General features: G+C 37.0%; 47 protein-coding genes, 1 pseudogene and 1 riboswitch (1 of these 49 running past the window's edge). Of the genes and pseudogenes, 19 read left to right on the plus strand and 29 right to left on the minus strand.

The annotated features are described in order from the left end of the window. Positions 1–251: 251 nt before the first annotated feature. Entirely contained in the window at positions 252–707 is a 456-nt protein-coding gene (locus tag M3610_RS13535; protein WP_251459749.1) for a YrvL family regulatory protein, read from the plus strand. Between the two features lie 93 nt (positions 708–800). On the opposite strand, the gene M3610_RS13540 is transcribed toward M3610_RS13535, so the two are convergent. Next, positions 801–1,292 (minus strand): hypothetical protein, encoded by a 492-nt coding sequence (locus M3610_RS13540; protein WP_251459751.1) that lies wholly within the window; start codon positions 1,290–1,292, stop codon positions 801–803. Between the two features lie 287 nt (positions 1,293–1,579). Between M3610_RS13540 and M3610_RS13545 the strand changes: the two genes are divergently transcribed. The 3 genes from M3610_RS13545 (at position 1,580) to M3610_RS13555 (ending at position 5,575) form a co-directional block, all read left to right on the plus strand. Next, entirely contained in the window at positions 1,580–2,050 is a 471-nt protein-coding gene (locus M3610_RS13545; RefSeq protein ID WP_251459753.1) for a DUF4288 domain-containing protein, read from the plus strand. A 134-nt stretch (positions 2,051–2,184) separates the two neighbouring features. Beyond that, positions 2,185–2,532, plus strand: coding sequence for a short-chain dehydrogenase (locus tag M3610_RS13550; RefSeq protein ID WP_396953650.1), 348 nt, complete (start codon positions 2,185–2,187; stop codon positions 2,530–2,532). Positions 2,533–2,719: 187 nt separating this feature from the next. Further along, positions 2,720–5,575: a DUF4116 domain-containing protein gene (locus M3610_RS13555; protein ID WP_251459757.1), complete on the plus strand. Its 2,856-nt coding sequence runs from the start codon at positions 2,720–2,722 to the stop codon at positions 5,573–5,575. 617 nt (positions 5,576–6,192) lie between these two features. Here M3610_RS13555 and M3610_RS13560 read toward each other — a convergent pair. From M3610_RS13560 to M3610_RS13575, 4 genes are all read right to left on the minus strand, one after another. Further along, positions 6,193–7,032 (minus strand): hypothetical protein, encoded by an 840-nt coding sequence (locus tag M3610_RS13560; RefSeq protein WP_251459759.1) that lies wholly within the window; start codon positions 7,030–7,032, stop codon positions 6,193–6,195. Beyond that, complete coding sequence (locus tag M3610_RS13565; RefSeq protein WP_251459761.1) at positions 7,029–9,647, minus strand: site-specific integrase; 2,619 nt, start codon at positions 9,645–9,647, stop codon at positions 7,029–7,031. Before M3610_RS13565 ends, M3610_RS13560 begins: the two co-directional genes overlap by 4 nt. Before the next feature lie 43 nt (positions 9,648–9,690). After that, positions 9,691–13,194 (minus strand): site-specific integrase, encoded by a 3,504-nt coding sequence (locus M3610_RS13570; protein ID WP_251459763.1) that lies wholly within the window; start codon positions 13,192–13,194, stop codon positions 9,691–9,693. A 65-nt stretch (positions 13,195–13,259) separates the two neighbouring features. Continuing rightward, the gene (locus M3610_RS13575) at positions 13,260–15,152 is read right to left on the minus strand and encodes a site-specific integrase (protein WP_251459764.1); all 1,893 of its coding nucleotides are present in this window, start codon (positions 15,150–15,152) and stop codon (positions 13,260–13,262) included. Positions 15,153–16,032: 880 nt separating this feature from the next. On the opposite strand from M3610_RS13575, the pseudogene M3610_RS13580 reads away from it, so the two are divergent. Next, positions 16,033–16,761 (plus strand): annotated as a pseudogene (locus M3610_RS13580) (radical SAM protein); the annotation flags it as partial. 103 nt (positions 16,762–16,864) lie between these two features. On the opposite strand, the gene pdxR reads toward M3610_RS13580, so the two are convergent. Further along, positions 16,865–18,259 (minus strand): MocR-like pyridoxine biosynthesis transcription factor PdxR, encoded by a 1,395-nt coding sequence (pdxR, locus tag M3610_RS13585; protein ID WP_098571235.1) that lies wholly within the window; start codon positions 18,257–18,259, stop codon positions 16,865–16,867. Positions 18,260–18,363: 104 nt separating this feature from the next. Between pdxR and pdxS the strand changes: the two genes are divergently transcribed. The 3 genes from pdxS (at position 18,364) to xerS (ending at position 21,161) form a co-directional block, all read left to right on the plus strand. After that, positions 18,364–19,248 (plus strand): pyridoxal 5'-phosphate synthase lyase subunit PdxS, encoded by an 885-nt coding sequence (gene pdxS, locus M3610_RS13590; RefSeq protein ID WP_098571234.1) that lies wholly within the window; start codon positions 18,364–18,366, stop codon positions 19,246–19,248. 1 nt (position 19,249) lies between these two features. Then, on the plus strand, positions 19,250–19,840 hold the full coding sequence (pdxT, locus tag M3610_RS13595; RefSeq protein ID WP_251459766.1) for a pyridoxal 5'-phosphate synthase glutaminase subunit PdxT: 591 nt from the start codon (positions 19,250–19,252) through the stop codon (positions 19,838–19,840). A 232-nt stretch (positions 19,841–20,072) separates the two neighbouring features. After that, entirely contained in the window at positions 20,073–21,161 is a 1,089-nt protein-coding gene (gene xerS, locus M3610_RS13600; RefSeq protein ID WP_251459772.1) for a tyrosine recombinase XerS, read from the plus strand. 203 nt (positions 21,162–21,364) lie between these two features. Here the strand turns inward: xerS and M3610_RS13605 are convergent, their stop codons facing one another. From M3610_RS13605 to M3610_RS28325, 7 genes are all read right to left on the minus strand, one after another. Further along, entirely contained in the window at positions 21,365–23,269 is a 1,905-nt protein-coding gene (locus M3610_RS13605; RefSeq protein WP_285851175.1) for an ABC transporter ATP-binding protein, read from the minus strand. Then, positions 23,266–24,993 (minus strand): ABC transporter ATP-binding protein, encoded by a 1,728-nt coding sequence (locus M3610_RS13610; protein WP_098571230.1) that lies wholly within the window; start codon positions 24,991–24,993, stop codon positions 23,266–23,268. Before M3610_RS13610 ends, M3610_RS13605 begins: the two co-directional genes overlap by 4 nt. 201 nt (positions 24,994–25,194) lie before the next feature. Then, positions 25,195–25,953 (minus strand): hypothetical protein, encoded by a 759-nt coding sequence (locus M3610_RS13615; protein WP_098571229.1) that lies wholly within the window; start codon positions 25,951–25,953, stop codon positions 25,195–25,197. 98 nt (positions 25,954–26,051) lie between these two features. Then, positions 26,052–28,490, minus strand: coding sequence for a DNA topoisomerase IV subunit A (parC, locus tag M3610_RS13620; protein WP_251459774.1), 2,439 nt, complete (start codon positions 28,488–28,490; stop codon positions 26,052–26,054). Further along, positions 28,487–30,466 carry a DNA topoisomerase IV subunit B gene (gene parE / locus M3610_RS13625; RefSeq protein WP_098571227.1) on the minus strand — a complete coding sequence of 660 codons (1,980 nt, stop codon included), beginning with the start codon at positions 30,464–30,466 and terminating at the stop codon, positions 28,487–28,489. The genes parC and parE overlap by 4 nt, the downstream gene beginning before the upstream one ends. Before the next feature lie 292 nt (positions 30,467–30,758). Then, entirely contained in the window at positions 30,759–31,175 is a 417-nt protein-coding gene (locus M3610_RS13630; protein WP_098571226.1) for a CoA-binding protein, read from the minus strand. Positions 31,176–31,265: 90 nt separating this feature from the next. After that, the gene (locus M3610_RS28325; protein ID WP_251459776.1) at positions 31,266–32,204 is read right to left on the minus strand and encodes a sensor domain-containing diguanylate cyclase; all 939 of its coding nucleotides are present in this window, start codon (positions 32,202–32,204) and stop codon (positions 31,266–31,268) included. Positions 32,205–32,511: 307 nt separating this feature from the next. On the opposite strand from M3610_RS28325, the gene plsY reads away from it, so the two are divergent. The 3 genes from plsY (at position 32,512) to M3610_RS13650 (ending at position 35,238) form a co-directional block, all read left to right on the plus strand. Continuing rightward, complete coding sequence (gene plsY / locus M3610_RS13640; protein ID WP_098571224.1) at positions 32,512–33,111, plus strand: glycerol-3-phosphate 1-O-acyltransferase PlsY; 600 nt, start codon at positions 32,512–32,514, stop codon at positions 33,109–33,111. A gap of 127 nt (positions 33,112–33,238) precedes the next feature. Continuing rightward, entirely contained in the window at positions 33,239–34,390 is a 1,152-nt protein-coding gene (locus tag M3610_RS13645) for a CapA family protein (protein ID WP_251459778.1), read from the plus strand. Between the two features lie 44 nt (positions 34,391–34,434). Then, positions 34,435–35,238 (plus strand): CPBP family intramembrane glutamic endopeptidase, encoded by an 804-nt coding sequence (locus tag M3610_RS13650; RefSeq protein ID WP_251459780.1) that lies wholly within the window; start codon positions 34,435–34,437, stop codon positions 35,236–35,238. 24 nt (positions 35,239–35,262) lie between these two features. Here M3610_RS13650 and M3610_RS13655 read toward each other — a convergent pair whose 3' ends face one another. The 8 genes from M3610_RS13655 to mtnA form a co-directional block, all read right to left on the minus strand. Beyond that, complete coding sequence (locus M3610_RS13655; protein WP_251459781.1) at positions 35,263–35,580, minus strand: hypothetical protein; 318 nt, start codon at positions 35,578–35,580, stop codon at positions 35,263–35,265. Positions 35,581–35,632: 52 nt separating this feature from the next. Further along, positions 35,633–36,061, minus strand: coding sequence for an acyl-CoA thioesterase (locus tag M3610_RS13660; protein WP_251459782.1), 429 nt, complete (start codon positions 36,059–36,061; stop codon positions 35,633–35,635). 28 nt (positions 36,062–36,089) lie between these two features. Beyond that, positions 36,090–38,423, minus strand: a complete 2,334-nt coding sequence (locus M3610_RS13665) for an AAA family ATPase (RefSeq protein ID WP_251459784.1) — start codon at positions 38,421–38,423, stop codon at positions 36,090–36,092. A 96-nt stretch (positions 38,424–38,519) separates the two neighbouring features. After that, positions 38,520–38,750, minus strand: a complete 231-nt coding sequence (tlp, locus tag M3610_RS13670; protein ID WP_098571218.1) for a small acid-soluble spore protein Tlp — start codon at positions 38,748–38,750, stop codon at positions 38,520–38,522. 124 nt (positions 38,751–38,874) lie between these two features. After that, entirely contained in the window at positions 38,875–39,015 is a 141-nt protein-coding gene (locus M3610_RS13675; RefSeq protein WP_026567323.1) for an acid-soluble spore protein N, read from the minus strand. 67 nt (positions 39,016–39,082) lie between these two features. Then, positions 39,083–39,214, minus strand: a complete 132-nt coding sequence (locus tag M3610_RS13680; protein WP_026567322.1) for an FbpB family small basic protein — start codon at positions 39,212–39,214, stop codon at positions 39,083–39,085. Positions 39,215–39,353: 139 nt separating this feature from the next. Next, complete coding sequence (locus M3610_RS13685) at positions 39,354–39,890, minus strand: TlpA family protein disulfide reductase (protein ID WP_098576457.1); 537 nt, start codon at positions 39,888–39,890, stop codon at positions 39,354–39,356. 120 nt (positions 39,891–40,010) lie between these two features. Next, entirely contained in the window at positions 40,011–41,060 is a 1,050-nt protein-coding gene (gene mtnA / locus M3610_RS13690) for an S-methyl-5-thioribose-1-phosphate isomerase (RefSeq protein ID WP_251459785.1), read from the minus strand. A 194-nt stretch (positions 41,061–41,254) separates the two neighbouring features. On the opposite strand from mtnA, the gene M3610_RS13695 reads away from it, so the two are divergent. Then, positions 41,255–42,292, plus strand: coding sequence for an NAD-dependent epimerase/dehydratase family protein (locus tag M3610_RS13695; protein ID WP_098576455.1), 1,038 nt, complete (start codon positions 41,255–41,257; stop codon positions 42,290–42,292). A 94-nt stretch (positions 42,293–42,386) separates the two neighbouring features. Here M3610_RS13695 and abc-f read toward each other — a convergent pair whose 3' ends face one another. Both abc-f and acnA read right to left on the minus strand, forming a co-directional pair. Continuing rightward, positions 42,387–44,117, minus strand: a complete 1,731-nt coding sequence (abc-f, locus tag M3610_RS13700) for a ribosomal protection-like ABC-F family protein (RefSeq protein WP_251459787.1) — start codon at positions 44,115–44,117, stop codon at positions 42,387–42,389. Between the two features lie 322 nt (positions 44,118–44,439). After that, positions 44,440–47,145 carry an aconitate hydratase AcnA gene (gene acnA / locus M3610_RS13705; RefSeq protein WP_098576453.1) on the minus strand — a complete coding sequence of 902 codons (2,706 nt, stop codon included), beginning with the start codon at positions 47,143–47,145 and terminating at the stop codon, positions 44,440–44,442. 330 nt (positions 47,146–47,475) lie between these two features. On the opposite strand from acnA, the gene sspO reads away from it, so the two are divergent. Next, positions 47,476–47,628 (plus strand): small acid-soluble spore protein O, encoded by a 153-nt coding sequence (gene sspO, locus M3610_RS13710; RefSeq protein WP_098576452.1) that lies wholly within the window; start codon positions 47,476–47,478, stop codon positions 47,626–47,628. A 94-nt stretch (positions 47,629–47,722) separates the two neighbouring features. Here the strand turns inward: sspO and M3610_RS13715 are convergent, their stop codons facing one another. Continuing rightward, positions 47,723–47,992, minus strand: a complete 270-nt coding sequence (locus M3610_RS13715; RefSeq protein WP_098576458.1) for a hypothetical protein — start codon at positions 47,990–47,992, stop codon at positions 47,723–47,725. Between the two features lie 112 nt (positions 47,993–48,104). Here M3610_RS13715 and M3610_RS13720 point away from each other — a divergent pair, with 112 nt between their 5' ends. Continuing rightward, a complete protein-coding gene (locus M3610_RS13720) occupies positions 48,105–48,242 on the plus strand; it encodes a small acid-soluble spore protein P (RefSeq protein WP_098576451.1) in 138 nt (45 codons plus the stop codon). 91 nt (positions 48,243–48,333) lie between these two features. Here the strand turns inward: M3610_RS13720 and selA are convergent, their stop codons facing one another. Further along, positions 48,334–49,740, minus strand: a complete 1,407-nt coding sequence (gene selA, locus M3610_RS13725; RefSeq protein WP_251459789.1) for an L-seryl-tRNA(Sec) selenium transferase — start codon at positions 49,738–49,740, stop codon at positions 48,334–48,336. 169 nt (positions 49,741–49,909) lie between these two features. Here selA and M3610_RS13730 point away from each other — a divergent pair, with 169 nt between their 5' ends. Beyond that, the gene (locus tag M3610_RS13730; RefSeq protein WP_251459791.1) at positions 49,910–50,308 is read left to right on the plus strand and encodes an Hsp20/alpha crystallin family protein; all 399 of its coding nucleotides are present in this window, start codon (positions 49,910–49,912) and stop codon (positions 50,306–50,308) included. A 105-nt stretch (positions 50,309–50,413) separates the two neighbouring features. On the opposite strand, the gene M3610_RS13735 is transcribed toward M3610_RS13730, so the two are convergent. Continuing rightward, positions 50,414–50,653 (minus strand): Rdx family protein, encoded by a 240-nt coding sequence (locus M3610_RS13735; protein ID WP_373561747.1) that lies wholly within the window; start codon positions 50,651–50,653, stop codon positions 50,414–50,416. A 126-nt stretch (positions 50,654–50,779) separates the two neighbouring features. Between M3610_RS13735 and selD the strand changes: the two genes are divergently transcribed. Beyond that, positions 50,780–51,847 carry a selenide, water dikinase SelD gene (gene selD, locus M3610_RS13740; protein WP_285851188.1) on the plus strand — a complete coding sequence of 356 codons (1,068 nt, stop codon included), beginning with the start codon at positions 50,780–50,782 and terminating at the stop codon, positions 51,845–51,847. A gap of 39 nt (positions 51,848–51,886) precedes the next feature. Here selD and M3610_RS13745 read toward each other — a convergent pair whose 3' ends face one another. Together M3610_RS13745 and M3610_RS13750 are read right to left on the minus strand one after the other, a co-directional pair. Next, on the minus strand, positions 51,887–52,831 hold the full coding sequence (locus M3610_RS13745) for an L-threonine 3-dehydrogenase (RefSeq protein ID WP_098576446.1): 945 nt from the start codon (positions 52,829–52,831) through the stop codon (positions 51,887–51,889). A 43-nt stretch (positions 52,832–52,874) separates the two neighbouring features. Beyond that, on the minus strand, positions 52,875–54,068 hold the full coding sequence (locus M3610_RS13750) for a glycine C-acetyltransferase (protein WP_251459793.1): 1,194 nt from the start codon (positions 54,066–54,068) through the stop codon (positions 52,875–52,877). A gap of 324 nt (positions 54,069–54,392) precedes the next feature. Here M3610_RS13750 and M3610_RS13755 point away from each other — a divergent pair, with 324 nt between their 5' ends. Next, positions 54,393–54,680 carry a hypothetical protein gene (locus M3610_RS13755; RefSeq protein ID WP_251459794.1) on the plus strand — a complete coding sequence of 96 codons (288 nt, stop codon included), beginning with the start codon at positions 54,393–54,395 and terminating at the stop codon, positions 54,678–54,680. A 122-nt stretch (positions 54,681–54,802) separates the two neighbouring features. On the opposite strand, the gene M3610_RS13760 is transcribed toward M3610_RS13755, so the two are convergent. Beyond that, the gene (locus tag M3610_RS13760) at positions 54,803–55,801 is read right to left on the minus strand and encodes an NAD(P)H-dependent flavin oxidoreductase (RefSeq protein ID WP_251459796.1); all 999 of its coding nucleotides are present in this window, start codon (positions 55,799–55,801) and stop codon (positions 54,803–54,805) included. Positions 55,802–56,016: 215 nt separating this feature from the next. Next, a riboswitch (purine riboswitch) is annotated at positions 56,017–56,118 on the plus strand. A gap of 136 nt (positions 56,119–56,254) precedes the next feature. Between M3610_RS13760 and M3610_RS13765 the strand changes: the two genes are divergently transcribed. Together M3610_RS13765 and M3610_RS13770 are read left to right on the plus strand one after the other, a co-directional pair. After that, complete coding sequence (locus M3610_RS13765) at positions 56,255–56,848, plus strand: xanthine phosphoribosyltransferase (RefSeq protein ID WP_098576442.1); 594 nt, start codon at positions 56,255–56,257, stop codon at positions 56,846–56,848. Next, positions 56,848–57,671: the 5' portion of a nucleobase:cation symporter-2 family protein gene (locus tag M3610_RS13770; protein ID WP_251459797.1), read on the plus strand. It continues 490 nt past the right edge of the window; the window shows 824 of its 1,314 coding nt (coding positions 1–824); the start codon lies at positions 56,848–56,850; the stop codon falls past the right edge of the window. Before M3610_RS13765 ends, M3610_RS13770 begins: the two co-directional genes overlap by 1 nt.

Here is a 57,671-nt window from a genome sequence, read left to right on the forward strand (position 1 = left end):
ACTTCACAAATCATATAGAATTGAATGAATTGGATTAGTTGGAACGCCGTATGCGGTGAAAATCGCACGTACTGGTGTGGACAGGGGGAAAAGGGAGCGATAACTTCAAACCCTTACCTATCTGTATCAATAAGAGCAGTCGCTTTTCTTGGTCCACTAACTGGCAGGTTAGTGAAAGAAGGTATGTTATAATGATGGGCGATAAATGTTATTGATTTGAAAGTTTATAAAAAAGGAATTGTTACTAAATAATGAATCGTAAAAATAAAAAAAATCGATTTAGAGATTTGGATTTATTCGAAAAAGTATTGGTTATTACAGCTATAACTCTCCTGGTTCTCATTGCATTTACGTTTGTTATTGGGAGTATATTCTTTGGATTTGTAGGTCTTTTTAATGTATTTGGAGTAGAATATACATCGCCATACTCCCTTATAGGATTTTTATTGTTGCTGCTTCTTTTTGGTGGTGGAGTGGATTTATGCTCTATAAATTTAATCAAGTTGTCATCCCGATATGTAACAGGTAAATATAAATTATTTGTAATACGGATGGTTATTGATTGTACATTTACTTGGATAGCATTCCATACGGTGGATGAATATATGGATAGCATTATAATTCCATTGAAAACAGAAATCATTGCCGTTTTATTATTATTCTTTATTGAAATTGCTTTTGATAATAGAGAAAAAAATAAAAAGTAATTATTACTTAATTGGTTTCTTCTTCAGCTAACGAGTGCAAAAGTTTAAAAATGAAAAAACAAGGAGAAAACGATCTCCTTGTTTTTGTCAAAACTATTTTTGAGTAAATACAAATGTTTCTTTTAACGGTCTGCCAGGGTTTTCTTTTTGAGTCCAAACAATCTCAACTTCTAATTCTGTTGCCTTTTCTGCTAAAAGGAAATTTTGAAATACATAAGGCATCTTCTCGTTTAATTGTTTAGCCAAGACAAGTGCTTGTTCGTAGCTATTTTGAGTACAATCCTTCTCATCAGGACAACCAGTAAGAGAATATTTCGTTTTAGAACCAGGCTCATTTCTATACAGATTAACTTTAACAGAAATTACATCTTCCCCGGTGTTATTAACATTCAAAGAATATGTGTGAAATTTACCTTTTTCAGGTTTTACAGAGCCCTGAGATTCTATTGCTTTTCCAATCTGGACTGACCAATGTTTACTTGTTTGTTTCGTTGGTAGATGATCAAACGTTAAGGCTTTAGCTTGAAACGATGGTTCAGTAACCAAAATACAGAGGAAAGCAAGGGCAAGAAACCATTTATTCATTTGTTTACCTCCTTTTCAAGTATTTTTCCCCTTTTTCCATTATTCATTTATGTTAGTGAAATATTGTTCTTTCACTAACAGGTGCAAGAGTTAAATAAGATTGGGTTGCTCCGGCAGCCTTTTTTGCTTGTTCCACTCTAACGGGTAGCTTGAGTTACATATGGGATTCCGGCAAATGAACGCTGCGGCGTTCATTTTTTTATTGAATTTAAGGTGTTTAGTTCAATAAAAAATTAAAATATAATAGATCTTATAAAACAGAAATGACTTAACTTAGGAGGGGGAACATGAAAAAAAGACTGAGAAAAAAAATGTCCAAGGAATGGGAATGGTATGCAGTAAAAGTATTGTATGAATGCAACATCTCAGGAATCCCTTCTCCAGAAATAATTGATGAAAATTACTCTAATACACACAAGACTTTTGAAGAAAGCATTATTCTTGTTAAAGCATCTTCTTTTGAGCAGGCTTATGTAATAGCTGAAAAGGAAGCAAAAAAAGCTGAAATTGATTACTTAAATCCATACGAAGAACTGGTTGAATGGAAATTTATTGAAGCGTTAGATTGCTTTAACTTGTTTGATGAAAAACTTCAATCAGGTACAGAATTATATTCTCGATTTTTACGTGTTCCTAAAGATATGTCTAGGGAGATTGTTATTTCTCATTACTATCCAGAAACACTTGAAGAAGATGAAGTTGACCAGAATTTTAATTTGCGAAACAAGAATTTTAATGCCCGACCAAATTCTAATTAAGCAATTTAGGGTTGAGTTTCTTTTTGGACTTACGGGTGCAAGAGTTAAATGTCCGGATGCCATCTCGGCGGTTTTTATTATTCAACTAAAGGACAATAAATAAGCATTATACTATGTTTATGAGGAGGTCGATAATAATGCCAGTTCATGAATTTGGAATAATTGATAATACTGAAAATGTGAAAAGAAATATTGGTTATGAACCACAAAAATATAATTGTATCTCTGTTGATGATGAAATTATTATTGATTTAAATGAGAATTTATCTATTATGAAAACTTACTTTCATTCGCTTGAACGCCCAAAGTTCGGGTTAGCTTACTGGGGAATTACAATTATTCCACCTGAATCCTTATCAATGTTCTTTGATGTGGTTACATCTGCAACATTATATAAAAAATCTGCTGAACTTAATGAGTTAGCTTCGAAAATTCTACAGGCTATAGAAGAAAATAAATACATGATACACTTTGGAATATAATCCTTTTGTGAAGGAATGTACTTAAGCTAACGGTGGGCGTAAGTGCAAAATGGGATTCCGGTATAGAGATCGCAGCGGCGGTCTTTTTTCTTGGGGATAATGAAAGTTCAGTGAAATGAATTAAGCAAAAAAGGAAAACATGGTATTATTTGTTTAGGTAATTGTGTTTTCAGTGGAGGTGGATAGCATGGATAAGCCATCTGAGATTATTACTATAAGTGAACGAGATATAATGTCAGCCATTCAAGAAAATGGTTGGTACATTGACAAGGTAGAAAAAACTCCAGAAAGATGCTTAGAGGCAGTTAAGCAAAATGGTCTTACATTAAAATTGATTCCTAAAAACTTACAATCTGTAGCTTTGTGTCTTGAGGCTGTGAAACAAAATGCTTTAGCTATAAAATATGTGTCCAGAAAAATAATGACGGATGATATTTGCATAGAAGCTGTTAGAAATAACGGAAAAATAATAGCCTACTCCACGTATATTCCTGATGAGTTCTGGTCAAAAAAGCTTTATCTTGAGGCAATAAAGCAAAATGGCAAAGCCCTTGAATATGTTCCTGATAAGTATAAGTCGGAAAGCCTTTGTAAAATAGCTATTATGCAAAATGGTTTAGCGCTCGAATTTGTTCCGAAGAATAATCTGTCAAAAGAATTATTCGTATTAGCAGTTGAGCAAAATGGATTGAGCTTGGAATATGTGCCAAGTAAAAACAGAAGTAAAGTATTATGTAATGCTGCTGTTAATAATAATGTATTGGCTTTAGAGCATGTACCGAACAGATATAAAACGACGGAGTTGTGCAATTCGGCGATAAACTCAAGTTGGAAAGCTTTTCTTTATATGCCTGAGAGTATGTATACATTAAATAATTGCCTTGAAATATTTGACCGGATATTAAGGGAACACAACGATCTTTCTGAGATATCATATAGTGACCGCTCTTGTGTTAGAGGGATTGTAAACCGCCTGCCAGATAGTATAAACAACGATAATCAAATTATCAGATTGGAAAGACAATTACAGGTACGAGAATTTAAGAGAAAATACTTTGATAAAGAAACACATAGATTTATTACGATAGAAAAAATATGCTATAGAGAAGAAGATGAAGTAAAAGAATTCGATTTATTTGTTGACTTTTATAAGCATTTAGATGCGGATCTGAAAAATGCCAATCTGCATGATTATGATTTTAAAGAGGTCAATCTCGCCGATTTTAATATTGAAGGTGCCTATATTAACAGCGATGTATTAGTCCAACAACACTTATATGACGATTCTTATTACGCTGAAAACGTCAAAGATTATGATCGCAACTCAGAGCTTATGATTTCTGCAGAAAATGAGGTAGTAGAGGCTATCTCTGTTCTTCATGATATAGATTTGATTTCAGATGCCACATTAAACGATACTTCTAGCAAGATATACTATATTAGCGATATCCACCTCAATCATAAGCTTTTAAAAGCATTTCCAACAAATGCAACTGAATTGGAAGTTAAAATGTATATCAGACAGCTTGTAAAGAAAATGATTGATACTGCTACAGACAAATCTTATGACGACTACTTATTAATAGCGGGAGATATATCTTTTAACTTTGAAATATCGACTTTGTTTTATACAGAATTAGTCAAGTTTTGGAGTAATCGTCAAATAGTAGTAGTGCTTGGGAATCACGAATTATGGGATTTTAATCGACGCGGGATTGCACACTCTAATTTGCTTAGATTGGATGAAATTATTCAGCAATACCGGGATTTGTTTTCAAATCTAGGCATATGTTTTTTACAAAATGATTTGCTGCTTTCAAACGGAACGATCATTTCAGAAAAGCAATTGCAATCCATTGATCAGGACGAGTTGAAGCATATCTGCTTGAAAAGTTCTTTTGTGATACTGGGTGGATTAGGGTTTTCCGGCTTAAATTCAAAATTTAACGCCACGCAAGGAATTTATCGGCAAACCATTATGTCTTTGGATGAGGACATCAAACAGACAAACCAATTTAAATTCATTTACAATAAAGTGAAAAGTGTTTTAGGCAACGATAAAGTTATTATTTTAACTCATACGCCAAAAGAAAACTGGTCCAATGAAGATTACAACCGTAACTGGATATATGTGAATGGACATACTCATCGAAATGATTACTGTTGTGATGAAGAAAAAACTTTTTATTCTGACAATCAAATTGGATACTATTCTACAAGCATAGGTTTAAAGCATTTTAAATTATCAAGGGTTTATGATATTTTTAAGTATTATCCTGACGGAATTTATTCTATTTCGAGAGAGCAATATTTGGACTTTAACCAAGGCGTTGAGATTAGAGTAACTTTTAATAGAGCAGGAACTATACATATGCTTAAAAACAATAATGTATATTGTTTTATACTTGAAAACCAGAACACAGGGAAAAAATATCTATTAAATGGCGGGATGATTAATAATTTAGAACAAAACGACATCAATTATTACTTTGAGAGTATGGCGTATTATTCAGATGCAATCAGAGGGTTATTTAGCAATTACAATCAAGCACTTAAATCCATATCTGATAGTATTAAAAAAATTGGCGGTGTTGGTACAATCCACGGATGTATTGTTGATATAGATTACCTTAATCACATTTATGTGAATCCGGTAGACGGAACCGTAACCCCATATTTTGCCAGCTCGATTGTCGATAAGTATACCTATCCAAATGTCAAAGAGCTTTTGTTAGCTCAAAGAAAAGATTTATATGATAATTATATGAAACTTTTAGACGGAGAGAGTGATGGTGTCAAGCTGTTGGAAGGTGAAATAAAAGCAGAAAGCATTGAAATATCAAGATATGTTCCAGATACTGATATGTATAGACCATCAAGAATAATGAGGTCATTACAGTACCTGACAGAAGTTAATGTTATAAGGATTTGGAACGATCGTATTATCGACTTTCAATTGCAAAGCAAAAATGAAGCAAAAGATTTGTTTGATAATAATAACAACACTTTGTTGTTATCCGTTGAACCAAACAAAAGCAATTAACATAGAAAAGGTTAAAGCTGAATGAGATCAATATATATAAATGCATGATTACCTATAAACACCATGCCATCTATTACATTAGTAGAGAATCTGGGAAAAATAGAAAAAAACATATGAGATATAACCCCTGATAAATATAGATAAAAAACTAAAAGATGATAACCAAGATAAACCCTCCGATGAGTAACCGGAGGGTTTGTTATATGTTAGAAAAATTCACTAAATCTATTTCGATGTTAAAAATACCTACAGCAAAACAATCTAATCCCTAATATTAAAAGAAACCCCTGATGCTTAGAAGCACAGGGGTTGTTGTTTTTGGAATTTATATTATGTATTTTTGGGCACCAATTTTATAAAATATTAAACATTTTTTCTCTGGTTCTTACAAGATACACTGGTACTTTTCATTTAACGGTTGAAAGCTCATTCTAGAGCTTTTTTAGTAGAGAGATTATTGTTTGCGTTATAAAAGTAGCAATATATTATGCGACAATCAAATCTTTTTCTAGGATGCATATAGTTGACCTAAAAACGGACTTTAAAAGCATGGTGGCATCAAATTAATTCTATAAAAAAACGTCTGAATGAACCTCCAGTGCATTTAAAATGGGTTTTTACCGTTTTGACTTTTGACATTTTTCAATAATGTCCATTACCAGTAAATAGGCATCCACTTCCTTTTGACCTTTATGGAATTTTGCCAGGTAAGGTAAGTGATTTTCCAGCAGCTCTGGGTCTAAGCGGATTGACATCAATTTGGAATACAAGATGTCATTTTCGGAAAGTAATTCTTCGTCACCTTCGGCAACTACAAACATTTTCTTAATTAAAGCTTTCTTTTCCACCTTGTATCGTTTCAATTCTTCCTTAAGTTTACTATGTTCTACAGCCGTTATAATCTTTTGGGACTCGTTAGCGTTCTCAGTTGAAACTTTTCCAATCAATCTGGCATGGGCATCGTGGAATATTCGCTCATATTTTTCGTCCGAAAAGATTGTAAAACCATAATTCCTTTTGGCTTTCTCATTTTTGCAATTTTCCTTTAGTTTGTTGATTTCATCAATCAAAAACTTTTTTGTAAATTTCTCAACCTTTATTTTGCCTCTAAGAATCATATCAACGACTTTAAAGGCTTCTTTTTCAAGTTCCTTGTACTTTTTCTTTACATTCTCTTTTTTTGCTTTTATAGCTTCCTTGTGAGCTGCCTTTAAATTTGGGTTGTTTCTACCGGTTTCTTCTTTAATCCAATTTTCTAAATTCTCTTTATAAAATGGTTTTGAAAGAAGTCTATAATCAACTACATAGTCTGGGTCACCTTTGTTTTCAAAAAGAATTTTTGTCTTGTTTGCAATTTCTTTATTTGAAAATGAAAGGGCACCGGTTCTCGCCATTTCATTAATAGCTGCTTTTATAGCTTGTATCTTTTTGCTTTGTTTTAATTCATTTTGATTCATCGAGGCATAAACACCTCCCGATTAGCTGCTGTACGGTACAATGTGAAATCAATTTCGCTAAACATACCATCTTTTCTTGATTGCTTAATGTATTTTACAATGTCGTCGTCTAAATTTAACTTTCTAGCTCTTTTCCAAATTTTACTTATCATTTCATCAGCTTCTTTTTCTGTTAACCCAAAACCAGTTTCCATAGATAATAAGGTTATTTGCTTGGCTTCAATAAAACCTTTAAACCGGTCAATAAGTGGTACAAAGAGCATTTCGATTGTTTTCAGACGCTTATCACCTTTACGATTTACTTTTAAAATTTCTTTTTTGCGTTTATTAATTTGATCAATTAACGCATCAATATTTCTAAACTCCTTATCAAAAATAGTGGATACACTAAATAAAGCCATGAAGGTCATTCGACCGGCTCTGAAATCATTGCATTTAAGACAACCCATTCCGGTATCACCACAAGAAATGGTTGTGACACATTCGCTATCTACTTCCGTAAATTGGTTGGCTTCAGAGTTGATTGTTTGTAGAGGGGTTTCAACTTTAAATTCGTTTAGGTAGTCAAGGAAGTTTTTTAATACAACGTAAGCATTACTGCCTTCAATTCCCTTAGGAATTTCATTGAAAAAGGTACTTACAAGCTCTCTTGCGGCACCAACATGACCTTGATCTTCTAAAATTTTAAATACCTGAAATACGGAAGCCAAAATTTTTGTATACTCACCTATGGATTTGTTATTTCGGTGACCTAAATTCATCATCACCTGTGCTAATGGTAAATGTGCATTAGCGTGAATAGTATGAATAAAAGCATGACGTAAGTGATGCAGTGAGAACAAAGGTTTTCCTAATTGCTTCTGCCATTCAGGTGAACTCTCGTACATTAATTTGTTTTTAAAATCGATAGGAGAACCATGCACAATATCTAATTCTTTTTGTAAATCCATAAAATATTCGCGAATCGTAGTAGAACTAATGGCACTATAATTTCTTATTGTGCTAGGGAATAGGTATTGGTCCTTGATTGGGATCCCGGTACCTTTATATACTAATTCTGCTGCTTTAATCACTTCTTTAAAAATATCAATGTGTGCATAGTCAAATTCATAAGAGCCATCTTCGCATTTTTGACCTCTCTCAAAATCTTCCCTTTTATCATGATTTCCCTTTGCAGTTTTGATATAAACGTATGAATCATCTGATGAAAGGGAATTCTTCACCCTTGCTAATTTCAAATTACGGATTTCTGTCAGTCTTCTCCCAGTTAGAAGTACAAACCAAATTAATCTATATATGAAAAAACTATATAAAAAATTTTGAATTTCCCACGTATGGAGATTTTCACTAACTATTTTTTCATTTACACCTTTAGCAAAACCTTCTTTTCTTGTTTCTAAAATTTTTTGAGCTAGTGCAGAAATAACTTGACCGAAGGCGGCACCTTGGAGAGGGGTATGAATCACATCCTTACCAATATTCGGACTCCATTTTGTACTAAAAATTGAAACATCGTAATAAAAAGGACTGTTTTTGCCAAGTATGACTTCATTATAAAACTTGAAAACAGGAGGAACGAAAATTAATAACCTCTTACCGTCTACTTCTTTATTTTCATTAAGCCAGACATCTCGGTGGTGTGCAGTAATTTCTGCAATCTTTTCTACTCCATCATCCATAGCGACAAGTGAGAGATTGCACCAATTTTTAATGGTTGACCGTAGGTTAGAAATATTCTTTTGAAGTTCTTCTTTACCGTTAATTGTGATTATGTTACTTTCGACGAATTGATGTATAAGAACTTGCATCTCCGAACCGTCAAGTTCTTTACTTCTGTTGTTCAAATAATTTCGTAATGTTTTCACATCATCCGGGGTCTTATAAATAAGGGAGCGGAGAAATTCATATATATTATCTTTGCGTTCCATCGCTCCGGTCTTTACTAATTCAGGGTATATTTTCTCTATAAATTCTAAGAATTTAGGCTTTGAATATCGGTTGTGAATTTTAATAGCACCAGTTTTTCTGTAGGTATCACCAGATACGGCATTTAGGAATTCCTTAACTAGAGTTTCTTCCGTCAAATCATTCACTTCATAAAAAGCATTCAAAGAAAAAATGAACCTACGGTTTGCCTGATGTTTTAGTTCATATAGATTTGGAAAACTGTCAGGTTTTGTTCGGTGATAATATTCATCCATCAAGACTCCTATCATCCCAGAATTCTTCCCAAGTCCTACTCTTGTATTATAAATATAGACTTCACTAATAAAATCTCTGTCTATCGGAATACGAGAACAAGCCATGAGCATGATTAAATACTTTTCAAAGACTTTATATTCACTGGCATAAGGATATAATGTACGAAAAACATCTATGTCGTTATCTACTTGCTTCTGTTCATTTTCATATAACAACCAAGCTTGCGTTGGCATCTCAATCTCTTTTGTTTCAAAATATTTAAGTAATGTTCTAAATAAACCTATAATTAGGGACTGGGACTTTGAGCTGAAACCGTATCCTTCTCTAATCCGAACCACTTCGTCATAAGTAAATAACTTATCCTTCCTTAAAAGGAAGGGGGTTAATGGCGTAACCTGTGCATTTAATGCCAATGCTAACCCCTACCTTTCTACCAAATTTTAAATGATACTAAATTTAAAAGGAATCTTTCAGCATTTCTAACTCTTTTAAAAAAGCTTTAAAACTTATTTCAGCCTCTGTTACCGTTTCTTGCAGGTGCTTCTGTACTTTCTGCGCTATTTCTAGTTCGCTAAAACCAAGCCAAGTGTTCATTTTTTCAATACAAATTGAAATACGACTTTGAAGACTGCGAAGTTGTTCTTTGTGCATAGTATCATTATAGTTTTGGTATATCTCTTGAGTTCTAAGATGACAGTTTACAATTTCCCGAAGTAAACGAGGCTCGTCTCTTTTTTGTATTAAATGATCAAAGCAACTAATACATGTAATTTTTTCTTTGTGTCTCCAACAGGTCGGATTAACACATCTGCCAAAGGCTGCACCACTAACAGCAATCGTACCCTCGCTTTTCTCCCCATCAACTTGTCGAATGAAATCTATGATTTTACTCACATCTTGCGTTGAGTTCATTGCTTCAAATGCTTCCTCTGGCAACATTGAAAGGGGAGAGGTGAGGAGTAATTGAATTCTGTGAATTCCTGGCGTAGAAAGCTTAGTTTCTAAGTCCTTTTGAATTCTCTTATCCAATGATTCTATAAGAATCTGTTTTTCCCATGCATCGCCTTTATTTTCTGGATTATAATCTTTTACGCTCTTCATATCTCTTAAGAATATTAGGTTTTTATCAGCTAGTAAGTCTAAAAGCGCACTCCAAGCATATTTATTTGTCATTTTAATATCATGATGACGGAGTAATCGTTTAATAACTTCCATTTTGTATTCTGCATCATCACTATGTTCAAACTCATATTCACTCATGCCAAAAAAGAAGTATTCGGCTGCCCGGTGGCGTAAAAAGTGAAATGTCGTTTTTGAAGGTCGAGTGATCCTAGATTCTTTGCAAATCTTATCAAGATGTCTTATCAAAGTTTTTCTACTTACATCCTTTATTGCTCCAGTTCTTTTATCAACGTTTATAAATTGTTTAATGTATTCCCCTTCGATATATCCCTTATCGCCTGTCATCTTCATTAAGATTTCTGAGTGAGGAAAAAGTTCCTTTCTCATTTTTGTGCATTCCTCAATCATTTTCGCAGTTTCTTTACCTACAGGAACCACACCGAACCTATCACCTAACTTGCTTAATCCTAAAATTACAATGTATACATCGTGTTCATCCAGATAGGATAGGGTGTTATATGGCATATTTATCACTTCATCGCTTCTAGTTCCAGCGTCTGCTATTATCCGTAGCATAGTAGTATATTGGTATTCATGGTAATATTCATGAGATCCTATTGGTTCTTTGGATTTGAAATTGTAAATAGCTCGAACAATTTTATCAGCTAACACTATATCTGTTTTAAATGTACCTGATGTTTCCGAAAGACCCTTAGAAAGCTCAACATCAACATAATCATCATAAGCAGTAGCGACATCATTATTAGCAATTGCAGCAGCTTCAGCATAAACAAAAGGGGGGGCAGCACCTTCGAAATCCTTTGTAAATTCTGCTTTTATACGTCCGTATACAGTATGTTGATCCGGTACCCCTGTTTTATTATCTATTAAAACCTTTTCTTCGAAAGGGAAGTCATAGGTAACACCAATTAAGCTTTTTTCTTGTCCGAAAATCTGTTTTATATCAGCTAAAACAGAAAGAAATGAGCTTATTGCAGAACGGCAACTGTTTTTTCCAACCCTATTTTCTTTGCAATGATTAACATACTCTTGACAACATTTTTCAATATTCCCCACAGTTAAGTGTTTAATATTTGTTATAAATTTAGGTTTTTTATTTAACACCGAATGGAATCTGGTGAATTTGACTGTTGAAAGTTTTTTCATTCTTAAATAAATTCGATAGTTCTCAGCCATCTCACTAATTTCATTAAATTTTTCAGGCGAAAAAAAGTTATGATTTTCACTTGATTCACCTTCCATATCAATCTGTGCCCCTTTAGGATTAACACAGTAAAAAATGGAAGAAAGATTTGTTTTATTACGGTAGAGGTAATCCATTTGTGCTTTTTCACGTTTATCTACAATTGGAGTTTTGAGATAATATTTTCTTAATTGACCTATGGTAATGACAGGTACTTCATTCCAAGCATTTTTTCCGTTATCTAACAGAATAGCGATTAGATATAAGAAAATGTTTGAACCCTCCTTTGAAGTACCACCAGCAAATTTCCTCTTCTCGACAAATACCTTCCTATCCATTTCATTCAAAAAGGAATGACCATCAGTTATATAAGAATATAGCACCTTTGTTACCCAATACATTATTTCATAACAAGAATTCATCTCTTCAAGATTTGACTTCGAAAGGGATCTTTTATTGTGAAAAGTATTATTAAGAATTCCTATGGCAATAGAGTAATCTATTTTAATTTGAAATTTTAAAGCGAGACATAAGCCGACTAACCGAACAAATTGCCCATTATGGCTTTTAGTTGTATTGCTACATAAGCGACCAAGACGTGTTGCCATCTGATCTGTTACAAATAAGGCATCTAACGGGTAAACTAAATTTTCATTAATATAATTGGAGAGTTTATGAAGCCCTTCAGAGCTGATTTTTTCATAACCATCCTTCTCCCTGATATGATTTATATGAAGTAGAATTTCGTCTACATCATTACTCGTGATCTCTTTCTTTATTAACCACCACTGAGCAGGTGGTATCAATGCAACTGCATTCATTTTTTTAAGTTCAATGTAATCTTCTAATGAATCTTTATAGACCTGCCAATGTGCATTCTGATATGCGGGAGGAATACCTTTTATAACGCCTTTTTGCAGCAGATTTCTTACCGCTTCTTCAGGCTTTTTAAGTGATTTGTTAATCATTTTCATTTCTGAAAGTCTTGAAACAGCTTCCTTTATACTGAGTGTTTCACGCATTTTTTTAAGTTCAATGTAATCTTCTAATGAATCTTTATAGACCTGCCAAAGTGCAGTCTCTTCAGTGGGAGGAATACCTTTTATAACGCCTTTTCGCAGCAGTTTTCTTACAGTTCTATCAGGATTTTTAAGTGATATGTCAATCGTTTCCGTTTCCAAAAGTCTCGAAACAGCTTTCTTTATACTGAGTGTTTCACGCATTTTTTTAAGTTCAATGTAATCAATGTAATCTTCTAATGAATCTTTATAGACCTGCCAAGGTGCATTCTGAAATGCGGGAGGAATACCTTTTATAACGCCTTTTTGCAGCAGATTTCTTACCACTTCTTCAGGCTTTTTAAGTGATTTGTCAATCATTCCAGTTTCCAAAAGTCTTGGAACAGATTCCTTTATGCTGATTGTTTCACGCATTTTTTCAAGTTCAATGTAATCTTCTAATGAATCTTTATAGATCTTCCAGGGTGCACTTTGATAAGCGGGAGGAATACCTTTAATAACGCCTTTTCGTAGCAGTTTTTTTACCGCTAATTCAGGCTTTTTAAGTGATTTGTCAATCATTCCCGTTTCCAAAAGTCTTGGAACAACTTCCTTTACACTGATAGTTTCACGCATTTTTAATTCCTCCACATTTTACTAAACGCGAAAAATACATCTCTAATCTGTTACACTCAAACAATTTATTCATTTTTGGTATAATCAACTTCCTTAAATTTAATATTATCTATATTTTTCTCCAAATAACGGTAAAATGCTGTCTTTGCTTCCTTTTTTGAATTTCTGTCAGCCCAATAATAAACTGTTTCCGTAACCTGGGAATTCGGTGTATGACCAATTTCCTTTTTTAAGTTGGCTGGGTTATATTTGCCTTCTTTAATCTCTTTTCCAATCCTTGCAGAAATGTAAGTATGGCGTAACGAATGAAGAGTAAGGTCGTTTTTTATCTTATGTCCGTGGGCTTTGTTATAATGTTCAAAAGTGTTTCTTTTAATACCCTGAATTTTACAGATGGTATCGAGCCATTTTAATGGAGTCTGGGATATAAATGGACTGGCATTCTCTGTTTCCGGGTTCACAAATAGAAAGTCTTTTTTTATTCCTTTGGGCTTCTTTTCCTTCAGTAATAAGTGTCTTTCAATCAAATAATTTCGAAATAGTTTTCCGAACCATGAATTATCAATTAATGTTCTGATTTTTTGAAGTTTTATTTTATGTTCCATTGAAAAATTGGAGTCAGACAGGTTTATGCCTTGCTCTTTACAATTTCGATAGTAAGTAATTATTTCATCAACAATTTGAAATGGGTCTTTTATCAAATCGGGATTTTCAATAATTTCGCCCTGGAACATTTTGAAGAAGTCATCCGGTCTAACGAAAATTGACTTACAATCTAGCTCTAGTAATTCCGAAAAATCATACACATCTCGTAATCTTGTGTCACGTTCTCCAGCTGTTTTATTTTCTCTTCTCTTTTCTTCATAAGATTTTCTTTTCTTAACCCTGACATAAAAACTCAAATGACGGTCAAGATAAATATCCATTTTTTCCAATTCGTCTCTTTGAAATTTAAACAAATCTTCCCAGTGAACTACTGTATATTGAGAAAAAGGTTCGTCTAAGCCCTGATTTTGATGGATAGAAACACGTACATTTTTCGCTAGAAGATTAAGGCATTCTGAGATCCTCATTCCAGCCAAAAGAAGAAGTATTATCATAAATTTACGTTGATGATTTTTACAAAGTATTTTCGAGTTCTTTAAAAAACTACGTAATTCACTCTCGTAAAAAATCCTTTCTCTTTGCGTACTTGGTTGTGAATCTTTTAATTTAGTGATTTTAGTAATATTTGGGTGACCTATCCATACAAAATAATATTTTTTTGCTCTTTTGTGAAAAAACTCCTTACGTTGCACGACATCTTCTGGAATAGGTTTAAAGTGGTGAATCCATCTTGCAGATTTTCCTAACCAATTTAAATAGTCAATCGTGAGTTGCAAATTGTGTTTGATGTACTTATAAGGATACCTCCAAGCTGCTTCATCCAGTTCGGCATTAAAACTTTCGGATATATGTAGAGGTATTACTTTTCCCTTTTCATCAGCTTTAATTTTGGTATAAGGGGCACTGTACCACTCTTTGTATATTTTATTTACTGTATCTATATCCTCAATGCCCTCTATATAAGGATGAACGGGAAGGTATTCCAATTTACATTGGGAAATAGTAATTCTGTTAAGCAAGTCCTTTGGAAGCACCGAAAGGTACTTGATGTAGGACCCCAAAATTCCCTTTGTAACTGGTTCCCTCCCAGTCATTCCATGTAACCTCAAAAAGTTGTACCAGTGGCAAATAGCATGAGCAGCACTATTTAGGTTTTCCTTGGAGCACCCGTCAGCATATAAGCTTTTTAAAAAATCAAAAGCTGGCTCTACTGGGTAACCCTTTGGACTAAAAACAAGAGAAACAGCTTTAGGATCACTTTCATATGTTTTATCCTCATCATGACCATTTTCGACAGTATACATCCCGTTGATTCTTCTGTTCTCTTTCTCCCGGTAATCAAAATATTTCATAAATGTGTGTTCCTCCTAATCAATCAGTTTATTGTTAAAACCTAAAATTGTTTTAGCAAATTCATTAGGGGATAAATAATGCCCCATATTTATCTCTCCTTAATATTTGTTTTTCATATGAATTTTTAATACTTCTAGTACGTATGTTCGATTTTTGGGGTTAAAAAAAGAAAAATCTGTATTAAAAAATAGATTTTTCATATGTTTTTATAATAAACGAATATACGTTCTACTTCAGGATATAAAAAAAGACGATTTTCATCGTTTTTATATTTCTCCTCTACAACAATTTGTAGTGTCTTCTTATCAATCATTCATATTGTATATAACTTTGTAGGAGTAACTTTACTGCTCATATAAGGAAAATTAAGCAAACCCACAAAGCCGGATAGGTGATTATTTTAATTTAGCTTTAAATCTCTATAAATTGTTGTTTATTTTGTTTTTAAAAGGTCCTCGGATTCTACCAATCCTGTGGAACGCTACCCGCTGTGGGCTACGTCCTCCTCCAAAACAAATAAATAATTATCCAACTAAATTATAAAATGTATGTAATTTGATAATATCATATTGATTCTGAATTTTCAAATAGAATTTAAAATCTATAAGGATTTAATCTATGTACTTTATTCTTTTTTATCAATAGTTTTCTTTATTATGTATATTAATAGGTAGCGTAATTAGTGGGTTTTATTTATTAAGTGGGATAAATTAAATTAAATACATACAAATATTAGTTGAAGGGACCTTTTTTAGAGGACTATATGTTTTCCAATTTTTTTTGATTTCTATAGAAGGAAAGTTCCAAGAAAGATTCCTATATTTATAGGGAAAATTGTTGTAAAGGGTGGTGAATATGGTTTAAATAAATGAAATGTGGTGTGATATTTGCTATGTTAGAGAAATGCCAATTCAAAGATTCAAAGGAATTCTCTGGGGAGAATGGTTGGAAATTAAAGCAAATGCAGCAGAAAATTACCGCAAAGAAATCATTAAACTTCGGAAGAAAAAAAATCCTGTGAACATTTTTATGTCTTCCGCAACAGATCCTTACCAACCAATTGAACGTAAGGCAGAAATTACAAGAGGGATATTAGAAGAAATGATTGAAAATCCTCCTGATTTTCTTCAAATTCAAACACGAGGACCACTAATAACAAGAGATATTGATTTGATCGTCAAACTAAAGGAAAAATGTAAAGTATTAGTATCTATAACGATTGAAACGGACAGGGAAGACATAAAGCAAATTTTTGCTCCATATGCACCAGGAATTAATTTGCGGTTAAAAGCCTTAAAAGAAGTTCATGAAGCCGGAATAATGACCCAAGCTTCAATATCGCCCGTTTTGCCCTTTACCCCAGAGTTTCCGAAAGTATTGGATGGGATTGTAGATCATATATGGATTGATACACTATCCATTGGAGATGGTGCTATGGGTAAACGTTCAGAAAGATTAGGAATGCCAAAATTATTTGAAGAACATGGACATTCAGGGTGGTATGAAAACAATCTACATGTAAAAGTGGAAAAATATTTTAAAAAATATTTTCCTAGTGAAATGATACGGGTTTCCAAAAACGAAGCTTTTACAAGATTCCAGGCCTGATATATGGCCTTTCAGAAAGAGCAGTAAACTAATACTGCTCTATTTTTTTAAAAAGGAACTTGGTTGTTGTATAAAAAACAGTCGGTTCTATTCTAGATTCCGATCACTCGTGGTTCCAACATTGCATTAATTGGTGTATGCCTTTTTCAATTTGGTCCAATGGAATGCCGCCGAAACCTAATAAAAAAGTTGGATATGGATAGTCAATAGGACTTAACAGATAATCACTTAATGGATGGATGGCAATATTGGCATTAACGGCTATTTGTTTTAACTGATCTTCCCGTTTTGACAGGGGGACGGAAATTAAAATGTGCATTCCTGCCAGATCTCCTGTAATGATGACATCCGGATAATACGTTTCTAAAACTTGAGTTAATTTTTCATGTTTTTTGCGATAAATTTTCCGCATCCTGTTTAAGTGTTTGGAAAAATAGCCATCTCTCATAAAGTCAGCTAAAATATGCTGATCGAATCTTGGTACGGTTGATGAGTAAAAACTGAATGTCTCCTTATATTTTTGCAGTAAGGTTGATGGTAAGACAAAATAAGCGACGCGTAAGGAAGGCATTAATGATTTGGTAAATGTGCTCAAATAAATAACTTTTTCGTTTTGGTCTAACCCTTGTAAGGCAGGAATAGGTTTTCCGATATAACGAAACTCGCTATCATAATCATCTTCAATGATGTAGCGGCTTTTATCCTTTGCTGCCCAGTTTAATAGCTGTGTTCTTCTTGTTGCGGATAGGACGGCACCCGTAGGGAACTGGTGGGAAGGAGTTATGTAAACAATATTGGCCTTTGTTTTTTCCAGTTCATCCACGATTAAACCATTTTCATCCACCGGAATAGGGATGGCTCTATTTTGCATTTGTATTTTGGGTATGGCCGAATAGCCAGGATTTTCAAGTGCAAATTTCAAATCATTTCCAAGTAACCTTAAAATCATTGGAAGCAGCTGTTCCGTTCCCGAACCAATGACAATCTGTTCGGGGCTGCAGACAATCCCCCTCGATTGATAAAGATATTTTGCAATTTCCACTCTTAAGGCGAATTCTCCTTGCGGGTCTCCAAGTTCTAACAACTCTTTTGAACTGCTATCATATATATTTTTTGCATATTTTCGCCAAAGTGAAAAAGGGAAGGAATCTGCATCAATTTTTCCGGGATGGAAATCAAATTGAACGATTTTTTTATCAACCTTACTTTCAGGCATGTTTAGGAATTCTTTTTCAACATAAGGTAATTCGTCGATCTCTTCCACGAAAAAACCGATGCGGGGTTTGGAGACCACATAGCCTTCTGCTATGAGCTGAGCATAGGCAATTTCAATGGTAGTTTGGCTAATATTTAAAAATTCCGCTAATTTTTTCTTCGACGGCAATTTGGTTCCCACTTCAATTTGTTTTTGGATAATAGCATCTTTGATCCCATTATAAAGCTGTTCATACAATGGTTTTTCTGTACTATTATCCAACTTAAACATTAGCATATCCATTCGCAATTCCCTCCAACTGACCACATTGTTTTTTATAAAACTGAACCTTTTCATGTAGTCAATTTCTATTATACTAAAATCATAAATGAAATGGAGGTAATTTTATGAAATTAGTAGGAACTGAAAGAGTAAAACGCGGAATGGCTGAAATGCAAAAAGGCGGCGTTATTATGGATGTCATTAATGCCGAGCAGGCAAAAATAGCAGAGGCTGCCGGTGCGGTTGCGGTTATGGCCTTGGAGCGGGTACCATCCGATATCCGGGCAGCTGGTGGGGTAGCTCGCATGGCAGACCCTCGGATTATGGAAGAAGTAATGAACGCTGTAACCATTCCAGTAATGGCAAAAGCACGCATTGGCCACATTGTCGAAGCACGTGTATTAGAAGCTATGGGCGTCGATTATATAGATGAAAGTGAAGTATTAACACCTGCGGATGAAGAATATCATTTATTAAAAAGCGAATACACTGTACCTTTTGTTTGCGGGTGCCGTGATTTAGGGGAAGCTGCACGCCGCATTGGTGAAGGAGCATCTATGTTACGGACAAAAGGGGAACCGGGAACTGGAAATATTGTCGAGGCGGTTCGTCATATTCGCAAAGTAAATGCTCAAGTAAGACGCGTTGTCGGTATGAATACGGACGAATTAATGACAGAAGCAAAGAATTTAGGAGCACCATTTGAATTATTGCTAGAAATTAAAAAATTGGGTAGGCTGCCTGTTGTCAATTTTGCTGCCGGCGGGGTAGCGACACCTGCTGATGCTGCTTTAATGATGGAACTTGGAGCGGATGGTGTATTTGTCGGATCAGGTATTTTCAAATCGGATAATCCAGAAAAATTCGCACGTGCCATTGTAGAAGCAACAACAAACTACCAAGATTATAAACTGATTGCAGAAATTTCAAAAGAGCTGGGGACACCGATGAAAGGTATTGAAATTTCTGCGCTAGATGCAAAAGACCGTATGCAGGAACGTGGTTGGTAATATGCTGAACATTGGGGTACTTGCATTACAAGGTGCAGTTAGAGAGCATATAAGACAAATTGAAGAGCTTGGCTGTAGGGCCATTTCAGTTAAATCGGCTGAAGATCTAAAAGAATTAAATGGTCTTGTACTGCCTGGCGGAGAAAGTACAACAATGCGGAAACTGCTGGACCGATACGAGTTGCTTGAACCCATTCGTGCTCTAGCCGCCAAGGGAGTTCCGATGTTTGGAACATGTGCAGGCCTGATTTTACTGGCAAAAGAAATTGTTGGCTATGATACGTCACATCTCGGGGTGATGGACATCATGGTTGAACGGAATTCATTTGGTCGCCAGGTTGATAGTTTTGAAGTCGAGATGTCCATCAGTGGAGTAGGAGAGGATATTCCCGCTGTTTTCATCCGAGCACCTCATATCGTTGCGGCGGGTGAGAATGTTGAAATTCTAGCAAAACATGAAGAGCGTATTGTTTTAGCGCGAGAAGGACAATTCTTAGGTTGTTCTTTTCATCCAGAATTAACAGAGGATAGTAGAGTTATGAAGTATTTTATTGAAATGGTGCGAGAGAATACAAATGTTTTAGCTCATTAGGTGCAGCAGGGGAACGCCGATTGGTCTTAGAGACCAGTCGGCGTTTTTTTATGAGTTAATTGATTGGAAATTTTAATTGTTTTAGTTCCTATCTATTTTTAGAGATTTTTTAGACAGTGCATGGGAATCTGGCGGATGCCTATAGCTTATAACACTCCAAAAGATAATTACGTAAAATATAAATTTGACGTAATTAAGCCAGTTTAGTAAAATATAGAAACGGGGTGATTTTATGGTAAATCAATCAAAGCAGCAACAATTTCAAAAACTTCAATCGTTGCTCAAAGAACTTCCTTGGTATGTTGACGAATATATTAATCATAAATTACGTAAGCTTTCAACGGCTTCCTTATTTAATTACTGTCATGATTATAAAATCTTCTTTAACTGGATGGTCAGTGAGCAATTGGTGTCAGGCACCATCAAAGATATTCCTTTAGAGCGTTTAGAGCAACTGACTGTCTTGGAGGTTGAAGGTTTTTTAAATTATTTGCATTATCAATTAAATAATAAAGAACTTACCGTTAATCGGAAATTATCTGCGTTAAAATCACTGTTTAATTATTTACAAAACATTGCGGAAACCCCAGATCTAAAGCCTTATTTGAACCGGAATGTTATGGCTAAAATTGAATTTAATGAAGTAAAAGACAGCATGGAAACCAAGGCAACTAAAATGGAAGGTAAAATCCTCCTCGGGGACGAATATGAAAAATTCCGGTTATTTGTTGCGAATGATTATGGTGAATTGAATAAAGATAATAAAAGACTCTATAATTTTTATCAATTAAATAAGGAACGTGATACGGCCATTGTCTCGTTAATCTTGGGTTCCGGGCTGCGTCTTTCGGAATTAGTTGGGATTGAATTAGACGATATTGATTATAGTAAGTATTGTGTGAGAGTAATCCGTAAAGGAAATAAAGAACAATTTGTTTATTTTAGCCAAGTGGCAATGGATGACCTACAAGAATACCTTTCAATTAGAACGGCTAAGTACCAGGTTGAGAAAAGCAATAAGGCGTTGTTTATTTCAGCTCCGATTGGTCCCAAGGGCAAATCACGGCAATTAACAGCCCGATCCGTTGAAAAACTCATTGAAAAATATGCAACCGCATTTGGTAAACCATCGTTATCGGTACATAAGCTGCGTCATTCATTCGCGACTAGATACCATGCTGAAATCAATGATGTACCGAAATTAAGACGGCAATTAGGTCATTCATCCATCCAAACGACGATGATCTATACGCATATTAAGAATGATGATTTAAAAATTGCTGTGGATAAGATGGATATGCCGAAAGAGCAAATAGAATGATCAATGACTGTCGTTTTCGCGGCAGTCTTATTTTAAATTTTAATCAGTTTACATAATAATATTATGGTAACAAAAACGTAAAATATCTCATTTCCTAAGTATACTTAAGATAATGAGACGAAATGAATTTTTTTCATAATTCAACACTTATTTAAAATAAAAAAAGCGTTCAGAAAGTTCGTAAGCTTTCCAAACGCATTCTCTCAACCTACATTTTTCACTGAATTACTCCCTGTAAACTGACTATTATACAGGTCTGCATAAAAACCGCCTTCTTCTAGTAATTCCACGTGAGTTCCTTTTTCAATGACACTTCCGTTATTCATTACTAGGATTAAATCAGCATCTCGAATCGTCGACAATCTGTGGGCAATGACAAAGCTGGTCCTCCCTTTCATTAAGTGGTTCATCGCTTTTTGGATTTGAACCTCTGTTCGCGTATCGACACTACTGGTCGCTTCATCCAAAATAAGTATCGCTGGATTAGCAAGGATCGCCCTAGCAATTGTTAACAGTTGTTTTTGCCCCTGAGAAATGTTGGATGCCTCTTCATTCAAAATCGTATCATACCCATCTGGGAGCGTTCGAATAAAGTGATCAGCGTTTGCCGCGCGAGCTGCTGCCACCACTTCTTCCTTTGTTGCCCCCTCTTTTCCGTAGGCAATATTATCAAAAATCGTACTATTAAATAACCATGTATCCTGCAGTACCATACCAAATAAACTTCTTAGGTGCTCCCTTTTTACCTCTCTCGTATCGACTCCGTCAATGAGTATGCTGCCAGAATTAATTTCATAGAAACGCATCAGCAAATTAATTAGTGTGGTTTTACCCGCTCCTGTTGGTCCGACAATCGCTACTGTCTGACCAGGTTTCACATCGATTTCCATATCTTTGATTAAAAGTTCATTTTCCTCGTAACCGAAACTTACATGTTCAAAGGTTACTTCACCTTTTGGCCTAGCGATCACCTTCGCATCAATGGCTTCAAGCACCTCTTCTGTTTCATCCAAAATTTCAAAGACCCGTTCGGCACTGGCGATCGTGGATTGAATGACGTTTGCGATCGATGCAGTTTGAGCAATCGGTTGGGAAAATTGACGTGCATATTGGATAAAAGCCTGTATATCACCAATTTCAATCGCTTTTTTCGTTACCAAGATTCCACCAACGACTGATACGAGAACATAGCCAATATTATTGATAAATCCCATTAATGGCATGATCAGGCCTGATACAAATTGTGCCTTCCAAGCGGATTGGTAGAGAGTTTCATTGATTCCCTCGAATGTTTCAATTGATTTCTGTTCGTGACCGAAAACTTTGACTACTTTATGACCGGTATACATCTCTTCCACATGCCCATTTAATTGGCCTAATGATTTTTGTTGCCCTTTAAAATACTTTTGCGACTTTTTAGCTATCTTTGCAATCGCAACACCGCTAAGCGGCAGTGTCAAAATGACAACCAACGTCATTAATGGACTAATCGACAGCATCATGATAATGACACCGATAATGGTAACAACGGAGGTAATCAGCTGGGTTAAGCTTTGCTGTAAGGTCGTACTAATATTATCAACATCATTTATTGCACGGCTGAGAATTTCACCATGGGTACGTGAATCAAAGTATTTAAGCGGAAGTCGGTTCAGTTTCTCTTCTACCTCTTTCCGAAGATTGTAAACTGTCTTTTGCGCGACACCCGCCATAATATATTGTTGGATATAAGCAAAAATCGCACTTAGAATATAGAGGCCAATGAGTAAAATAATAATTTGACCGATATAATCAAAATCGATTTTAGCTCCAGGGATTCCTCTAAATTTCATCATCAAGCCTTCGAATAACTTAGTCGTCGCTTTCCCCAATATTTTAGGGCTGACGATCGCAAAAATGGTACTAATAATGGCTGTAATTAAAACCGCTAAAAGCTGTAATTTATATGGTTTCAAATAGCTGATAAGTCTATTTAGAGTTCCTTTAAAGTTCTTTGCTTTTTGGACAGGCATGCCCATGCCCATCGGGCCAAATCCGCCGCCTGGTCCAGGGCCAGGTTTTCTAGTCCCCGTCCCTTGGGTGTGGTTTTGATTGGAATCCTTACTCATGCGATTTCCTCCTCTGACAGCTGTGACATGACAATCTCGCGATAAACCGCACATGATTCCATTAATTCTTTGTGTTTCCCAATTCCAGATATTTCACCGTTATCGAGAACGATAATCTGATCAGCGTCGATTATGGTGCTTACACGCTGTGCTACTATTAATACCGTTGAGTTCCCCGTTTCGTTTTTAAGGGCAGCCCGTAACTTGGCGTCTGTTTTAAAATCCAAAGCAGAAAAACTATCATCAAATATATAGATTTCCGGCTTTCGTACAAGGGCTCGTGCGATCGACAATCGCTGTTTTTGTCCCCCTGAAACATTTGTTCCCCCTTGGGAGATTACCGCATCAAAGCCTTCTGGCATGTTAGAAATAAATTCTTTCGCTTGGGCTACTTCAGCAGCATGATCAACCTCTTCTGCTGTGGCATTTTCTTTTCCATAGCGGATGTTCTCAGCAATCGATCCGGTGAAAAGTACGGATTGCTGTGGGACAAACCCTATCTTTTCTCGAAGTTTTTCTTGTGCCATATCCCTTACATCTATCCCATCGACAAGGACTTTCCCGCTATCGACATCATAAAAACGCGGAATCAAGTTAATGAGTGTTGATTTTCCTGACCCAGTACCGCCAATAATGGCAGTTACTTCACCGGGTTTTGTTGAAAAAGAGATATTTGAAATGGCTGGCATTTCCGCGCCCGGATAACTGAATGTTACCTTTTGAAACTCAACAAAGCCTTTTTTTCCTTCATCAACTTTTGACGATGAAGGATCTTTAATATCTGCAACTGTCTCTAGTACTTCATTGATTCGAACAGCCGATACCGATGCCCTTGGGATCATGACAAACATCATCGACAGCATAATGAACGAAAACATAATTTGCATCGCATATTGGATGAAGGCCATCATATCTCCTACCTGCATATGACCATTGCTAATCCGCAGGCCGCCAAACCATACAATCGCGACTGAGGAAAGGTTAAGGACCACCATCATAATCGGCATCATTGCGGCCATAATTTTATTGACCTTAATGGCTGTTTCAGTTAAATCCCAGTTCGCTTCATCAAAACGCTTCTTCTCATGCTCCACTCGGTTAAAAGAGCGAATGACACGAATCCCGGTTAAGTTTTCACGTAAAACCCGATTGAGATTATCTAACTTTATTTGCATCGCTTTAAAAAGTGGAATCCCTTTTCTGGCAATGATCACGATCGCCAGCACGAGAACAGGCAGAGCAACAGCGAGAACAAGGGTAAGTTTCGCATCTTTTGAATATGCCATGATGATCCCGCCAATACACATCATCGGTGCCATCGCCATCATTCGGAGCATCATTACTAATACTTGCTGGATCTGGGTGATATCGTTGGTGGTTCTAGTAATTAACGAGGCTGTTCCGAGCTGATCAAACTCGTGCAGTGAAAAGTTTCCAACGTGAGAAAAAATTTTGCTTCTTAATAATTTTCCAAAGCCTGATGCTGCTTTTGCTGAGTAGAAACTTGCTGCTATCGAACAAATCATTCCCCCTGCCGCCACAAGCAGCATAAAACCGCCAATTTTCCATATGTAGCCCGTGTCTCCTTTGACAACCCCTTTATCAACGATATCGGACATTAACGTTGGCAAATATAATTCTGATAATGATTGTAAGAGGACGAGACCTAAAACCAGATAAATGGCTAATTGAAATGGTTTTAGAAATTTGGTTAATTTAATCAATTCCTTCAACTCCGTTTTTAATTGATTAAGAGTAACTGTAGCTTATTTTTATGAACTAAATATGAACAATTAAATGGAAATGAGTTTTTTATCCAACTCCTTTGATAAAATTTGGCAAGAATAAGTATATTCCCGTCTGGAAATCTCGTCAAATTTTTGGAAAATAAAAAACACAGGATCTCCTGTGTCGATAAAATACAGCTATTTATTACGTTCTTTATGAACAACTATCCGAATTAACTTCCACTGACCTTGGTCAAATGACCAAGTTGATTCGACAGTAGCAATCACGTCAGCATTGGCAATCCCGGTAATTTTCTGCTCGCCCAGTAACCCCACTTGATTGTTTTCTATAGGTATAGGTTGGAGACTGCTAAATGGATTAACGGTTAATTCTGTCGGCTCATTTAGCTTGCCACGATAATATAATCCTAGTTTTTTATAATACTTCTTACGGTCCTTTAAATCAAATAGATACGACTTTCCTGTTTTGGCGAGTTTAATCTCTGCTTTATACCCATGAAGAAAATGGCTTTCCATTTCAAGTGGTTCTGGCAGAAAAAGTTTCGTCTGTTCAAAATTCCTAATAGAGTAGGAGTAATTTTGGACAGTTGGTTCATTCCCCCCTTTCACCACACTTGCAAACAAATCTTTCACTCCATCATTGTTTAAGTCGACAAGTTCCAATGCCGCCTTAGCACCACTATTTAGTGGAATGGTGTATTTCCTACCATTTGAAGCATTAATCTCAATATAGATTTTTTCCAAAAATGCCTCCTCTTTCTGATAAGGAACCCCCTTTAAAAGTATTTCTTCCTCTTTTCCGTCACCGGTAATATCTGCTTTTTCATTTGAAATAGTGATTATTTTTGTCGTTTCTTCAATCGCATATACCCCAGTAATTGCAGTAAGTGACATGAGAAAAAATGAAACAATGACCAAAAGCATCTCTTTTTTCATCCATGAACCTCCCAGAAGCTCTATTACTTGTTAGTATAACCAGTTTTGGAAAAAAGATGAAAAGGGACACTCTAATTTTTAGAGTGTCCCTTAATCATTTATTCACTAGGTTTTTCCGATGCAGATACTTTCCAAACAGTCGTAACCTTTCCGTTTTCCTCTTCATCCAAAATAAATGAACCATTGGAATAACGGTCACTGTAGTGAATATCGATTGTATTAAGTTCCTCGAGATGTCCTTTTTCCGTTTGGATAAAAATCACATCTTGCTCATTGGCAATATCAAATCCTGCAATGCGGTGTGGATTTGATTTAAGTTCCCTTAAAATGACTACACCGCGTTTGGCACGAGTAGCTTTTTCAAATTCTTTCATTTTCATTCTCTTTACAGCTCCACGCTGTGTAGCGATAACGATCGTTTCGTTACTGTCTGGATGAATGATTTTTCCACCAATCACGAAATCATCATCTTTTAAATTAATCCCTTTCACACCTGCAGCACGAGCACCTACAATACTAATTTCTTCTTCATGAAACCATAAGGCATATCCTAAGTGGGTAATCAAGAATAATTCATTTGTTCCATCGGTTAAATGAACATCAATTACTTGATCATCATCCTTTAGATTGATACCAACAAGTGGTTTAGAATATCGTTGTGCTTTATACTGTTTTAGCTCCGTTTTCTTGGCCATGCCATTTTTCGTGATAAAGACAAGGAATAGGTCAGCCTCAAAGTCTTTGACTGGAATCGCCTGAATGATTTCTTCATCACGGTCAATTGGAATGATATTAGCCACATGTTGTCCAAGGTCTTTCCAGCGAATATCTGGCAGCTCATGAACAGGACAGAATAAGTAGTTTCCTTTATTTGTGAAGAGAAGCAGGACATCCTTCGTATTCATTTCGAGTTGCGCTAATAAACGGTCTGAATCCTTCATTGCTAAATCCTGACCATTGGAAGCTGCATAGGAACGAGTACTTGTCCGTTTTACGTATCCATGTTTCGTAATCGTTACAATAACATCTTCACTTGGGACTGTAACCTCAAGATTGATTTTTAATTCTTCAATTTCTGCCTCAATCTTCGAACGCCGTTCATCTGCAAAGCGTTTTTTTACGTCCTTTAATTCTTTTTTAATAACGGAGAAAAGAGTTTTCTCACTTGCTAAAATGCTTGTAAGCTCTTCGATCTTCTTCGCTAACTCTTCTGCTTCCTGTCTTAGGGCAGTGATATCGGTGTTTGTTAAACGATATAGCTGTAAGGAAACAATTGCTTCTGATTGCGGCTCTGTAAAGTCAAACTTTGCAATCAAATTGTCCTTCGCGTCGCGTTTGTCCTTAGATGCACGAATGGTAGCAATTACTTCATCAAGGATCGATAAAGCTTTCATCAGACCTTCAACAATATGTTGTCGTTCTCTGGCTTTATTCAGATCGTATTGAGATCTTCTTGTGACCACTTCTTTTTGGTGCTCAATATAAGCATCCAATAATTCTCTAAGACCCATTAATTTCGGACGTTTCTTATGAATAGCAACCATATTAAAATTATAGGTTACTTGAAGATCACTATTTTTATATAAATAGTTCAAGACACCTGCTGAATCGGCATCTTTTTTCAGTTCAATAACTATTCTGAGGCCGGTCCGATCTGTTTCATCACGAATTTCAGAGATTCCTTCCACTTTACGATCAAGACGGAACTCATCCATTTTTTTGACGAGATTGGCTTTATTCACCTCATAGGGAATTTCCGTAATAACGATTTGCTGCTTACCGCCGCGAACCTCTTCAATGTCGGCTTTGCTGCGAACGATAATTTTTCCTTTACCAGTTTCATAGGCTTTTTTAATTCCATCAATGCCTTGAATGATACCGCCCGTAGGGAAATCTGGACCTTTGATAATCGTCATGAGTTCCTGTACGGAACAATCAGGATGGTCCATTCTCTTAATTACTCCGTCAATGACTTCACCAAGGTGATGCGGAGGAATATCTGTTGCATACCCAGCAGAGATTCCTGTTGATCCATTGACAAGAAGGTTTGGGAACATCGCTGGCAAAACTGTTGGTTCTTTGGAAGTATCATCAAAGTTAGGAATAAATTCAACCGTATCTTTTTCGATATCACGCATTAATTCTGCGGCAATCGCGGATAGCCTTGCTTCTGTATAACGCATCGCAGCAGGCGGGTCACCATCGACGCTTCCGTTGTTACCATGCATTTGCACAAGAACATTTCGAACCTTCCAGTCCTGACTCATCCGTACCATGGCCTCGTAAACAGAGGAATCACCATGTGGATGGTAGTTACCAATAACGTTACCGACAGTTTTTGCAGATTTACGAAAACCTTTATCGTGAGTATTTCCTTCAAAATGCATTGCATAAAGAATTCTCCGCTGCACCGGTTTTAGACCGTCACGTGCATCCGGAAGGGCTCGTTCTTGAATAATATATTTACTATATCGACCAAAACGATCACCAATGACATCTTCTAGAGGCAAGTCTCGGAATTTTTCAGTTGCACTCATCCTTCAGAACCCTCCTCGGCGACCGTAATATTTTCATTTTCTAAGATGGTGTCATCTTCTTCTAACCCAAATGCGACATTCGTCTCAATCCACTTACGGCGCGGCTCAACTTTATCGCCCATAAGAGTGGTAACGCGGCGTTCTGCTCTAGCCGCATCATCGATTTTTACCCGAATCAACGTCCTTGTTTCAGGATCCATCGTTGTTTCCCATAGTTGATCGGCGTTCATTTCGCCAAGTCCTTTATAGCGCTGGATAATATAGCCTCTGCCTACTTTCTTGATGGCTCCTTGAAGTTCATCATCATTCCAAGCATATTCGATAATTTCCTTCTTGCCTGTTCCCTTGCTTACTTTATAGAGCGGAGGTAAGGCAATAAACACTTTCCCTGCTTCTAACAACGGCTTCATATAGCGATAAAAGAAAGTAAGCAGTAAAACTTGAATATGTGCCCCATCTGTATCGGCATCGGTCATAATGACAATTTTATCGTAATTGATATCTTCGACACTAAAATCGGAACCGACTCCGCCGCCAATGGCATGGATAATTGTATTGATTTCTTCATTCTTAAAAATATCAGCGAGCTTGGCTTTTTCGGTATTTATGACCTTACCTCTGAGTGGAAGGACTGCTTGAAAACGTCGGTCACGTCCCTGTTTCGCTGAGCCTCCCGCAGAATCACCCTCAACCAGGTAAATTTCGTTTCTTTGCGGATTACGTGATTGTGCAGGTGTTAGTTTACCAGATAAGACAGCATCCGAACGCTTGCGTTTTTTTCCGCTGCGTGCGTCCTCACGTGCTTTTCTGGCTGCCTCTCTTGCTTGATAGGCTTTGATTGATTTTTTGATCAGAAGGGAGCTAATATCAGGATTCTCTTCTAGAAAATAGGAGAGGTGTTCAGAAACAACTGAATCAACGGCTGATCTAGCTTCACTTGTTCCTAATTTCCCTTTAGTTTGTCCTTCAAACTGGAGCAATTCTTCCGGGATTCGAACGGAGATAATTGCCGATAATCCTTCACGGATATCTGCGCCATCAAGGTTTTTGTCTTTGTCTTTTAAGAATGATACCTTACGAGCATAATCATTGAATACTCTTGTCATCGCAGTTTTTGCCCCGGCTTCATGGGTACCGCCATCTCTTGTGCGGACATTATTGACAAAGGAGAGGACATTTTCAGAATAGCCATCATTAAATTGAAACGCAAAGTCCACTTCAATTCCATGCTGGGATCCTTCCAAACTGACAACTGGATGGAGGACATCCTTTTCTTCGTTTAAATAGGCAACGAATGCTTCAATCCCATTTTCATAATGGAAGATTTCATGGAAATCATTTCGGTCATCTATAATTTCGATTTTCAAACCTTTTAACAAGAAGGCTGACTCCCTTAACCTCTCACATAACGTTTCGAAATTAAAAGTGGTCGTTGAAAAAATAGTTGGATCTGGCTTGAAATGAATCGTTGTACCGGTTTGATTGGTTTTGCCGATTTTTTCGAGGGTTGTTATCGGTTTTCCCCCATTTTCAAAACGCTGTTCATATACGAAACCGTCCCGTTTAATGGTGACCGTTAGCCATTCTGATAGGGCATTAACAACAGATGCCCCTACACCGTGCAAACCGCCGCTTGTTTTATAACCGCCTTGGCCAAATTTACCGCCGGCATGAAGCACTGTTAATATAACCTCTGGTGTTGGTTTCCCCATTTTGTGCATACCAGTAGGCATTCCGCGTCCACGGTCATTTACACTAATAGAATTATCTTTGTGTATTTTTACAATGATTTGATCACCGAATCCACCAAGAGCTTCATCGACGGAATTGTCGACAATCTCATAAACAAGATGATGGAGACCGCGTGAATCAGTGCTGCCAATGTACATTCCTGGACGTTTCCTAACCGCCTCAAGACCTTCAAGTACCTGTATGGCATCATCATTATAATCAAAAACTTGCTGATTTCTTGCCACTAAAATACCCCTTTCATTCCCTACAAAAAGAAGTATCCTTCTAATTGCTCATGAACTAATTGATTAGTCATTCTTTATATAATCTTTTATAAAATTAAAAAATAGAACCAATGTTTGCCGCTTCTTATTTTAACATAAATCTTGCGGCGTCTATGCTATATTGTAGCGATTTATTTCGATTTAGCAAATACGTAATTTTAAACAACATATTTTTGTAATAATATAATCATCGGTTTGAAGCGAGTTAAAAATAAAAAAACTGCTAAATATTAGCAGTTTTGGGGTTCGATTTTTAAGCTTTAGATATCGCATGTTCGACTTTAATGCAACGATTCATTATAACCGTATATCCCTTGTTTTTTAAGAATTCATAGGCTTCTTCGTTTTCAAGGCCAAGCTGTGCCCAGTAGATATCTGCATCGATCTCATCAAACTCCTTCGCAACATCGAACAGTTGTTCTGACCTGCGAAAAACATTAACAATGTCCACATGTCCTTCGATATCTTTGAGAGATGCAACAGCCTTTACTCCTAATGCAGAATCAATTGTGGGATTTACCGGGATAATTTCATAGCCAGCTTTTTGCATCGCTTCAGACACTTGGTAAGAAGTCCGTTCAGGATTATTACTTAAACCAACTACGGCAATTCTTTTTGCCTTTTTTAAAATATTACCAATTTCATTGCGACTTGGATTTTCAATAGTCATCATATTCACTCCTAGGGTCTTTTTCTTTATTTTACCTATTTTTTCAAAAAAAACATAATAAACAGCTTAAAGGGTCTCAATCTTTACTTCTTAGTTGTAAAGAGTTACACCGTTTCTACCACGGTCTTTTGAAATAGATAGTGCATGATTCGCCTCCAAAATTAACTCCTCTTTCGCTTTTCCTTTAGAAAATACGGAGATTCCAAAGCTGCAAGTGATTTGATCGATATTCTCAAATTGAAATTCCTCAATAATTGAACGGATGGATTCTGCTAATTCCTGTGCCCCATTTCCGTCGGTACCAGGAGTAAGTAATATGAATTCTTCTCCACCCCAACGGACAAAAATATCTGATTCGCGAATCCGTTGTTGAACGATGATGGAAATAGTAGAGAGTACTTTATCACCTGCATCATACCCAAACTGTTCATTCACATGTTTAAAGAAATCAATATCCATGATAATCATCGATAAGGGCTGATTTAATCGTTCTGCTCGCCTCATTTCCACTTCTAAGATCGCATTCATTTCCAATTGGTTTATACTGTATGTTAAAGAATCCATTAGGAAAAATTGTCTGTTCCCACTCTTCTCATTCTCTAAATGAGTGATATCCATACAGACACATAAGTATTGGTTTGAACCCGGTATGGACTCATACTGTAAATTAAAGTAACTCTCTTCACTACTGCTGTTGATCCAGTGCATATTTACAGAGTTTTTCCCCGTTTCGATGATTTCTTCAAACCATCTACTTTTGTCGATTGGATAAAAATAATTGGCATCATCTACAAAAAAACTAGAGAGGTATTTCAATATAGGTAGCTGTGTCTGTGCCTTACTAATGCCAGTAAAATTACTAAAAGCTTGATTGAATTCGATAATCTCCTCGTTGTCAATCACAAAGATAAGGTGATTTTGAAAATTCATTAAAGCTCTCGTTAACTTCTTTTGTTTGGATATTTCTTTTTCAAGCTGTTTCACATCTTTGTATTGGTAAGTTAAGTATGGGTGATTATTAGCCGCCACTTTGAAGCACCTCTTTCTATCATTCAGGATAATATGATAAAACCGACCATTGATTACGAAACTTGGGTCGGTTTAGTATGTATTTCTATGATTTTATCTAAATTATATTGACTCCATGCAAGGCTTTCAATGAATTAACAAATGGTTTGAAAATTCTCCTTATTTTTGTAATAAATTTGACTCTATTTGTTCTTACTTTTGACTGTAATCAAAAAAGCAAGAACATGTGAAAGGATTAATAGTGTTTTTTCTTAATTCCATGGTAAAATAGAAGGACTGGATCTTTTTGTAGAAGGAGAATTTGTTAATGATTCAAATTATTTTAGTAGTTATTCTGGCATATTTACTTGGTTCGATCCCCTCTGGTTTAATTATCGGAAAGGTTTTTTATAAAACAGATATTCGTGAACATGGGAGTGGAAATTTAGGTGGAACCAATACCTTTCGTACCCTCGGTGTGAAAGCTGGATTAGTCGTTACACTGGCTGACATCCTGAAAGGGACCTTAGCTGCCGCCTTACCGCATCTTTTCCAAGTTGATATAAACCCATTATTGGCAGGTATTTTTGCAGTGGTCGGACACACCTATCCAATCTTCGCCGGGTTTCGTGGCGGAAAAGCGGTTGCTACCTCTGGTGGTGTCGTATTGTTTTATGCACCTTATATGTTTATTACTGTATTAATTTTCTTTTTTATTAGTTTATACCTATCAAAATATGTTTCCTTATCATCGATGGTTGCAGGGGTTACAGCCGTGATGTTTGCCATTGTTTCAGGGGTAGTTGGTGAATGGGATATCCCTCTTCTCATCGTCGTCCTGTTCCTTGCGTCGTTTGTCATTTATCGTCACCGAGCAAATATTAAACGAATTATGAATAAGACCGAGCCCAAGATTAAATGGCTATAGCAAAAAAGAACCGGATTTTTCGGTTCTTTTTTATATGTTAAATTCTCCTAATTAAGCAAAGAATAGTTTTAAAATTATACAAGAATATACTATAGTATAATTATCAGATAAAAGATAAGGAGTAATTATGAAAAGGCATGTCATACCTTCAGTTATAATTATTTTTGTTTGTATTGCTTTAGCATCATTCCTTTTTATTCAACAATGGCAAAACACGACTGAGGATGAACAAAAGGTTTTACCTGCAAAAAATCTTCAAACCCGTTCTTCATTGCTGGTCAATCGAGAATTTACAGAAAAAATAACCATTGGAGCTATTGGAGATATCCTTATTCACGATAATGTATATCAAGATGCCTTTAATGGAGCTACATATGAATTTGACCCGATGTTTGAGAACGTAAAAACTCTATTAAAAAAACCAGACGTATTAACTGCCAATCAAGAAAGCACGATAGGCGGAAAAACATTAGGGCTTGGTGGTTATCCACGGTTTAATAGTCCCTACGAGTTGGCAGATGCTCTTGTACACACAGGAGTAGATATTGTATCTACTGCCAATAATCATACCTTAGATAAAGGTGAAAAAGGGATTAAGTCAGAGGCTGACTATTTAGAAAGTATTGGTTTACCTCACGTTGGAAGCTTCCTTGATGAAAAGGACCGCCAAACATTGCGGATTTTAAATAAAAATGGGATAAAGATTGCTTTTCTCTCCTATACATACGGAACGAACGGAATCCCGGTTCCAAACGGAAAGGATTTTCTCGTCAATCTGATCAATCGTGAAACGATGCGTGATGAGATTCATCGCGCCAAAAAGGAAGCCGATGTCATTGTTATGAGTATCCATTGGGGAGATGAGTACCACCGAATGCCTAACAAAGAACAAAAGGATTTGGCTAGATTTCTCGCAAATGAGGGTGTCGATATCATTTTTGGATCTCATCCGCATGTTCTTCAACCCATGGAATGGATCAAAACAAAGGATGGAAGAAAATCGTTTGTTGTCTATTCATTAGGAAATTTTATCTCATCACAACGTAATGATTATAAAGATATTGGTGGTTTAGCTACGATTGACATTACAAAACATATATCAGGTAATGGAAACTCGATTGAATTGTCGAACCCTTATTTTTATCCCACCTATGTCTCTAGTAAAAGAAATCATAATTTCCATGTAATCCCCTTAGAAAATGCTGGTTCATTTGGTCTTCGTAACGCCAAAGGAAAGTACACGGAAATTCAAGATCACATGATGAAGTGGCTCCGTTAAAACGGAGCCTTTTTATTCTCAGATGAATGACAGGAGAAGATCGGATGGAATGGATAAAGCCGAAAGGGCTCTGGATTTCCGGGTTTTTTTTACTCATGATGTTTCTATTTACGAGAGGATTTTACCACCCTTTTTTTGTGTTATTAATTGGTTTATTTTTAATCATTGTTTTTTTTAAAGAAGAGAATCGACTTTTTGGTTGGATGATTATTTCATTTTTTCTCGGAAATCTCTTGCTTGGATACATGGATACTTTTATTGAGAGTTTTCATTTATCTCCTTTTTTGCTTATCATGATGAGTCAATTATTATTGTTGATTCCTATTTTAATGATTAGCTTTGTGGTTAAGCAGTTTAACCAAGAAATAACGCCTTACTTTCACCGGCCGAACTTCACTGAAGAAATTCAACTTCCTTTTAAAATTGTTTTTTCCTTTAGGAGATTTGTTCTTATATTTGGACTAATAGCTGTTCTATTTTTAGGTATCACACTTCAATTTCAAAAAGATGGCCTGCATTGGCTTCCGTTTCTATTGATTTTGTTATTCGCATTGGTAAATGCGATTTTTGATGAAATATTATGGCGTGGAATCCTTCTCCCGAAACTGATCAGACATACCAATCAACCAATTGGGATAGTCATTACGAGCATCGCTTTCGGTATCAACACCACCATGTTTGGTTTTTCAGCAATGATATGTATGATTTATATTTTTCTAGGATTCATGTTAGCTTTTTTAACGGTCAAAGCACAAAGTGTTTTTCCTGCGATGATTGCACATACTTACGTCACAACCATCTTGTTACTAAACGAGGTAATGACCATTCCTGTATATTATGGTTCATAGCGCAAAAAGCACACTTAAAGATGTTTACTCTTCAAGTGTGCCCAGATTCTTTTTCCAAATATGTTCTAACAATCCTTCTTTATGTAAAATGTCTCGTTGGCGATCACCAAGTAAATCAAAATGAGAATAACCATCCTTACGAACATGAATCCATTCTTTTTTTAATCCATGTTTTTGTCCCCATGCTGCTAATTGCTCAAGATTGTTACAACCAACCTTGGTTACTGTATTGCATCCTGGAAAGCGGTCATCTAACCAATAATGGGTTAAAAAAGCTAATTCTCCATTATCAATTTTTCTCTTCCACTCGATGACTTCCTGCCGTTTGATTCCAAAAGCCATCTAAGTCACCCCATTCCTAAAGACTTATGCCCTCACATCTGTTATAAATGGTTTATTTTTTCTTAATATCTTCATATTTTAAGAACCACTCTGGGAAGGCTTTTTTGAAGGAAGTCGGTCTAAAGTTATCTTTCTTAACAATAATGTGTGTGGTCTTCCCCTCCACACATATCTCGTCATCACCATTTACAACCTTATAACCATATACCGTTTTGATGCCGTCATTTAATTCAACCCAAGTTTTTACAAAACCTCGATCACCATACCGTAACGGTTTTTTATAGGTCGCTTGGACGTCATATACTGGGGCAAAATAACCTGACTCCTCCATTGCGAGATAACTATAGCCTAGGTCCTCAATAAACCCAGTTCTGCCAAGTTCAAAGTATTTAAGATAATTAGCGTGGTAAATGACTCCCATCATATCCGTGTCCGCATAATAGAGTTGAATTTCTCGAGTAGAAATAAAATAGTTTTCCATGGGCCCTCACCCTTTCTTCGATTGGTCGTTACATTTTATTGATCGCCTTTATTACATCTTCAACCTCAAGCAGGAGTGACTTTTCAAAAAGATCTTCCCCATCTTCCACTTCCATTAACCTTGAGGCCTGTGCTTGAATCATTTCATCCACCATATTAGTAGCAAAACGCCCATTTCCTTTAAAGGATTCTTGATCCATTTTACTCAATAACAGCCCTTTAGCATCACTTGATAACTGGTATTGATAACTTTCTGCATATACAGTCATAATTTCAAGCAGTTCTTCAGAAGAATAGTCTGGAAATAAGAAGAACTTTTTAAACCTTGAGCGAAGCCCTGGATTACTTTCTAATAGCAGGTCCATTTCATGTGGATAACCCGCCAGGACTACCACTAAGTTTTCATTGTGCTTTGTCATTTCATCAACTAGTGTATCGATGACTTCTTTACCAAAATCTCCTGAGGTCGAACTGAAAAGTGAATAGGCTTCATCAATAAATAGGACTCCCCCAAGAGCTTCTTTAATCTTTTTTTTCGTTTTTCCGGCAGTTTGTCCTACATATCCTGCCACAAAGTCTGCTCTGCTTGCGACAATTAGATGACCTCGTTTTAACATACCGCAGTCCTTTAAAAGCTCTGCATAAATCTTAGCTACGGTTGTTTTTCCTGTTCCAGGATTGCCGGTGAAAACCGCATGTAATTGAATAGGCACAGGAGAAAGCCCTTTTTCCGACCGGTATTGCTGCATCTTAACAAAGGAAATCAATGACCTCATTTCCATCTTTAATTCGTCTAGACCAATAAGCCGGTCTAATTTTTCATAAGGGGATTCTTCAACTTCTTCTTTTGCGATTAGAAAATCTTCTTGATTCAATAACATAAATTCAAGGATATTATCGTCAGTGACTTCCTTATTAGAGCCCTTTTTGAAAATCGCATCGATGACGATATTGCGGACTGTTCGTGCATTTCCAAAGGTATCATCCACCCGCTCACGTTCTAGTCGATGATTAATTTCAATTTTCGCTTCGTCGCTAAGGAAATAATCATTATCTGCTGAAACTTTTTCAGCTATTTTTATTAACTCTTCATTTGAATAATTAGGTAAATGAATGAGGTTTGACTGTGGAAAGCGACTGCGTAACCCTGGATTTGCATCCAAAAAGGTGCGCATTTCTTCGGGATAGCCAGCCAAAATAACTGCAAATCTCCCGCCAAACTCACTTCCAGTCATCAGGGAAACTAACGTATCAATGGCAGCTTGACCATAATCATTTCCTGTTTGTCCCTCGCGCTTCAAACTGTATGCTTCATCAATAAATAGCACACCACCAATGGAGCGTTCCACAACGGTGCGGACATTTTCTTCGGTTTGTCCAACGAAGGAACCCACAAGCTGGGAGCGGTCGGTCTCGATCACTTCCTCTCGAGGCAGGACTCCTAACTCATGATAAATTTTTGCTAATAAGCGGGCAAGTGTGGTTTTCCCTGTTCCCGGATTTCCTGTTAAAATCATATTTAGACTCAAATCGTCCTGCATTTGAAATCCTAAATCTTTCCGCTTTTTTTGATACTTGAGAAAGCGGTAAAAGTCATTTACCCGATTCTTGACAAACTCCATTCCAACCATATCATTTAGTTGATCTAATGCATTGATTTTATCGGTGATAGATTGTATGTTTTCTTTGTAAAATTGCTTTTGCCAAGTTTCTTTGATTTCATCTAAATTGGATAAATGCAATTTTAAATCATCATAGTAGGTGGAGGTATGGAAAACACCTGTAATTGATTGGTCATACTCCTCTACGGCCTTTAATAACCTGCCTGTTTCATCGATGGCAGCAGAGTATAATTCAAACATCTGATTATACCGTTGATACACTACCTTCGTACTCAAGGTTGCAGAGAATTCTCTTTTTGCGGCTAAATCTGTTTGTATTTCGTCTGCATTATTTAAAAAATTTTGACATACTTCTATGTACTGTTCGGCTGTTTTCTTTTTTGCCGTCCGGTTATCTGTTTCTCGCATTGCAGGAAATGTAAGAGGCATGAGTATATCGGCTAATTTTTTCCAATCCTTTTGTAACATATATTCTCTAGCCGCTTGATTATTTGGATTTAAATTAAGTGCTCTTTCCATCCAAATTGCAGCCATTTTATCCTGTTCATTTCGGCCGATCCGCGAGAGAGCGGCAATTGTTAACAGTTTTGATAAGGTGACAGGATTGGATTCATCTGTCAACGCAGAAATTAATGCACTTTCATTAGAAATCGAACCATTTTGGTTTAGTTCCATTTCCCATTGTTTGAGTTTTTCTTCATTATTATTAATGTGTTGGTTTACAATTTGTCTCAAAATCATCACTTCTTCTTCAAAATTTCCTTTCTATCTTACCATAACAATCACTCCATACCTAAACAAAAGACCTGTCCACAATGAACAGGTCTGCCCTCGATTTCAGCTTTGTTGGTTGTGTGCTTCATCTTTAATTTCTGATCGGAAGGAGTCAATGCTTTCCCGACGGCGTTCGTTTTTCGCCTCAATTTCCTGGCGTTGTGTCTCACTGTCGGTAAGTGCTAATGATTCTTCCGCTGCTTCAATATTATTTTCCGTATTCTGAATCATTGCTTGCAGCTTTTCAACGTTATCACTGCGGTCATCTGGATTCGGTTTGTTATTATAGGCCATTGTATTTCCTCCTAGGGTGTAATTGGTACAGATATAGTTTGTTTCTGACTGAAAAAAATAAACAAGAATTTTTTAAAAACAAAAAAGACTTGCTGGTTTTACCAGTCAAGTCTTAAATTCATTGTTATTCACCTTTTGTTTGTATTACTTGGGCGTGTTCGCCTGAAGTATCATTCATTTTCTTTCCTTTATTCCCGCTAAAGCCACGTGGTTGTGTTCCCACGTGATCTGGTTGAAAACGTTTCGTTTGATATTTTTTACCCATGTCATGATCCCTCCTTATTTACATTTTGTCCTAGTGGGAGGAAAACATGATTGGTAAACTTTTTTAGTTATTCTGCTTTACCGAGACGTTTTTCTTCTAAGCGCTGTTCAATCTTTTCCATCGCAGCGCGATCTTTTAATAGTTGTGTTTTATTTTCAGATACTAGCTCTGCAAATGAGCGTTTTCTTGGTTTTCTCATCGGTATCACCGTCCTTAGTTCCTATTCTAACAGTTATTATGCCCGGAAACGGTTGCAATTATTACAACTTTTTGAAAATTTTAAAGAAAAGCCTTTCACACGAAAAAAGACATTGGAATCATCCAACGTCTTTTTTAGTCTATTTTAACTTGCTGGTGAAATCTTTCATATCATCAAGTTTCATTTCACCGATATATTTATTCTGAATGTTTCCTTTACTATCAATAAAATACGTAGTTGGTATGGATAGGACTTGATAAGTTTCATTTACAGTATCTTCTGCATCAAGAAGAATTGGAAACGTAATTTTATTTTTATCCACAAAACCTTGGACATCTAATTGAGGATCAATGTTAACAGCTAAAATGACAACATCCTTTGGCATCTGCTTTGAAAATTGCTCCATTGCCGGCATTTCTGCCTTACATGGAGGACACCAGGTTGCCCAAAAGTTCAGCATCACTTTTTTGCCTTTTAAATTAGACAGCTTTACCTTTTCTCCGGTAAGTGTTTTCAGTTCAAAATCAGGTGCTTTTGCTCCAACAGCGAGACCTTCTTGACTTGCTGTGGGTTGACTCTTCGTTTCGGGAGTTTCTGAAGTCTTATCCATGGCTTGAACAATCGCGACGGTAAGTAAGGATACAAGTATTACGGTTGCAATTACTTTTTTTATCATTCCCGAATCCTCCTTTACATCATAATCTGCTACATTGATTTTACACTATAATCTTAGGTGAAACCAAACAAGGATATGCCGAAACTGTGACAATTTACAAAAAACAATCCGCTTCCACTCTTAGGATTGAAAGAGTTTCACCAGTTCTCCCTGGTAATTTCCTTTTATTATCCCTTTTTCAGTAATGATTGCGGTAACAAGTTCATTTGGTGTGACATCAAACGCAGGATTAAATACTTTCACACCTTCAGGGGCGGTCCTTTTTCCAAAGCCATCCGTAATTTCAGATGCATCTCTTTCCTCGATTGGGATATCGGTACCTGTTTTTGTATCCAAATCTATCGTTGAGGTCGGTGCTGCCACGTAGAAAGGGATATTATGGGCTTTTGCTAATAGGGCAACCCCGTATGTCCCGATTTTGTTGGCTACATCACCATTGGCTGCAACGCGATCACAACCGACAATCACTGCTTGCACCCAGCCCTTTTGCATCACCATTGCGGCCATATTGTCGGTAATGAGAGTAACATCTATGCCAGCCTGCATTAGTTCCCATGCAGTTAATCGCGCACCTTGTAGCAGCGGCCTTGTTTCATCAGCAAAAACTTTGATATCCCAGCCCTTTTCTTTTGCTAAATAAAGTGGTGCTAAAGCTGTTCCATATCTCGCAGTAGCGATCCCGCCCGCATTGCAATGGGTTAGAATCCCCATGCCGTCCTCTAATAGGTTTAAAGCATGCTTTCCAATGGTCCGACATACTTCTTCATCTTCATTACGAATGTTATGAGCTTCTTCTTCCAAGGCTTCTTTGATTTGATTAATCGGTAATTCCTTCTCTTTAAGTGCTCGTTCATTCATTCGTTTCAAGGCCCAAAACAAGTTCACGGCTGTTGGTCGTGATGATGCCAAATAATTTGATTGCTTTTGTAAATGTTCATAAAACTCTTCAAAAGAACTTTCTGGAGCATCTTTGATCCCAAGCACTAATCCATACGCTGCAGCTATGCCAATTGCCGGCGCTCCACGAACTTTAAGTTGTTTAATGGCATCCCAGGCATCTTCGATTTTTTTTGTTTCGAGAAATTCTGTAATGTTTGGTATTTTGGTTTGATCGAGTATTTTTAGTACTCCGTTTTCATAGGAAACGGATTGTAAGTATGTGTTTTCCATTTTAAAGCATCCCTTCAACTTTATGTAAATTCTTGTTAAGTTTTTAGAATCATTCCTTCAACTTCACCCAATGTAATTTTAACAATATCCGAGACATATGCAATACTTTCATTTTTTTATTCGTCTCTATGATAAGTTAACTAAATTGTTTGAAAATTTGTTAAAATAGAAGCATGAATGAAGGAGGGATATTTTTGAAAATACTTGTTTTAGGTGGAAGCCGCTTTTTAGGGAAAACGTTCGTAGAAGAAGCTTTAAAACGAAACCATGAAGTCACCATATTTAATCGTGGTATTCAAAGTCCCGGAATTAAGGATATCGAGGTCCTTTACGGAAATCGATTTGGAAATTTGAAAGCGCTTCAAAACCGCTATTGGGATGCTGTACTTGATACAAGCGGGTTTATCCCCTATACAGTCCAGAACACAACAAACTTATTAAAAGACCAGGTCCAGCATTATACGTTTATTTCGAGTATTTCTGTCTATCAAGATTGGATTCAAGAGAATTTAGATGAAAACTACCCTGTCTTGGAAATGTCAATTGAGGAAGCAAATCAGCTTTCAATGGATGCAGACGGACCCATCTATCAATATTACGGACATTTTAAGGCCTTATGTGAACAAATAGCTGAGAAAAATATGCCGGGGCGTGTGTTAAATATTCGTGCCGGTCAATTAATTGGACCAAATGATTATACGGACCGTGTCCCTTATTGGGTAAATAGAATGGCAAAAGGCGGCAAGGTTCTGGTCCCAGGAAATCCAAACCGCCGGGTGCAGATGATTGACAACAAAGACCTGGCTAACTGGATCCTCGACATGGAAGAACAGCGCTCCTCTGGAACGTTTAATGCAACGGGCCCGGATTATCCATTAACAATTAAAGAGTTTGTCGATACATGTATGAAAGTGACAGGTTCAAATGCAGACGTGGTTTGGGCCGAGGAACAATTTCTTTTGGATCAAAATGTAGCCCCATGGACAGAAATGCCGCTGTGGGTACCCGAAAATTCTCCATTGTCACCTGAGTCAGTAAAGCCATGGAAAGGTGCATTTTCTATCAATGTTGATAAAGCCATTCAGAGTGGTCTTTCATACAGGCCTCTTGAAGATAGTATCACTGATATTTATGAATGGGAGAAAACCCGCCAATTGGCTGAGGATGAGTGGAATGCTGGGATACGCGCAGATAAAGAGAAAGAACTTCTAAATTTATTGGCTAAAAATTGAGCTGGTTTATACTGTTCTAGTCTGAAATATAAATAGTCCTCAATAGAAAATATTGAGGACCTTTAATTTTAGGCAATTGATGGGCTGTATTCTTTTAGCCCATTAGTTTTCGTTTTTGCTTAAGTAATTCATTAAATTCTTTGTCTAACTCAGTATATCTAGCGTCTTTTTGATCCATGAACGATAACTCACCTAAGACAGATGCAATCTTGTTTTCAATTATTAAGAGTGATTCTCTCAATGCGTCCTCATTGGTTCCCTCCTGATTTAAATACTCCTCAGGTTTCATCTCAATTCGTCGAATTTGCTGATTTTCAAATACAATCAGCCGGTCACAAAGCTTATTGAGGAAGTAATAGTCATGAGAAACGGTAATAATCGTCCCAGAAAACTCTGATAACGTATTTTCAAGCTGCTCCCTGCTCGGTAAGTCTAGGTGATTGGTTGGTTCGTCAAGAATGAGAACGTCATATTCTTTCATTAACATATCAACGAGTTTTATTCTCGTTCGTTCCCCTAAACTCAATGTTCCAATTGGCTTAGTGATCAACGGCTCCTTTAAGCCTACATTGGCTAATAGAGTTCTTGCTTTCAGCACACTCTCGCGATCAGTGAATCCTAGAGCTTCAATAGCTGTTTTTTCGGCAGGTAACTCATCAACATCTTGACTTAAATAAGCAATTTTTATGGAGTCGCTGCTCCACAACTCCCCATTAGAATAATCCTCTTGACCTAACATCATTTTTATTAGTGTCGTTTTACCGCAGCCATTTTCACCCAAGAGTCCCAAGCGGTCGCCATAATTAATAAAGAAGTTGGATTTTTGAAAAAGTGTTCGATTGTCAAACGATTTGGACAGGTTCTTAGCCTCGACAATTCGTTTGCCTCTTTTCCCTTGTGTGTCAAACTGAAACCTAATTTGAACTTCATCTAAAGGCTTTTCCAGCTTATTTTTTTCCAACTCATTTTGCAGCCGTTTCATTTTTGATTTTACTTGATTGTCTGTTTTTTTAGCCTTTACCCGATGATATTCCTTAAACCCATTTTGTCGTTTGCTTGGTCCTTTCCCTTTTTTTGTAGATTCGCGATGGGCTTTTTCGGACCACGATTTTAACTGAGTAATTTGTGTTTCCACGTCTTTTATTTTTTGCTGCTGGACATCATATTGGTGTCTCTCATTTTCAAGTTGTAGCTTCTTCTCTTTCTGATAGTCACTATAGTTTCCATTGTAAAAATTAATTTTGCTATTTTCTAATTCAAAAATTCTAGTTACCGTTTTATCTAAAAAATGTCGATCATGCGAGATGATTAGGACGGGGCCTCGGAACTTCTCTAATTCAGAAACCAACCACTCGATCCCTTTATAATCTAAATGGTTCGTTGGTTCATCCAATATTAAAAAGTCTGGTTTTGAAGCCCAAACCATTGCTAATGCTAACTTTAACTTTTCCCCGCCACTTAAATGTTCTAAACGTTCTTCTTCCCAGTTATAAACCTTTGTGAGACCTAACATGCTGGCATGCTCGAGCAAATGACTTTTGGTATTTCCTGATAAAGACTGCTGAAAATCACTAACCTGATAATCAATGGATTGGGAAAGATAGCCAATCGTTAAATCTCTTGATTTTTCTACAATGCCTTTTTCTGGTGAAATTTTCCCGAAAAGGATATTGGCCAAAGTGGTTTTTCCTGTTCCATTATAGCCAACAAGCCCAATCCGTTCTCCATTTTTTATATCAAAATGAATATTATCTAATACCTTTTTTAAATCAAAACTTTTTTCTATGTCGATTACTTTTAATACAATTTGCTGATTTGTATGCATAAAAAAACTCCCTTCACAAGAACCTGAAGAGAGATTTATGTCATAGTTATCGCTTTAGAAGCAACACAAATAAACCCGTTAATGGTTTGATTGTGTTCGCATTTATACGATTAGGACATAAAAAAGGACATACTAATCCTATTCTTCAGGTTCAACATTTTTCGTTATTCGAATCATGTCTGAAAAATAAGATTATAATTTCATCGGCCCTTAATCATTCCTTTTCGTTTGTTAGTTATATTTTATTAAAAAGAGAGAAAGATTGTCAATCCTTTCAATAAAAAACACCATGCCAAGTTGAAGTGGCATGGTGTTATCAATATTAAGCTTGTAATTTTTCACGTAGAACCATTGGAAGAATTCCACCGTGACGGTAGTAATCAATTTCAACTTCTGAGTCAAAACGAACAAGAACTTCAAATTCTTTCTTGTTACCTGCTTCGTCAGTTGCAGTTACTTTTAAAAGATCACGTGGTTTTACATCTTCGCCTACTTGAACATCGATGGTTTCTTTACCTGTTAAACCAAGTGTTTCAGCGCTTTCGCCATCTTTAAATTGAAGTGGAAGCACACCCATTAACACAAGGTTTGAACGGTGAATACGTTCAAAGCTTTCAGCAAGAACTGTTTTAATACCTAAAAGGTTGGTACCTTTGGCAGCCCAGTCACGTGAAGAGCCCATTCCGTAATCTTTACCAGCAAGAACAATAAGTCCAGTACCGTTTTCTTTGTACTTCATGCAAGCATCATAAATCGATGTAACTTCACCAGTTGGCCAGTAAGTAGTGAAACCACCTTCTGTACCTGGTGCGATTTGGTTACGAATACGAATGTTTGCAAATGTTCCACGCATCATTACTTCGTGGTTACCACGACGGGAACCATAAGAGTTAAAGTCACGAATCGCAACGCCTTTTTCAAGTAGATATTTCCCTGCCGGCGTATTTTTACCAATAGCACCTGCTGGTGAAATATGGTCAGTTGTTACAGAATCACCAAACTTACCTACTACACGAAGTCCTGTTAAGGGTTCAACAGTACCTGGTTCTGGTGATAAGCCTTCAAAGAACGGTGGATTAGCAATATATGTTGAATCTTCATCCCAAGTATATAATGGCTCATTGCTTGTTTTGATCTCGTTCCAACGCTCGTTGTCACCAAACACGTTCGCATATTCGCTGCGGAATAATTCAGGAGTAACTGTGCGTTTTACTACATCATTAACTTCTGCAGTAGATGGCCAAATATCCTTGAAGAATACATCGTTTCCATCTTTATCCTTACCAATTGCTTCAGAAGCGAAGTCGATGTTTACAGTACCAGCAAGGGCGTAAGCAACAACTAATGGTGGTGAAGCAAGGTAGTTTGCTTTTACAAGCGGATGAATACGGCCTTCGAAGTTACGGTTACCAGAAAGTACTGATGTAACTAATAGATCGTTTTCAGCGATTGTTTTTTCAATTTCTTCTTTTAATGGACCGGAGTTACCGATACATGTTGTACAGCCGTAACCAACTAGGTTGAAGCCGATTTGCTCTAGGTATGGAAGTAAGCCAGAATCACGAAGATATCCTGTTACTACCTTAGATCCTGGGGCTAAAGAAGTTTTTACGAATTTTGGAACTTCCATTCCTAATTCAACAGCTTTCTTCGCAACCAATCCAGCACCTACTAGGACGTACGGGTTAGATGTATTTGTACAGCTTGTAATTGATGCAATCGCAACTGCACCAGTCTTAATAGTAGTTTCGTCGCCATTGTTAAATTTAACTGTAGCGGACTTATCAAGCTCATCTGCTTGTAAGCCAAAGCCTTGGTTTCCTTGTGGTGCAGAAACAGCTTTAACGAATTCTTCTTTCATTTTTGAAAGTGGGAGTAAATCTTGTGGACGCTTAGGACCAGATAGATTTGCTTCAATTTCAGAAAGTTCGATTTCAACTACATTTGTGTAAACTGGCTCAAATGAAGGATCAAAGAATAAGCCATTAGCTTTGCAGTATTGTTCAACCACATTAATTTGATCTTCTTCACGGCCTGTTAAGCGTAAATATGCTAGTGATTCATCATCAATTGGGAAGAATCCGCATGTAGCACCGTATTCAGGAGCCATGTTTGCAATCGTTGCACGGTCTGCAAGTGGAAGTACAGATACACCCGGGCCGAAGAATTCAACGAATTTACCAACAACACCCTTACTGCGTAGTACTTGAGTTACTTTTAATGCTAAGTCGGTTGCTGTTGCTCCATTTGGAAGTTCGCCCGTTAACTTAACACCAACAACTTCAGGTACTGGGAAGTAAGAAGGCTGTCCTAACATGCCAGCTTCAGCTTCAATACCGCCAACACCCCAGCCTAGAACACCAATACCATTGATCATTGTCGTATGTGAGTCTGTTCCTACTAAAGTATCTGGATATGCTTCTAATTCACCATCTACTTCAGCTACGTGAACAACGTCAGCCAAGTATTCAAGGTTTACTTGGTGAACGATACCTGTTGCAGGCGGAACGGCACGATAGTTGTTGAATGATTTTTGTGCCCAGCTAAGGAACTGGTAACGCTCTGCATTACGTTCAAATTCTAAATCCATGTTCACTCGTAAAGAATCACTAGATCCATAAGCATCAACTTGAACAGAGTGATCGATAACAAGGTCTACAGTTTTTTCTGGATTAATTTTGTCTGGGTCCCCGCCTAGGTCAGCCATTGCTTTTCTTAAAGAAGCAAGGTCTACTACTGCTGGAACTCCTGTGAAGTCTTGAAGGATTACACGTGAAGGTTTGAATGGAACATCCACTTCTTTCAGTTCAGCTGTTCCCCATTTAGCTAAGTTTTCAACGTGCTCTTTTGCGATTACGCGGCCATCATATTGGCGAAGTACAGATTCAAGTAAAACTTTTACTGAGTAAGGCAATTTAGAAACGTTGCCGATTCCTGCCTCTTCAAGTGCACTTAGACGGTAATAGTGATAACGTTTACCATTGGCTTCAAAAGAAGCTCGTGCGTTAAATACATCGTTTTTAACCATGTGTTAAAAACCCCCTCATTCGTCATAATTCACTAAAATAAATGAAAAGTCGAAAAGTCTGAATTTTCCCATCCGTCTTAACTTTTCTCACAATTCTTATCTTAATACAACCTAATTCATAAGTAAATAACAAGAAAGTTATTGTGATTGATAAGTTTAACTTATGTTTTTTTATGTATTTTGTTCTGAAAATTCAAAAAACACCATCTGTGTTAATATAGATGTTGGTAGGGAAAAAACGAAATTTTCACTAATATTATCTCAAAAAAACTTTTCTTTGTCATTATTTTTGCTATGCAGGAAATAGTAATGTTGTAGGAGGTGATTACTATGGTGAAACGAAAGTCTAATCATGTAATTCCAGGGATGAATGCAGCTAAAGGCCAAGGAAAAGGCGCTGGCTTTAATGAGGAATTTGCCAGTGAGTCTGAATTAACCGCCAAAGAAAGAATGAATAACAAAAAACGGAAAAAGAATCAATAGTAAAAAGCGGAAGCTCAATGCTTATGACCGCGAAACCCTAAGCACTTCAACAGAATTCAGAAAAGGAAAGCAGGCGATCTCCCGCCTGCTTTTCTTACTCCACTTGATTGACTTCTGACACCATGGTTGATAAATCCTGTTGGAACCGCTCTAACTGTGCCCGTTGATGTTCTGATGCTACTTCCATGGCATTTGAAATCTGCTGATAGGCTTCATTTACTTCATCCTTCAGATGTTTCAGTTGATGGCCATAACTTGCACTATCACTCACGATGGTTTCATATAGTCCTTGGGCATTTTCATACCCTTGTTGTGCTGCTTGAAATGCTTGTTGTTTATCTTTGTGGTAAGGAAACTTTTGCATGAGCATCTTTCACTCCTTCATTTTGTTTACAGTTAAATTGCACAGAACTACAAAAAATATACGGTATAAAAGGACTTAATGACTGCATCCTAACATATAGGAGGGATGAAAAATGAACAAAAACGATGGCAAAGACATGAGAAAAAATGCACCAAAACAATCTGGCCAGCCTGAGCCGCTTAGTGGTTCTAAAAAGGTAAAGAATCGCAACCATACAAGGGCCAAACATAATACCCATCATGATATGTAGTTGCCCGAAGCACCTATAGGTTTTTGGGCACTAAATTCTCTATATAAAGCCCCAGCACTAAGATTAAGTGCTGGGGCTCCAGGTTTATATTCTAAATAGTAATAAAAGCTTGTAGTAGGTGCTTTTCTTCTTCAGGCGTCACTGTTCGTAAATCAATGATAAATTCATCTTTTTGGATCCGTCCGACAATAGCCGGCTTCACTTCTGTGCGTAGTTTTTTGCTAAGCTGGTCTGCACTCAGAGTACTGTGTTTCAAAGCGATCACCATCGTTGGAAGCTCCACATCAGGCATCGTTCCTCCACCCACTTGACTGGTTGCCTCAGTAATTTTTGTAACATACTTTCCAGTATTTTGTAATAAATTTGTAACAAAAGACTTAGATCGAACGTCTAATTCTTCAAGTGGTACAAATAAATCTCGAAGCGTTGGAATATTTACCAGTCCTGTTTCACCACGGGCATAATCAATTAATGTTCCTTCTAATGCAGCTAACGTCATTTTATCGACACGCAGAACTCGTGCCAATTGATGTTTTTTCAAACGATCAATAATTTCTTTTTTACCAGCAATAATCCCTGCCTGTGGTCCGCCAAGGAGCTTGTCTCCACTAAAAGATACAACATCTGCCCCTAACCCAATGACCTCTTTCACGACAGGTTCCTCACCAATTCCATGCTTCCTGAAATCGTATATGGCACCACTTCCTAGATCTTCATAAAAAATGACATCTTCCAAACGTTTTGTAAGATGAACAAGTTCTTCTGTTTCGACCGTTTTGGTAAAACCAATCACTTTAAAATTACTCGTATGAACTTTCATGACAATTGCTGTGTCTGGGCTGACTGCTTTTTCATAATCAAATAAATGCGTTTTATTGGTGGTGCCCACTTCAACTAGGTTTGCGCCACTCTCTTCCATGATTGATGAAATTCGAAAGGAACCGCCAATTTCAACAAGCTGCCCTCTCGAAACAATGACTTCTTTTTGAAGAGCGAGGGCTCTTAAAACAAGATAAACAGCAGAAGCATTATTATTAACCACCATGGCTGCTTCAGCCCCAGTGATTTCTTTAATTAAGCTTTCAACATGACTATGTCGTGAGCCTCTTTCGCCTTCAGATAACTTATACTCTAGGTTGGAATAGTTCCTTGCCGTCTCCATCATATGGCTGATCGCGTTTTCGCTCAATCTAGCCCTTCCTAAATTCGTATGTAAAATAGTGCCTGTTGCGTTGATCACTTTTTCAATTGTATAAGAATACTGTTTCTTAATATTTGATTCGAGGATAGAAAATAGGTCGTCAAGAAAATCGTTGGTCCCTGGTCTCGCACCTGGCCAATTATCATAAAGAATTGCCCCCCTAATGCTTTCAAGACAATCTTTAAGTTGTTTGGTCAAATGTAGTTGATCCAACTGACTTTCATTAAGCAGATTCAAAAACCTCTGATGATTTTGAAGTTCATGGACCGCTGGGATGGAGCGTAGCCATTCTTTCAAGATAAAAACTCCTTTATCCGTCGTTCTCTTTCTATAATATACCAAGCTTCAGAGCCCATAGATGATCGTAATTAAGAAAAGAGGCGCTTTTGCATGTCCCAATTATATCATATCATTTTCACATTTTTATCCCTTATGAATAAAATGAAACGAGCAAGGGGGATTAAATATGTCAAAAAAGAAACAACTGAAAAATAATCAAAACTTTGACTTTGAAGAAGTAGAAAAATGGCTGGAGGAATATTTTCTCGATCCACTTACGTCCTATTATGATGCAACCCAATTTCAAATCGATCTGTATGAGACAGAAAAGGAATGGATTGTTGAGGCCATCTTAAATGAATATCAAACTTCTGAATTAAAGGTTTATATAGAAGGAGATAAATTAGTGATATCAGCGTCTAAATACCCCCCTTCCAAGATCAAAAAACGAGAAAGGACCATTAACTTTCCGTTTCAAGTCGTGAACCAGGCTGTTTATGCCACTTTTACTAACGGAATTTTAGAAGTTGTGATATCAAAAATAGATAGATGTATAGGAAAAAATAGATACATTACCCTTCCATAATTTCTTCACTATTGTGGGATTATTTTTTCGTTCCTCAATTAACATAATCTTTTTATAAGTAAAAAAAAGAAGCCCTCTAATTCTTTTTGATCAGAGGGCTTCTTTTTATTTTTTGGAAATGATTTCAATCATCTCGTCTGTATCAGGAAATACTCCTGTTTCAAGCTTGGAATAGATTTTCTCCCCATTCACGGTCACTTCAAATGCGCCGCCTGAACTTGGAATTAGTTCTAACTTTTGAATATCTCTAAAAAAATGATTGAAAAGCTCTTCCGCGAAACTCGCGGCTTTAGGTGAGTAGTTTCATTGCATGCAAAATTCTACAATAATATGGTAATTCTTCATAGAAACAGCCTCCAAAAATGAGTTTACTACTTCGTGATAGTTTAAATATTTTACCCTATTCCTTCTTCCACTACAATTTTTTTGTCTATCCGTGCGGAATTTTTGGGAAAGAGTTATACTATAAAAATGGAGGTGGACACGTTGAGTGAACAAGATAAAGTACGCCTGACCTCTTTTTCAACAAAAGCTGGTTGAGGCTGCAAAATTGGTCCTGAGGACCTGGCGCAAGTTTTGCGTCATTTACCGAAACAAGAACCTGTTCCAGAATTATTAGTGGGACTTGATACATCTGATGATGCTGGGGTCTATCAATTAACTGACTCGATTGCACTAATTCAGACCGTGGATTACTTTACTCCTATTGTGGATGACCCTTATATGTTTGGACAAATCACCGCTGCAAACGCATTAAGTGATGTGTATGCTATGGGTGGAGAGCCTAAAACCGTCTTAAATATCGTCGGCTTTCCTATTAAAAAATTGGGCGCTGAGATGCTTTCGGAGATACTGCGTGGAGCAGCTGATAAAGTAAAGGAAGCCGGAGCGATTACCGTAGGCGGCCATTCTATTGATGACCAAGAACCTAAATTTGGATTATCTGTAACTGGAATCGTCCACCCAGATAAAGTGTGGAAAAATGTCGGTGCCCAGTCAGGTGATGTCCTTGTGTTGACCAAACCTATCGGTGTCGGAATCATCACAACTGGTATAAAAAGAAGTGCAGTAACGCCAGAACAGGAACAAACTGTGACTGACACTATGGCTGAGCTAAATAAGGTGGCGGCTGAAGTGTTAACAGAATTTCACCCTCACGCTGTCACGGATATAACTGGATTTGGATTACTAGGTCATGGAAGTGAAATGGCACGCGGCAGTCATGTCAGTTTTGAATTTTCACTCGGCCAAGTCCCAGTCCTAGAAGGTGCCCTTGAATTAGCGAAAAATGGTGTAGTTCCCGGCGGTTCAAAGGCGAATCATAAATGGTTAGCGGATGATGTTGTCTACGAGGAACTCCTTCCTGAGGAACAACTCCTCCTTTGTGATGCGATTACTTCCGGCGGTTTGTTTGTTGCTCTCAGTGAACAGGAAGCCGCGCTGTATGTGGACAAACTTCGAGCTAGTGGATTAGCACATGCTTCGATTGTAGGAAGAGTTACGGAGAAAAAGGAAAAATATATTTATGTGAAAAGATAATAAAAAAATCCTGAACCATTTTGGCTCAGGATTTTTTTATTAGAACTTCTGACGCAGTTTTTCTACCATGTCCTTGGTCATTTTATCTAAATCAAATGCGTATTTAAAGCCCCATTCCTCTTTTGCTGCTGTAGCATCAATGGAATTCGGCCAACTTTCCGCTATTTTTTGACGTTCCGGATCCACATGATACGAAATTTCAAATCCAGGAACAAACTTAGCAATGGAAGCAGCAATTTCCTCTGGATCAAAATTCATTGCCGTCACATTAAAAGCATTGCGATGGATTAATTTAGAGGAATCGGCCTCCATTAAATCAACAATGGCATTCAAGGCATCTGGCATATACATCATATCCATATAAGTACCTTTATCAATGTAAGAAGTATATTTTCCATTTTTGACTGCTTCATAGTAAATTTCAACCGCATAATCAGTGGTTCCACCGCCAGGAAGAGCGACATAGGAAATTAATCCAGGGAAACGCAGGCCGCGGGTATCGACTCCGAATTTGTGGAAATAGTAGTCAGACAATAATTCCCCAGCCACTTTATTGACCCCGTACATCGTGGTCGGTCGCATAATTGTATCTTGAGGGGTATTGTCTTTAGGGGTTGAAGGCCCAAACGCACCAATCGAACTAGGTGTGAAAAATTGTGCTTTTAGTTCTCTGGCCGTTTCAAGTCCATTCATCAGCCCACCCATGTTTAAATTCCATGCAAATACAGGCTTCGCCTCTGCAGTTGCCGATAACAAGGCAGCTAAATGCATAACCGTATCAACATTGTATTTTTTTGCTACTTCCACCATTCGGTTTCCATCTGTTACATCGACCGTCTCAAATGGGCCGCTTAGAGCAGCTTCACTCTCATTCTTTTTGATATCTGTCGCAATAACATTATCCGCTCCATAAATGTCTCGTAGTTTTAAGGTTAATTCTGATCCAATCTGTCCCAAAGCACCAGTAATTAATATACGCTTCATCGTCGTTTCACCGTCCTCTTCACTTAGCTAAAAATTGTATTTTCTATTTAATTACGCCCATTTCCTTACCTACTTTTTCATATATCGCAATTGCACGGTCGAGCATTTCTTTTGAATGTGCTGCTGTTGGCATGTTACGAACACGTCCAGTTCCTTTCGGTACCGTTGGGAAAACAATGGCCTTAGCATAAACCCCTTCTTCATTCAAACGCTTACTGAATTGTTGGGTAAGTGCTTCGTCACCAATAATACAAGGTGTAATTGGCGTTTCACTGTTACCAATATTAAAACCTAACTCTTTCAAGCCTTTTTTAAGATAATTTCCATTATCCCAAAGTTTCTCGTTAAGCTCTGTGCTTTCCATGAGAATTTCAATCGATTTCTTGCTTGCTGCTACATCTGCAGGAGTAAGTGAAGTTGAAAATAGGAATGGGCGGCTGCGAACTTTTAACCAATCAATCAGATTCTTTTTACCAGCCACATATCCGCCGACTACACCAATTGCTTTAGATAATGTGCCAATTTGAAAATCAATTTTATCAGAAAGACCAAAATGCTTTACGGTCCCTGCTCCATCACCAAGGACACCTGAACCATGGGCATCGTCGACATATGTAATTAAGTCGAATTCTTCAGCGATCTCCACGATTTCCGGCAATAAGGCAATATCGCCATCCATGGAAAAGACGCCATCTGTGATCACCATAATCTTGTTGTAAAGGCCGGCCTCTTTTGCCTCTTTTGCTTTTGCACGTAAATCTTCCATATCTGAGTGATTAACACGGATGATTTTTGCTTTCGATAGACGACAGCCATCAATAATCGACGCATGGTTTAATTCATCCGATAGAATGGCATCATTTTTATCCATTACCGCAGAAATGGCTGCCATGTTACAATTAAATCCCGATTGGTAGGCAATCGCTGCTTCAGTATGTTTAAATTCAGCTAATTTTTCTTCGAGTTCCACATGCAACTTAAGTGTTCCGTTGATTGTACGAACTGCGCCTGCCCCAACGCCGTAGGATTCAATGGCTTCGGCTGCTGCATTTTTCAAACGTTCATCGGTTGCTAACCCTAAATAGTTATTAGAAGAAAGATTAACAAGTTCTCTGCCATTAATCGTGATTAGTGGACCATTGGGGCTCTCGAGTGGATCGATTACATTGTATAGACCTTTCCCCTTTAAATCCTCAAGATTTTCATTTAAAAATTGTTCTAAAATATGACTAGACATTATTCATTTCCCCCTTATAATTTGAACCTTTAATGTCATTTACGGATAAACAGTTGTCCGTTTCAGAAGGACATTGATATTGCTGTTAAATAGCGGTATTAAAGGATTATTATTGTATACTTTATCATATTTTTTTAAATTTGTTCATATATAGTGGACAAAAAAGAAAAATATTTTTTATATCTATTAGATTACCCAAATCAAAATAATGTTATTTCTTAAGATCATTCACTAAACATTAACTTATAAATAGATTGCTTTTCCGTTATAATGGTTTCTTGAAGACGTAGATACTCTCGATTGCTTTAAGAAAGGATGTCAACCTTGTCATTTTTATATTCTGTCTTGTACACACTTATCCTTGGTGCTTTATTTATATTTTTATTTATCTTCGCCTACGATCTCCTTTATGGTGAAAAACAAGAAAAGCAAACCAAGAAACTACATAAATATTTTCAAAAAGAGACAATTAAGAAGATCGACGTCCTCGAACGTCAGCCTCGGAAATTCACCATGTATCAAGTGACAACCAATAATGGAGTTCAAAAGATTAAAATGAAACCAGGTTATAAGGTGATTAAGATCGTCTCAAAGGAAAAAAAGAAGAAGTAAACTGAGTTTCCCTTATGTCCTAAAATAGATGGCCGTTTGTAGGTAATGGATGTAATCCAATCAAGTTACCACAAAGTAAAAAACGCTCAGCGCCACTTGGCTGAGCGTTTTTTACTTTTAATTTATTGACAAGGCAAGGAACTATATTTCCCTGCATTCCGATTGAGAGTTTGTAATGCTTCTTTGTATTCGCTTTCTAAACTATTTATTATTTCAGACACTGATTCAATTTTATTTATGGCTCCGACGCCGTGCCCTGCTGACCAAATATCGCGCCATGCTTTTACGTTTGTTTCCCTTTGCATACTATCAAAGTTAACCTGAGCTTTTTTAACCAGTGTATCTGGGTTCAATCCCGCCTTTTTAATACTTGGTACCAGCATATTACACATGACACCGGAGAAAGCATCGGTTAATAGGATATCTTCTTGCGTGGATTCAACGAGCATTTCTCGGTACTCATTATTTGCCATACTTTCGGTAGCTACGATAAACCTTGTTCCCATATAAGCAAGATCTGCTCCGGCAGCTTGTGCTGCTAAAATCCCCTTCCCTGTTGAAATAGAACCTGCCAGAACAACAATGCCATCCCAGAAGTTGCGAACCATATCCACAAAGGCAAAGTTATTAATTTGTCCAGCATGACCTCCCGCCCCGCTAGATACTAATATCAAGCCATCAACACCTGCTTCTGCCGCTTTTTTAGCAAATTTTAATTCACTTACATCCGAGAACACGAGACCGCCATATTCATGAACAATATCAACAACTAATTTCGGACTTCCTAATGAGGTAATCACCAATTGCGGTTGGTGCTTTTTAATCAATTCAAGTTCTTCCTGCAGGTGGCCGTAGGAACTATGTACAACCACATTCATCGCCCACGGTGCAATCTTGCGGTGAGGTTCGAGGGCCCGTGCCTCCGCCAACTCTGCATTTAATTGCCCCATCCACTGATCCAGAATTTCAATTGGCCTTGCATTTGGAGCAGGAAAAGAACCAATTACCCCATTCAGACAACAATTTTTGACGAGTTCGGTGCCTGACACCAAAAACATTGGGGCTGAAATGGCCGGTAATTTCATTTGATTCCACCAGGAATCTGGAATAGATTTCCTCATAGCGCTCACCTTTTCCTTATTTTAGAATTTTCAGAATTAATTTTCTCTTTAATAGTAACTGAAAATGAATGGTTATTCAATATTTGTATGGTTCTTTTATTTACACCTATTTTACCGCTTACCGAGCACGAACGATTTTAATTTTAAAAACCTTATTGTTCGTTTTTTGCAAAATAATGATTGATTTCCCCTTTTTATGTGCTTTATAATGTGAATAAATTCATATGCGTTTCACTCATATAATCGCGGGGATAAGGCCCGAAAGTTTCTACCAGATTGCCGTTAACAATCTGACTATGAGTGGGTAATGGGAAAATGTGCAAATTTTTTAAGAGATGCACTCATTCCTTAGCCGTTTGGACATGGAGCCCAAAGGTCATTATCTCACTCAATTATTTTGTTGTGAGGTATTGACCTTTGGGCTTTTATTATTTTAAAGGGGAGTTTTCAATCATGAGATTACTAGAAGACAAAATTAGTTCTGACGGAAAGGTTTTATCCGACCAGGTATTAAAGGTTGATTCATTTTTAAACCATCAAATCGACCCGCAGTTAATGCTTGAGATTGGGAAAGAATTTGCGAGATTATTTGCAGAGGAAGGCATTACTAAGATTGTAACGATTGAATCCTCAGGCATTGCCCCTGCCGTGATGGCCGGTTTATATTTGAACGTTCCAGTTCTATTTGCTCGAAAAAGAAAATCATTGACACTGGTCGATGACTTACTTACGGCGTCTGTCTATTCATTTACCAAAAATGAAACAAACGAGATTTCGGTTTCCAATAAATACATGAATGAAAGTGATCGAGTACTTATCATTGATGATTTCTTAGCTAATGGTGAAGCTGCTCTTGGTTTAGTAAAAATCGTTCAACAAAGCGGTGCAAACGTTGCTGGAATTGGCATTGTCATTGAGAAATCATTTCAACACGGTGCACAAAAATTGAAGGACATGGGTTTAAGGGTTGAATCCTTAGCAAGAATTGCTTCCCTATCAAACGGAGAAGTAACATTTATCAATGAAAATGTGGAGGAATTAATCTAATGAAACAACATCCATTTAAAATTGCCTCTTTGGGCATTCAGCATGTGTTAGCGATGTATGCAGGAGCGGTAATTGTTCCACTTATCGTCGGAGGGGCTCTTAAATTTTCGGGAGAACAATTAACTTACTTGGTATCCATAGACATCTTAATGTGCGGAATTGCAACAATTCTACAAGTTTGGAAGAATCGATTTTTCGGAATCGGTTTACCAATTGTACTTGGCTGTACCTTTACTGCCGTTGGACCGATGATTGCCATTGGCGGACAGTTTGGCATTTCTGCCATTTATGGTTCCATTCTCATTTCCGGACTAATAGTCATTGTTATTTCTCAATTCTTTGGGAAGTTAATTAAGTTCTTCCCACCTGTTGTTACTGGTTCGGTTGTTACTATTATTGGGATTACACTGATCCCTGTCGCAATGAATAACATCGCTGGCGGACAAGGGAGCCCGGATTTTGGCAGCCTTTCAAATATCGGCTTAGCCTTCGGAACGTTGCTATTTATTATTTTGCTTTACCGTTTTACAAAAGGTTTTATTCGCTCCATTTCTATTTTACTAGGATTAATGGGCGGTACGGTAGTCGCATCTATTATGGGGAAAGTAAACTTTTCAGCTGTTGCTGATGCATCATGGTTCCACATGGTAAAACCATTTTATTTTGGGACCCCTACCTTTGAATGGACTCCGATCATTACGATGACACTCGTTGCAATTGTGAGTATGGTAGAATCAACTGGAGTTTATTTCGCTTTAAGTGACATTACTGGAAAAAAATTAACAGAGAAGGATTTATCAAGAGGTTATCGTGCGGAAGGTCT

The sequence above is a fragment of the Neobacillus sp. MER 74 genome (assembly GCF_023714155.1).

What these genes read in the sequence shown, in the direction of transcription:
- M3610_RS13535 (WP_251459749.1), top strand. Translation starts at nt 252, where the DNA reads ATGAATCGTAAAAATAAAAAAAATCGATTTAGAGATTTGGATTTATTC.
- M3610_RS13540 (WP_251459751.1), bottom strand. Translation starts at nt 1,292, where the DNA reads ATGAATAAATGGTTTCTTGCCCTTGCTTTCCTCTGTATTTTGGTTACT.
- M3610_RS13545 (WP_251459753.1), top strand. Translation starts at nt 1,580, where the DNA reads ATGAAAAAAAGACTGAGAAAAAAAATGTCCAAGGAATGGGAATGGTAT.
- M3610_RS13555 (WP_251459757.1), top strand. Translation starts at nt 2,720, where the DNA reads ATGGATAAGCCATCTGAGATTATTACTATAAGTGAACGAGATATAATG.
- M3610_RS13560 (WP_251459759.1), bottom strand. Translation starts at nt 7,032, where the DNA reads ATGAATCAAAATGAATTAAAACAAAGCAAAAAGATACAAGCTATAAAA.
- M3610_RS13570 (WP_251459763.1), bottom strand. Translation starts at nt 13,194, where the DNA reads ATGCGTGAAACTATCAGTGTAAAGGAAGTTGTTCCAAGACTTTTGGAA.
- M3610_RS13575 (WP_251459764.1), bottom strand. Translation starts at nt 15,152, where the DNA reads ATGAAATATTTTGATTACCGGGAGAAAGAGAACAGAAGAATCAACGGG.
- pdxR (WP_098571235.1), bottom strand. Translation starts at nt 18,259, where the DNA reads ATGGATATGCTAATGTTTAAGTTGGATAATAGTACAGAAAAACCATTG.
- pdxS (WP_098571234.1), top strand. Translation starts at nt 18,364, where the DNA reads ATGAAATTAGTAGGAACTGAAAGAGTAAAACGCGGAATGGCTGAAATG.
- pdxT (WP_251459766.1), top strand. Translation starts at nt 19,250, where the DNA reads ATGCTGAACATTGGGGTACTTGCATTACAAGGTGCAGTTAGAGAGCAT.
- xerS (WP_251459772.1), top strand. Translation starts at nt 20,073, where the DNA reads ATGGTAAATCAATCAAAGCAGCAACAATTTCAAAAACTTCAATCGTTG.
- M3610_RS13605 (WP_285851175.1), bottom strand. Translation starts at nt 23,269, where the DNA reads ATGAGTAAGGATTCCAATCAAAACCACACCCAAGGGACGGGGACTAGA.
- M3610_RS13615 (WP_098571229.1), bottom strand. Translation starts at nt 25,953, where the DNA reads ATGAAAAAAGAGATGCTTTTGGTCATTGTTTCATTTTTTCTCATGTCA.
- parC (WP_251459774.1), bottom strand. Translation starts at nt 28,490, where the DNA reads ATGAGTGCAACTGAAAAATTCCGAGACTTGCCTCTAGAAGATGTCATT.
- M3610_RS13630 (WP_098571226.1), bottom strand. Translation starts at nt 31,175, where the DNA reads ATGACTATTGAAAATCCAAGTCGCAATGAAATTGGTAATATTTTAAAA.
- plsY (WP_098571224.1), top strand. Translation starts at nt 32,512, where the DNA reads ATGATTCAAATTATTTTAGTAGTTATTCTGGCATATTTACTTGGTTCG.
- M3610_RS13645 (WP_251459778.1), top strand. Translation starts at nt 33,239, where the DNA reads ATGAAAAGGCATGTCATACCTTCAGTTATAATTATTTTTGTTTGTATT.
- M3610_RS13650 (WP_251459780.1), top strand. Translation starts at nt 34,435, where the DNA reads ATGGAATGGATAAAGCCGAAAGGGCTCTGGATTTCCGGGTTTTTTTTA.
- M3610_RS13655 (WP_251459781.1), bottom strand. Translation starts at nt 35,580, where the DNA reads ATGGCTTTTGGAATCAAACGGCAGGAAGTCATCGAGTGGAAGAGAAAA.
- M3610_RS13660 (WP_251459782.1), bottom strand. Translation starts at nt 36,061, where the DNA reads ATGGAAAACTATTTTATTTCTACTCGAGAAATTCAACTCTATTATGCG.
- M3610_RS13665 (WP_251459784.1), bottom strand. Translation starts at nt 38,423, where the DNA reads ATGATTTTGAGACAAATTGTAAACCAACACATTAATAATAATGAAGAA.
- tlp (WP_098571218.1), bottom strand. Translation starts at nt 38,750, where the DNA reads ATGGCCTATAATAACAAACCGAATCCAGATGACCGCAGTGATAACGTT.
- M3610_RS13675 (WP_026567323.1), bottom strand. Translation starts at nt 39,015, where the DNA reads ATGGGTAAAAAATATCAAACGAAACGTTTTCAACCAGATCACGTGGGA.
- M3610_RS13680 (WP_026567322.1), bottom strand. Translation starts at nt 39,214, where the DNA reads ATGAGAAAACCAAGAAAACGCTCATTTGCAGAGCTAGTATCTGAAAAT.
- M3610_RS13685 (WP_098576457.1), bottom strand. Translation starts at nt 39,890, where the DNA reads ATGATAAAAAAAGTAATTGCAACCGTAATACTTGTATCCTTACTTACC.
- mtnA (WP_251459785.1), bottom strand. Translation starts at nt 41,060, where the DNA reads ATGGAAAACACATACTTACAATCCGTTTCCTATGAAAACGGAGTACTA.
- abc-f (WP_251459787.1), bottom strand. Translation starts at nt 44,117, where the DNA reads ATGCATACAAATCAGCAAATTGTATTAAAAGTAATCGACATAGAAAAA.
- acnA (WP_098576453.1), bottom strand. Translation starts at nt 47,145, where the DNA reads ATGGTTAAAAACGATGTATTTAACGCACGAGCTTCTTTTGAAGCCAAT.
- sspO (WP_098576452.1), top strand. Translation starts at nt 47,476, where the DNA reads ATGGTGAAACGAAAGTCTAATCATGTAATTCCAGGGATGAATGCAGCT.
- M3610_RS13715 (WP_098576458.1), bottom strand. Translation starts at nt 47,992, where the DNA reads ATGCAAAAGTTTCCTTACCACAAAGATAAACAACAAGCATTTCAAGCA.
- M3610_RS13720 (WP_098576451.1), top strand. Translation starts at nt 48,105, where the DNA reads ATGAACAAAAACGATGGCAAAGACATGAGAAAAAATGCACCAAAACAA.
- M3610_RS13730 (WP_251459791.1), top strand. Translation starts at nt 49,910, where the DNA reads ATGTCAAAAAAGAAACAACTGAAAAATAATCAAAACTTTGACTTTGAA.
- M3610_RS13745 (WP_098576446.1), bottom strand. Translation starts at nt 52,831, where the DNA reads ATGAAGCGTATATTAATTACTGGTGCTTTGGGACAGATTGGATCAGAA.
- M3610_RS13750 (WP_251459793.1), bottom strand. Translation starts at nt 54,068, where the DNA reads ATGTCTAGTCATATTTTAGAACAATTTTTAAATGAAAATCTTGAGGAT.
- M3610_RS13760 (WP_251459796.1), bottom strand. Translation starts at nt 55,801, where the DNA reads ATGAGGAAATCTATTCCAGATTCCTGGTGGAATCAAATGAAATTACCG.
- M3610_RS13765 (WP_098576442.1), top strand. Translation starts at nt 56,255, where the DNA reads ATGAGATTACTAGAAGACAAAATTAGTTCTGACGGAAAGGTTTTATCC.